The organism is Parabacteroides sp. AF21-43 (assembly GCF_003635435.1).
Taxonomy (GTDB): Bacteria; Bacteroidota; Bacteroidia; order Bacteroidales; family Tannerellaceae; genus Parabacteroides; species Parabacteroides distasonis.
In genome coordinates, this window is record NZ_QTMG01000037.1 from 271 (window position 1) to 42789 (window position 42519).

General features: G+C 44.3%; 36 protein-coding genes and 1 pseudogene. 17 read left to right on the forward strand and 20 right to left on the reverse strand.

Translation table 11 applies throughout. From position 1 onward, the window contains the following. Together DWX84_RS22000 and DWX84_RS19385 are read left to right on the forward strand one after the other, a co-directional pair. Positions 1-123: pseudogene (locus DWX84_RS22000) on the forward strand (UDP-N-acetylglucosamine 2-epimerase); the annotation flags it as partial. Then, complete coding sequence (locus tag DWX84_RS19385) at positions 120-1310, forward strand: glycosyltransferase family 4 protein (RefSeq protein WP_005867971.1); 1191 nt, start codon at positions 120-122, stop codon at positions 1308-1310. The pseudogene DWX84_RS22000 and the gene DWX84_RS19385, both read left to right, overlap by 4 nt. A 195-nt stretch (positions 1311-1505) precedes the next feature. Here DWX84_RS19385 and ndk read toward each other — a convergent pair whose 3' ends face one another. Beyond that, positions 1506-1967 (reverse strand): nucleoside-diphosphate kinase, encoded by a 462-nt coding sequence (ndk, locus tag DWX84_RS19390; RefSeq protein ID WP_005867972.1) that lies wholly within the window; start codon positions 1965-1967, stop codon positions 1506-1508. A gap of 224 nt (positions 1968-2191) precedes the next feature. After that, positions 2192-2821, reverse strand: coding sequence for a master DNA invertase Mpi family serine-type recombinase (locus DWX84_RS19395; RefSeq protein WP_005867974.1), 630 nt, complete (start codon positions 2819-2821; stop codon positions 2192-2194). A gap of 208 nt (positions 2822-3029) precedes the next feature. On the opposite strand from DWX84_RS19395, the gene DWX84_RS19400 reads away from it, so the two are divergent. Together DWX84_RS19400 and DWX84_RS19405 are read left to right on the forward strand one after the other, a co-directional pair. Next, complete coding sequence (locus DWX84_RS19400; protein ID WP_229103474.1) at positions 3030-5879, forward strand: bifunctional fucokinase/fucose-1-phosphate guanylyltransferase; 2850 nt, start codon at positions 3030-3032, stop codon at positions 5877-5879. Positions 5880-6101: 222 nt separating this feature from the next. Beyond that, positions 6102-8660, forward strand: a complete 2559-nt coding sequence (locus DWX84_RS19405) for a DUF5686 and carboxypeptidase-like regulatory domain-containing protein (protein WP_048928259.1) — start codon at positions 6102-6104, stop codon at positions 8658-8660. Between the two features lie 8 nt (positions 8661-8668). Here DWX84_RS19405 and dinB read toward each other — a convergent pair whose 3' ends face one another. From dinB to DWX84_RS19420, 3 genes are all read right to left on the reverse strand, one after another. Continuing rightward, positions 8669-9754 carry a DNA polymerase IV gene (gene dinB / locus DWX84_RS19410; protein WP_083434142.1) on the reverse strand — a complete coding sequence of 362 codons (1086 nt, stop codon included), beginning with the start codon at positions 9752-9754 and terminating at the stop codon, positions 8669-8671. Between the two features lie 64 nt (positions 9755-9818). Beyond that, a complete protein-coding gene (locus DWX84_RS19415) occupies positions 9819-10583 on the reverse strand; it encodes a peptidylprolyl isomerase (protein ID WP_005867982.1) in 765 nt (254 codons plus the stop codon). A 7-nt stretch (positions 10584-10590) separates the two neighbouring features. Beyond that, positions 10591-11262, reverse strand: a complete 672-nt coding sequence (locus DWX84_RS19420; protein ID WP_005867983.1) for a peptidylprolyl isomerase — start codon at positions 11260-11262, stop codon at positions 10591-10593. Positions 11263-11445: 183 nt separating this feature from the next. On the opposite strand from DWX84_RS19420, the gene DWX84_RS19425 reads away from it, so the two are divergent. Further along, a complete protein-coding gene (locus DWX84_RS19425) occupies positions 11446-11964 on the forward strand; it encodes a cupin domain-containing protein (protein WP_048928260.1) in 519 nt (172 codons plus the stop codon). Positions 11965-11995: 31 nt separating this feature from the next. Here the strand turns inward: DWX84_RS19425 and DWX84_RS19430 are convergent, their stop codons facing one another. Further along, on the reverse strand, positions 11996-12892 hold the full coding sequence (locus DWX84_RS19430; RefSeq protein ID WP_005867986.1) for an AraC family transcriptional regulator: 897 nt from the start codon (positions 12890-12892) through the stop codon (positions 11996-11998). A 160-nt stretch (positions 12893-13052) separates the two neighbouring features. On the opposite strand from DWX84_RS19430, the gene DWX84_RS19435 reads away from it, so the two are divergent. Further along, positions 13053-14216 carry an aldo/keto reductase gene (locus DWX84_RS19435; protein WP_005867987.1) on the forward strand — a complete coding sequence of 388 codons (1164 nt, stop codon included), beginning with the start codon at positions 13053-13055 and terminating at the stop codon, positions 14214-14216. Between the two features lie 17 nt (positions 14217-14233). Further along, positions 14234-15259: an alpha/beta fold hydrolase gene (locus tag DWX84_RS19440; protein ID WP_005867989.1), complete on the forward strand. Its 1026-nt coding sequence runs from the start codon at positions 14234-14236 to the stop codon at positions 15257-15259. A gap of 202 nt (positions 15260-15461) precedes the next feature. On the opposite strand, the gene DWX84_RS19445 is transcribed toward DWX84_RS19440, so the two are convergent. Both DWX84_RS19445 and DWX84_RS19450 read right to left on the reverse strand, forming a co-directional pair. Then, complete coding sequence (locus DWX84_RS19445; RefSeq protein ID WP_036613659.1) at positions 15462-16364, reverse strand: nucleotidyltransferase; 903 nt, start codon at positions 16362-16364, stop codon at positions 15462-15464. 82 nt (positions 16365-16446) lie between these two features. Beyond that, positions 16447-17982, reverse strand: a complete 1536-nt coding sequence (locus DWX84_RS19450) for an alpha-N-arabinofuranosidase (protein ID WP_036629669.1) — start codon at positions 17980-17982, stop codon at positions 16447-16449. Positions 17983-18164: 182 nt separating this feature from the next. Here DWX84_RS19450 and DWX84_RS19455 point away from each other — a divergent pair, with 182 nt between their 5' ends. After that, entirely contained in the window at positions 18165-20207 is a 2043-nt protein-coding gene (locus DWX84_RS19455) for a M13 family metallopeptidase (RefSeq protein WP_048928262.1), read from the forward strand. Positions 20208-20353: 146 nt separating this feature from the next. Continuing rightward, the gene (locus DWX84_RS19460) at positions 20354-21946 is read left to right on the forward strand and encodes an alpha-galactosidase (RefSeq protein WP_048928263.1); all 1593 of its coding nucleotides are present in this window, start codon (positions 20354-20356) and stop codon (positions 21944-21946) included. Positions 21947-21949: 3 nt separating this feature from the next. Here the strand turns inward: DWX84_RS19460 and DWX84_RS19465 are convergent, their stop codons facing one another. Beyond that, entirely contained in the window at positions 21950-22819 is an 870-nt protein-coding gene (locus tag DWX84_RS19465) for an AraC family transcriptional regulator (RefSeq protein ID WP_008778253.1), read from the reverse strand. A 195-nt stretch (positions 22820-23014) separates the two neighbouring features. Here DWX84_RS19465 and DWX84_RS19470 point away from each other — a divergent pair, with 195 nt between their 5' ends. Then, positions 23015-23236, forward strand: coding sequence for a winged helix-turn-helix domain-containing protein (locus DWX84_RS19470; protein ID WP_005855817.1), 222 nt, complete (start codon positions 23015-23017; stop codon positions 23234-23236). Between the two features lie 275 nt (positions 23237-23511). On the opposite strand, the gene DWX84_RS19475 is transcribed toward DWX84_RS19470, so the two are convergent. The 3 genes from DWX84_RS19475 to DWX84_RS19485 are packed head-to-tail and all read right to left on the reverse strand — an operon-like array spanning position 23512 to position 29187. Further along, the gene (locus tag DWX84_RS19475) at positions 23512-24621 is read right to left on the reverse strand and encodes a SusE domain-containing protein (RefSeq protein WP_005855818.1); all 1110 of its coding nucleotides are present in this window, start codon (positions 24619-24621) and stop codon (positions 23512-23514) included. A 28-nt stretch (positions 24622-24649) separates the two neighbouring features. After that, complete coding sequence (locus DWX84_RS19480; RefSeq protein ID WP_005867993.1) at positions 24650-26197, reverse strand: RagB/SusD family nutrient uptake outer membrane protein; 1548 nt, start codon at positions 26195-26197, stop codon at positions 24650-24652. 20 nt (positions 26198-26217) lie between these two features. Next, complete coding sequence (locus DWX84_RS19485; RefSeq protein ID WP_048928264.1) at positions 26218-29187, reverse strand: TonB-dependent receptor; 2970 nt, start codon at positions 29185-29187, stop codon at positions 26218-26220. A 200-nt stretch (positions 29188-29387) separates the two neighbouring features. Between DWX84_RS19485 and DWX84_RS19490 the strand changes: the two genes are divergently transcribed. Continuing rightward, positions 29388-30401, forward strand: coding sequence for a LacI family DNA-binding transcriptional regulator (locus DWX84_RS19490; RefSeq protein WP_005855821.1), 1014 nt, complete (start codon positions 29388-29390; stop codon positions 30399-30401). Positions 30402-30528: 127 nt separating this feature from the next. Next, positions 30529-31893 (forward strand): MFS transporter, encoded by a 1365-nt coding sequence (locus DWX84_RS19495; protein ID WP_005867995.1) that lies wholly within the window; start codon positions 30529-30531, stop codon positions 31891-31893. Positions 31894-32039: 146 nt separating this feature from the next. On the opposite strand, the gene DWX84_RS19500 is transcribed toward DWX84_RS19495, so the two are convergent. Next, the gene (locus DWX84_RS19500; RefSeq protein WP_005855829.1) at positions 32040-32234 is read right to left on the reverse strand and encodes a hypothetical protein; all 195 of its coding nucleotides are present in this window, start codon (positions 32232-32234) and stop codon (positions 32040-32042) included. 393 nt (positions 32235-32627) lie between these two features. Beyond that, positions 32628-33029 (reverse strand): hypothetical protein, encoded by a 402-nt coding sequence (locus DWX84_RS19510; protein ID WP_005867997.1) that lies wholly within the window; start codon positions 33027-33029, stop codon positions 32628-32630. A 93-nt stretch (positions 33030-33122) separates the two neighbouring features. On the opposite strand from DWX84_RS19510, the gene DWX84_RS19515 reads away from it, so the two are divergent. Continuing rightward, positions 33123-34013 carry a 1,4-dihydroxy-2-naphthoate polyprenyltransferase gene (locus tag DWX84_RS19515; protein WP_008780291.1) on the forward strand — a complete coding sequence of 297 codons (891 nt, stop codon included), beginning with the start codon at positions 33123-33125 and terminating at the stop codon, positions 34011-34013. Here DWX84_RS19515 and DWX84_RS19520 read toward each other — a convergent pair. Beyond that, positions 33999-34931: a DMT family transporter gene (locus tag DWX84_RS19520; protein WP_005855838.1), complete on the reverse strand. Its 933-nt coding sequence runs from the start codon at positions 34929-34931 to the stop codon at positions 33999-34001. The two genes, DWX84_RS19515 and DWX84_RS19520, sit on opposite strands and share 15 nt — an antisense overlap. Positions 34932-35030: 99 nt before the next feature. Between DWX84_RS19520 and DWX84_RS19525 the strand changes: the two genes are divergently transcribed. Then, entirely contained in the window at positions 35031-36107 is a 1077-nt protein-coding gene (locus DWX84_RS19525) for a linear amide C-N hydrolase (RefSeq protein ID WP_083434147.1), read from the forward strand. Positions 36108-36234: 127 nt separating this feature from the next. Here DWX84_RS19525 and DWX84_RS19530 read toward each other — a convergent pair whose 3' ends face one another. The 5 genes from DWX84_RS19530 to DWX84_RS19550 form a co-directional block, all read right to left on the reverse strand. Beyond that, positions 36235-36780 carry a DJ-1 family glyoxalase III gene (locus DWX84_RS19530; RefSeq protein WP_048928266.1) on the reverse strand — a complete coding sequence of 182 codons (546 nt, stop codon included), beginning with the start codon at positions 36778-36780 and terminating at the stop codon, positions 36235-36237. A gap of 9 nt (positions 36781-36789) precedes the next feature. After that, positions 36790-37644, reverse strand: coding sequence for an energy transducer TonB (locus tag DWX84_RS19535; RefSeq protein WP_008771765.1), 855 nt, complete (start codon positions 37642-37644; stop codon positions 36790-36792). A 5-nt stretch (positions 37645-37649) separates the two neighbouring features. Next, a complete protein-coding gene (locus tag DWX84_RS19540; RefSeq protein ID WP_005855860.1) occupies positions 37650-38060 on the reverse strand; it encodes a biopolymer transporter ExbD in 411 nt (136 codons plus the stop codon). Between the two features lie 91 nt (positions 38061-38151). Further along, on the reverse strand, positions 38152-38862 hold the full coding sequence (locus DWX84_RS19545; RefSeq protein ID WP_005855862.1) for a MotA/TolQ/ExbB proton channel family protein: 711 nt from the start codon (positions 38860-38862) through the stop codon (positions 38152-38154). A gap of 53 nt (positions 38863-38915) precedes the next feature. Beyond that, positions 38916-39632 (reverse strand): pyridoxine 5'-phosphate synthase, encoded by a 717-nt coding sequence (locus tag DWX84_RS19550; protein WP_009017781.1) that lies wholly within the window; start codon positions 39630-39632, stop codon positions 38916-38918. An 84-nt stretch (positions 39633-39716) separates the two neighbouring features. Here DWX84_RS19550 and DWX84_RS19555 point away from each other — a divergent pair, with 84 nt between their 5' ends. From DWX84_RS19555 to DWX84_RS19565, 3 genes are all read left to right on the forward strand, one after another. Beyond that, positions 39717-40376 (forward strand): CBS domain-containing protein, encoded by a 660-nt coding sequence (locus tag DWX84_RS19555; protein WP_008771767.1) that lies wholly within the window; start codon positions 39717-39719, stop codon positions 40374-40376. 15 nt (positions 40377-40391) lie between these two features. Further along, on the forward strand, positions 40392-41267 hold the full coding sequence (locus DWX84_RS19560) for an NAD kinase (RefSeq protein WP_005855867.1): 876 nt from the start codon (positions 40392-40394) through the stop codon (positions 41265-41267). 245 nt (positions 41268-41512) lie between these two features. Next, positions 41513-42475, forward strand: a complete 963-nt coding sequence (locus DWX84_RS19565; RefSeq protein WP_172618156.1) for a glycosyltransferase family 2 protein — start codon at positions 41513-41515, stop codon at positions 42473-42475. The last annotated feature ends 44 nt before the right edge of the window (positions 42476-42519 follow it).

A 42519-nucleotide genomic window follows, 5' to 3' on the forward strand; every position in this document is an offset into this window, starting at 1 on the left:
AGCGAGGTCTCGGCGTTGCTTGATGATACGGCTTATTACGATGCGATGAGCAAGGCGGTCAATCCCTATGGCGATGGATTGGCTTGTGGAAGGATCGTGGAATTTTTGAACCGGAAGGAATGAGGGTCTTGATCGTTTCTCCCTCTTATCTTCCAGAGATCGGTGCGGCACCCTCACGCATTACGAACATGGCGGAAGGACTGTCCGGCTTAGGGATAAAGGTGGATGTGTTGACTTGCCTACCCAATTATCCCAAGGGACGTATCTTTGATGGATATAGGGGGGCTTTTTCCAAGACAGAGGATGTAAACGGGATAACGGTCTTCAGGTACTGGACGTATGCCTCGATCTCGAGGAGACCGTTGGTCCGTCTTGCCAGTATGTGCGCTTTCGCCACGACCCTTTGGTGTTTCGCTCTCAAGCGTAAGCGTATAAAATCTTATGATAAGGTGATCATCCAGACCCCTCCTGTTTTGGCGGCGGCCTCGGCCATGTTGCTTTTTCGTTGTTGCTACCGGAAAAAGGTGGTACTGAACGTCTCAGACCTTTGGCCATTGTCGGCCGTGGAGCTGGGGGCCATGAAAGAGGGGGGCGTTTATCATGGGGTGATGGGGCGTATCGAGCGTTTCCTTTATCGTAAGGCCACGGCCTGTCAAGGGCAGAGTAAGGAGATCGTGGATTATATAAAACGGTATGAGCCGGGCAAGGCCTCGTTCTTGTATCGGAATTTACAGCATCGTTTTGTTTTACCGAATCACCCCCCTTCTTCTCGGAAGCCTTTCAGGATCGTCTATGCCGGTTTGCTGGGCGTGGCGCAGAATATATTGGAGTTGATAGAGCGTATCGATTTTAAAGGGATGGGAGCGGAGCTTCATTTATTTGGAGGGGGCAATCAAGCCTTGGAGATAGAGGATTATGTGAGGACACATGATAAAGGGGTCTTTTATCATGGCTCTTTGCCCAAGGAACGGATGCGTGAGGAGCTTACACGTTACCATGCCTCCATTATCCCCTTGACGGTTCGTATAAGGGGGGCGGTACCTTCTAAATTATTTGATTTGCTGCCGTTAGGCGTTCCTATCTTGTTTTGTGGAGGCGGCGAGGGCGAGGAGATTGTAAAGGAGAATCAGTTGGGCCTTGTCTCGGCCCCCGGAGATTATGAGCGACTTTCTAAAAATATACGGGCCATGAGCCACTTGCCGGATGAGGAGTATCGACAGCTAAAAGCGAACTGCTTAAGATTATCCCAGACAACTTTCTGTTTTGAAAGGCAACTGGAGGCGTACAAACGTTTTTTATCGGCTTTCTAATTTCAGGATGAAATCTCTTAAACATTTTGCGGGGATGCCCTGTTATAGATATAGTAGTGTGTTTTTCATGGTATTAGATTTTTAGATTAGTAATTAGGTTGTTCATTCAGTTCGGGAGAATAGGATGTTGGTTTCTAAATATGAGAGCCGGAAAGGTGAGAATGATTTCTCTCGTTTCCGGCTATTCTTTTTTATTTAAAACTCGTCATTGGCGTAAAGACTCAATAGGTTTTTCAGCTCATAATCGAATATCTCGTCATCCTTGAAGAAGCGTTTCAATTCGATCTCGGCTGTCTCCGGTGAGTCTGATGCGTGTACGATATTCTCTTGTACGCTCATACTATAATCTCCCCGTATCGTACCGGGAGCGGCGTTTCTACCATTGGTAGCGCCGGCCAAGGTTCTTACTACATGTATGGCATCTACCCCTTCCCAGCAACATACAATTACCGGGCATACACTCATCGCGTCCTTGATCCGTTGGAAGAAAGGCTTTTCTTTTAGGTGGGCGTAATGCTCACTCAAGATCTCGTCAGTCAGCCAAACCATCTTCATGCCGGCCAGACGGAGTCCCTTCTTTTCGAAACGGGTTACGATTTCACCGATCAGCCCTCGCTGAACGGTACAAGGCTTTAAAATAACCAATGTTTTTTCCATAAGATTTATATTAAAAGATTAAACAAATGTTTGATGTCTTGAATACATGTTAACCTTGCGGCGTTTTATGAATGATAGAGGAATAAAGGATGAAATGTTTTTTAGGATATTTCAAGTATATTTCTATCTTATTCCTCCGCAAGTTAATGGGAATAAACAAATAAACGAGCGATAAGTCTGCTAAACTAAACTAATTTAACATACGTTAATTGTTGCTTGAGTTGTTAATCCTTCTGTATTCTTTTCCATTTTCGTGGAATTTCCGGATGAGTCTTGAGAAATTCCCTCAAGGTTTGCCGGTTTACTCCCAGTTTCTTGCTGATATATACTTTAGTCTTATGTTCTTTAATATACTGCAAGATCATCTCTTCCTTACCTTTTAGCTTACAGGTTTCCGGTCGCTCTCCTTTCGGACGGCCCAGTTTGGCACCTTGCACTTTTTTCCGAGCCAACGCTTCTTTCGTTCGTTGCGAAATCAGGTTGCGTTCAATTTCGGCGCTTAGGCTAAATGCGAATGCCAAGATTTTACTGTTAATGTTATTTCCGAGTTCGTAACCTTCCTTTACCGTAAATACAATGATGTCTCTTTCCATACATTGATGAAGGAAGCTCATAACTTGCATAAGATTACGTCCGAGACGTGACAGTTCCGTCGTGATCAGGATGTCGCCTTTACGTATTTGCTTTAATAATTTACCAAGTTGGCGATCGGCGATTACTTTTGTCCCGCTGATCGTCTCATCTACCCACCTGTCGATTCTCATGTTCCTCGATTTTGTGAATTTCTCAATCTCGAATCGCTGGTTTTCAGTAGTTTGTTTGTCTGTACTGACTCTTACATAACCGTATACCATATGTCCTATATTTAATTAAACAACAACCAAGATACTGGAAACGGATTGATTGATAGTGCGTTTTAGTAAAAACAAACTTTTTTATGGGTGTGTTAAAGAAGTTGAGTGGGCTTGAACTCCATACAAATTGTAATAAAAAGGGTTAATGGATATCCGTATAGAAAATTTAAGTTACTTTTGCTTTCGAAAAATAAGATGGAGTCTTAGAATGATCATGGGTATGAAAAAGTTATTGTCTTTACCTCCAAATTTGGTAGATTGTTTCCATGCGGTAGAGCATGTAAGTACAGAGGAATGGTTTTGCACCTCGGATCCGGTAGGCGCCCGCTTAGGGTCCGGGGGAGGAACAACTTGGTTGTTGGAGGCCTCCCGGCAAAAAGAGGCTCCGGATGTACCGACGGAAGAGTGGTTGGGACAGGAGAAGCGTATCTTGTTGCATGCCGGAGGGCAAAGCCGCCGTTTGCCCGGATATGCGCCATCCGGGAAAATATTGACTCCGATCCCTGTGTTTCGCTGGGCAAGAGGGCAGAGGTTATCCCAGAACTTATTGTCCTTGCAATTACCTCTTTATGAACGGATCATGAAAAAGGCACCGGAATCGCTTCATACCTTGATCGCTAGCGGTGACGTATATATCCGTGCTAACCAGCCTTTGCAGGAGATTCCTGAGGTAGATGTGGTTTGTTACGGTTTATGGGTCGAGCCTTCGTTGGCCAAGAATCACGGGGTTTTTGTATCGAGCCGTAAGTCTCCGGACACTCTGGACTTCATGCTACAGAAGCCTTCGTTGGAAACTTTGGGGGAATTGGCGGGTAGTCATTTATTCTTGATGGATATCGGTATCTGGCTGCTAAGCGACAAGGCGGTGCGGTTATTAATGAAACATTCCTATACCGAGGATGGCAAGGCGATGAAGGCGTATGATTTATATGCTGAGTTCGGGTTGGCCTTGGGGAAGAATCCACGTATCACGGACTCGGAGTTGAATCAGCTTTCAGTAGCGATTCTGCCGCTTCCGGGTGGAGAGTTCTATCATTATGGAACTAGCCGTGAGTTGATCTCCTCTACATTGGCGGTACAGAACTTAGTTAGGGATCAACGTGCGATCATGCAGCGTAAGGTGAAACCACATCCCGCCATGTTTGTGCAGAATGCGGTGTTACACCAGAAATTGACCGCTGAGAATTCGGAATTATGGATAGAGAATAGTTATATCGGTGAGAATTGGACGTTACGTGGCCAGCAAATTATAACGGGTGTTCCGGAGAATAATTGGAACTTATCTCTTCCGGAAGGTGTCTGTGTAGATGTTGTCCCGGTAGGGGAAGCTAATTGGGCGGCAAGGCCCTATGGTTTTAATGACTTGTTTAAAGGGGCCTTGTCTGATGTGTCTACCTTGTTTATGGGGAAACCTATCTTGACTTGGGCGATGGAGCGAGGGATCACCTTGAGAGGGAATGAGGATATACAAAACGCACCTTTGTTTCCTGTTTGCCAAACCGTGGATGAGCTGGGAAAAGTGCTGCGCTGGATGATTACGAAGCCGGATAGGGAAGAGGGAAAGCATATTTGGCTTTCCGCCCGAAAATTATCGGCGAATGATTTGTCCGATCAAGCGAATTTACGCCGTTTAGTAGCTCAGCGAGAAGTTTTCCGTAAAAAAGACTGGTTATTATTGGCCGCTAATCATGAGAAAAGTGTATTCTATCAATTGGATCTTTCGGATGCGGCGGAAAGCTTCGCCAAAGACAAGATTGTCTTACCGAAAGCCCTTCCCGAGGATAATCCGTTGATGAAAAGGATACATAATCATATGTTCCGTTCTCAGGTGATGAAGATCTCGGGGGTAGCGTATAAGGAGGAGGAGCAAAAGGCTTTCGCTTTGTTGCGGGAGGGGCTGGTCGGTTCCGTCCTCGGAAGTAAGCAGCAGCCGTGTTTGAATGTCTATCGGGACCAGATCGTATGGGGACGTAGTCCGGTACGTATCGATTTGGCAGGTGGGTGGACAGATACGCCGCCCTATTGCTTATATGCGGGTGGAAACGTGGTGAACGTGGCGATCGAGTTAAACGGGCAACCACCGCTACAAGTCTATATCAAGCCTTCCGATACCCATAAGATTATCCTTCGCTCGATCGATCTGGGAGCGATGGAGGTTATCTCCTCATGGGATGAGCTTCGTGATTATAATAAGGTAGGGTCGCCGTTTTCCATTCCGAAAGCGGCTTTGGCCTTGGCGGGATTTATCCCGGAATTCTCGGCGGAGGCTTATGCTTCTTTGGATGTCCAGTTGGAAGCTTTTGGTAGCGGGCTGGAGATTACCTTGTTGGCGGCGATACCGGCGGGTTCCGGTTTAGGCACTAGCTCGATCCTCGCGGCTACTGTGCTGGGCGCTATCTCTGACTTTTGTGGCTTGGCTTGGGATAAGAATGAGATCGGAAACCGCACCTTGATTTTAGAACAATTACTGACTACCGGCGGGGGATGGCAAGATCAATACGGTGGCGTATTGCACGGTTTGAAACTCTTGCAAACGAACGAGGGTTTTAATCAGAATCCTTTGGTACGTTGGCTGCCGGAATACTTGTTTACTGATCCGGAATACCGGCCTTGTCATCTTCTTTATTATACGGGAATTACTCGTACGGCAAAAGATATTTTATCGGAAATCGTACGAGGTATGTTCTTGAATAGCGAGGCGCATTTAGGTCTTTTGTCCGAGATGAAAGCTCATGCGCTTGATATGTACGAGGCGATCCAATGCGGAGACTTCGTGACTTATGGTAAATTGGTCGGAAAGACTTGGGAGCAAAATAAGGCACTCGATTCCGGAACGAATCCGGTGGCGGTGGAAGCTATTATCTCCAAGATACAGGCTTATGCCTTGGGATATAAACTTCCGGGAGCAGGCGGTGGTGGTTACTTATATATCGTAGCGAAAGACCCGGGTGCGGCCCTGCAAATCCGAAAGATATTGACTCTTTCTCCACCCAATTCGAACGCCCGGTTCGTGGAGATGAGCTTGTCGAATAAGGGGCTTCAGATTAGTCGTTCGTAGGTTCGTGCCACGCCGGTATAGGCGAGGGCACACGCCAGTATAGGTGTTGGCTTACGCTGGTATAGATACAGGCCTATGCCTATATTGTTGAGGGGCGTTGCGTATATACGTGTGTATTTTTGCCTGTTTTGTTGCTAATTGGAATATATTGCATGTGTTTTGGAACATTTATATAAATGATCCTGTTGTACTTTTGCGGAGTTTAATGAGGTGTCAGATCTGATGGGGAAGAGAATTGTTTTTATATGGCTTTTATTGGCGTTCGCTTGGGTAGCGAAGAGCCAGAACTACATGATAAAAGGAATCGTGACTGATTCTATTACGGGAGAACCTTTGCCTTATGTGGCTGTGATTTTGAAGGGAACTACGATAGGTGCTACGACAGATCTGGATGGGGCTTTTACGCTCTCCTCTTCATCTAAGGTACGTACTTTACAGGTCTCTTATCTGGGTTATACGGAGAAAGAATTGAAATTCGTTCCGGGTAAAGCGGAACATTTGAAGATTCAGTTAGCTCCGACAAGTATTAATTTGTCGGAGGTGATTATCAAGCCGGGAAAGGAAAGATATCGGAAGAAGGATAATCCTGCGGTTACCTTTATCAAAAACGCTATCGCACGTCGGGAGAGCAACGATCCTCATAATCATGATTATTTTCGGTATGATCAATACGAGAAGATGGTCTTCGCTATGAACGATTACCAACCGAAACCGAAAAAGGATGGAAAGGCGGGAAAGTTTGACTTCTTGACTGAGTTTATCGATACGTTGGAGGTGGGAAAGACGATCTTGCCGGTATCCGAACGTGAGAAAATCCAGACCGTTTATTACCGTAAAGACCCGAAGACGGAAAAGAGGGTCGTTCTGGCTACGAAAGCGGCTGGTGTGGATGAGGTCTTCTCACGAGACGGTATGCAACAGTTCTTGAATGAGGTATTCCGGGAAGTGAATATCTTCCAGAATGATATTCCATTGTTCTTGAACCGTTTTGTTAGCCCGATGTCTACGATGGGGCCTAACTTCTATAAATATTATTTGCTAGACACGGTGGAGGTCGCCGGACAGAAATGTGTGGATTTGGGTTTCGCTCCGTTTACTCCGGAGACGTTCGGTTTTACGGGACATCTTTTTATCACGTTGGATTCTACTTATTTCGTGCAGAAGGTTAAGTTGAATGTCCCGAAGAAGATCAACTTGAATTTTGTCGGTGGAATGACGATCGAGCAGACTTTCGACCGTGCCCCGGATGGGACTCGTATCATTACGAAAGATGATATCAACGTGGACTTCAAATTGACGGAGAAATCGAAAGGAATGTATGCCCGCCGTTTGAATATCTATTCGAATCAAGCGTTTGAGGGACCCGATGATCCTAAAGTATTCGAGGAGAGCGCACCTATTATTATACCGATGGAAGCTTATCGCCGTTCGGCGGATTTCTGGGAGGAGAATCGTCCTACTGAGGCGGGAACTCGTAAGCAGAATAACGTGGAGTTGCTAATGGCGAAACTTCGTTCCGTTCCTATTTTCTATGTGACGGAGAAGGTTGTTTCGATCCTTACCTCCGGTTATATCGCGACGAATAAGATTCCGGAGAAGAGCAAGTTCGAGTTTGGTCCGATGAACACCTATATCAGTGGTAACGCGATTGAGGGGGCCCGCTTCCGTGTCGGTGGAACCACGACAACGGCGTTCAGTAAACGTCTTTTCTTGGATGGTTATTTGGCTTATGGATCGAAAGACCGCAAGTTGAAATATGATGGTATCGTAGAATATTCTTTTATCGATAAGAAGGATTATCGGAAAGAATTTCCCGTGCATTCTATTCGCTTCGAGTACCTATATGATATCAACCAGTTAGGTCAGCAGTATATGTATACCAACAAGGATAATATGTTCTTGGCCTTGAAGCGGCAGAAAGATACGCGTGCCACCTATTTAAGGAATATGGAACTGACCTATTACCGTGAGCATTATAACGGCTGGGCTTATGGGGCGGTACTTCGGAATTTTAAGGAATACTCAACCGGTTACGCTGCGTTCGACCGTATCGGTCCGGATGGCCAGATCACGGCTACCGATTCCTACCGGATGTCGGAAGTGGAGTTTAAGTTCCGTTTCGCCCCGAATGAGAAATTCTACCAGACTCGTAATTACCGTTATCCGATTACGCTTGACGCACCGGTATTCACCTTGAACCATACGATGGCTTTCCAAGATGTATTAGGTAGTTCGTATGATTATCAGAAGACGGAGCTCGGTATTCAGAAACGTTTCTGGTTCTCTGCTTTCGGTTATGTGGATATTCTCGCTAAGGCAGGTAAAGTTTGGACAAAGGCCCCTTATCCTTTGTTGATCTTGCCGAACGCAAACTTGTCGTATTTGGTGCAACCGGAATCTTATACGAATATGAACGCGATGGAGTTCATCAATGATGAGTACGCTTCGTGGGATATTACTTATTTCATGAACGGAGCCTTATTGAACCGTATTCCGCTTATCAAGAAGTTAAAATGGAGAGAGGTCTTTTCTTTCCGGGGTATGTTCGGTCACTTGACGGATAAGAATAATCCGTATATCGGTGAGCAAAATGAGGGCTTGTTCTTATTCCCGCAGGGCTCTTACCTGATGGACCCGTCTACTCCTTATATGGAGGCGGGTGTCGGTATCGAGAATATCTTTAAGTTCTTGCGTTTGGATTATGTATGGCGTTTGACCTATAAGGATCATCCAGGCATCCAGACAAAGGGTATACGTTTTATGATGAAGCTATCCTTCTAGGGCAAGTGTTATTTCCAGTCGCTGAACTCAAAACTTAATTGTTCCCAACGGTCTTTCGTATGAGGCTCCTCTTTTACGGGATTGGATACGGATAGGCCGATCAGTCGGATGGGATGCTCGGTATATTCCACTTCTTTCAGTAATTCCTTGGCCAAGGGAAGGATCTTATCTAAGGTTGTTAACTCTTCCGGACGGCTGAGGCTTCTCGTGATTTGGTTGAAATCGTGGAACTTGACCTTTAAGGTCAGTGTGTTTCCCTTGAATCCGGAACGTTCCAGCCTGCCGATAAGTTCGGTCGCTGCGTGATAAAGCTCGATGATAACAGAGGATTTGCGGGAGATATCTTTTTCTAGCGTATGCTCGCAACCTACCGACTTCCGGATTCGTACCGCTTCTACGGGACGGTTGTCTATACCTCTGGCAAACTCATAATAAAGTATTCCCGCCTTTCCGAACTGGCGGGTAAGCATCTCCCCCGAACATTCCCGTAATTGCAGCCCGTTGTGGATACCGAGTGTATGCATTCTTCGGGCTGTTACGGGGCCTACTCCCCAAAAGGACTCAATGGGAAGACGTGCTATGAAATCGAGGGCTTGGCTTGGATGGATGGTGCATAATCCATTGGGCTTCCGATAATCCGAGGCTATTTTCGCTAGAAATTTGTTGTAGGAGACTCCCGCTGACGCTATCAGGTTCAAATTATCCCAGATCCGTTTCTTGATCTCCTTGGCGATATCTACAGCGAGAGAGATGCCTCGTTTATTATCAGTGACATCCAAAAAGGCTTCATCCAAGGAAAGCGGTTCTATGATATCCGTATAATCATGGAAGATCTCGTGGATCTGGCGTGAGACGGATTTATATACGTCCATCCTTCCATGTACGAATATCAGGTCCGGGCATAAACGTTTGGCTTTTTGAGACGCCATGGCGGAACGTACCCCATATTTCCGGGCTTCGTAGCTAGCGGCAGCTACTACGCCTCGCTGCTCCGCATGCCCGACCGCTAGGGGTTTTCCTCGCAACTCCGGATTGTCTCGTTGTTCCACCGAGGCATAAAAGGCATCCATATCGATATGTATGATCTTTCTCAAGATAGCTCTTTTATTACTGGTATTTACGATAACCCTTCGTCTGTTTATGAAGCCGATAACCGCATTATAAGATCTCTACGGAGTTAATGACGATATTCTCGGTCGGACGATCTTGCTTGTTGGTCTTGGAGGACTGTATGGCGTCTACGACATCCATGCCTTCTACCACTTCGCCGTAAACCGTGTATTGATTGTCGAGGAACGGTACGCCACCTTCGTTCTTGTAAGCCTCACGGAGTTCCGGGTTTAACTTTACCTCGTCTTTCCGCTTCTCGGCCTCCAGCTCGGTCTTGCCAATCAAGGTATCACGAAGGATCGCCAGTTCTTCCTTGTTACCACTGCGATAGAATTCCATGATCTTAGGCTTGTTCTCGTTTTGCAGGCGGGCGAATATCTCTTGTTTCAGACGGCCTTCCAATTGCTTTTCCATCTGGTTCAACTCTTGTTCCGAATACTTTTTCCCCGTTACGATATAGAATTGGGAGGCGGAAGAGGCCTTTTCCGGGTTCACCTCGTCTCCGGTACGTGCGGCGCAAAGGGCTCCTTTCTTGTGGAAATATTTCGGGTAACGGAATTCGGCGGGAACGGTATAGCCCAGATCGCCCGCTCCCAGTTGCTTGTTCATCGGGGCATCCTTGGAAGTCACGTCACCTCCTTGTATCATGAAATCCTTGATCACACGGTGGAACAGTAAGCCGTTATATTGCCCTTCTTTTACCAACTTGATAAAGTTATCACGATGTAATGGCGTGTCGTTATATAATTTCAGCTTTATATCTCCTTTGTTGGTGTGCATAAGCACCCTTGTCTCAGTTGCTTGATTTTCCATTTTATACTTATTTTTCTATGAGTTTCATTGACTTGATCTTTATGTTCTTCGTGGGTCTGTCATCGGCGTTCGTCTCGACGAACTGTATCTTATCCACGACTTTCATACCCTGTATAACCTCTCCGAACACCGTATAGTTCCCGTCCAGATGAGGCGTTCCGCCTTCCAGCATATAGGCTTCTTTTTGCTCCGGAGTAAACTCGATGCCTTTCTCCTTGGTCATCTTATCTAACTCCATCTCCGTAAAGAACTTTCCGGTCACGATATAGAATTGAGTCGCAGATGAGGCCTTCTCAGGATTTTCCTCATCCGGGGTACGTGCGGCACAGAGCATTCCCCGCTTATGGAAATATTTCGGATACACGAACTCGGCGGGGATGGTATAATCTAAATCTCCGTCGCCCAGATGCGCATCCAAAGGAGCGTCTTTCGAGTTGATATCGCCTCCTTGTATCATGAATTGCTTGATAACCCGATGGAACAATAATCCATCGTAACGGTGTTCTTTTACGTTCTTGATAAAATTATCCCTGTGCAACGGCGTGTCGTTGAACAGTTTCACCTTGATCTTACCCATATCCGTATCAATCAGCACCAATGTCTCAGTCTCTTGCGCATGCAGCGGGCATAGCGAAAGCATAAATACCGAAACAAACAACATCGTAAGAATCCGTCTCATATTTATTTCTATTAGTTTTAGATGGACAAAAATAAGAATAAATATCGATATCTATGATCAAAGGAATAGGTCTAAACATGATTTCTTTGGTAGGAAACCGTAATAGCGTTACAAACATCTGTAATATATATACAGAGGCTATGGTATCTATAAGTAACTTTGTCATATAAATGAAAAAGTAAAATGATGGAGACAAATTTAAGTAATGGTATGAATGATAGATCCTATAGCCGGTTCTTTGGTTTCGTGATCGTGATGTCTGCTGTGTTATTTTCTTTTAGTTCTTGTTTGGAGGGGAAAAAGGAGGAAGGCGTAAAGACGGCTGAGGCATTGATTTTCCCTGCCGACGCAAAGGCTTCGTCGGAGTATAATACGGGGGATGTCTATGTCTCCTTGTTGAAGGAGTCAGGTAATACGATGATCGCGCATTTTATATTCAAACCTAACAGCCGTAATTTCTGGCATTACCATCCGGATGCCGAACAAACCTTGTTAGTACTTGATGGAGAAGGATATTATCAAGAGGAAGGAGGAGAGAAACGTGTGATCCGGAAAGGCGATGTGATCGTGACACCTCCTAATGTACGCCATTGGAATGGGGCGACACCGGGTAGCTCTATCGTATGTATGACCGTTACGGAACATGCGATCGAGAATCATGCCGTACAACTTCGGGCTGTGACGGATAAGGAGTATAATTGACAGGTTTGGATGACAGGCTGGTGGAAACCTATTAATTGGCCGCTCTATATTCATTAGGCGTACAGCCTGCCATTTTTTTAAACCATCGACTGAAGTGCTGCGGATAAGGAAATCCTAACTCGCAGGAGATCTCGCTGATTGTCTTTTTAGTATTGTACACTCGTTCCTTGGCAATCTCCAGTGTTTTTTGCTGGATGTGTTTCAATGCCGATAAGCCAGTTTCCTTTTTCAGCAAATCGCTCAAATAGTTAGGGGACAAACAGAGTTTCTCCGCGCAATAGGGTACGGACGGTATCCCATATAGGGCTGGTTTTCCTGAATTGAAGTATTCGTTTAATAATGCCTCGAATCGGGCAAATGTGTCTTGGTTCGTATTCTCACGTGTGATGAACTGGCGGTCATAGAAACGTGTGCAATAATCCAAGAATAGCTTTATATTATCTGTTATCAATGATTTGCTGTGCTTATCAATAGGGTATTGCAGTTCTTCCTTTATCCTTTCCATGCATTCGATCACCGTTTTGCGCTCTTGTCCCGAAAGGTGAAGGGCCTCATTCGCATAGTAAGAGAAGTAGGAGTAGTCCCTCATGATATGGGCCAATGGCGTTCCTCGTAAAAGCTCGGGGTGGAATACCAATACCCATCCTTCCGGTTGGTGTAATAATCCATCGTCTTCCGAACCCAATACTTGGCCCGGGGCAAGAAAGAGCATCGCTCCCTTTTGATAGTCGTATATACTTCGTCCATATTTCAGTTGCCCGCAGTCCGTGTCTTTCAGCAATATAGCATAAAGGTTATATAGCTTTCTGCAAAAGCGCAGGGGCTTTGCTTCACGTCCGTCGATAACGCTGACTAATGGATGTCTGGTTTCTATGCCGAAATAATCGTTGTATTGTTGTACTGTGTTGATATTCATTATCTCATTCATGGCTTAATCTCTTTAGTTTTCGCAAATGTACTTCTTTTCCTATGTTTTTGTCTTCCGAGCGATGAAATTGGTATATCTATCCGTATTTTTGGTACATGTCCGGATGTCGGAACATGGTATTTTTGCGACAAATAGATTATTTATTAAAAGATCATAAGTTATGAGAAAGTACAATGGAATAAATCGTCGGGGATTTTTAAGGTCGGCGATGCTGTCGGGAGCCGCGATGTGTGTTTCTTCTATATCCAATGAAATGGTAGCTAATGAGAGCCGGGATAAGCAAGAGCCCTTGGCTTTAGGTAGTAAGGTCGCGGCTGGAATTAGCGCAAAACGAACCTTGGGAAGCGGTACGGCTTCCATGGTCGTATCGGCTATTGGCTTCGGTTGTATGGGATTGAATTATCATCGCAGCCAGCATCCCGGCAAGAAGCAAGTAATCGCTTTGGTACATGAGGCCATCGATCGTGGCGTTACTTTGTTCGACACGGCAGAGAGCTATGGTTATCAAACGAATGAACGATTAGTTGGCGAAGCGTTGAAAGGTTATTCGGACCGGGTATTTGTAACTACTAAATTTGGGCATAAGTTTGTGGATGGCGTACAAATCAAGACAGAGGAAGATAGTTCTCCCAACAATATACGTAAGGTATGTGAGAATTCGCTTCGCAACCTTGGAGTAGAAACTCTCGGTATGTTTTACCAGCATCGTGCGGACCCGAACACTCCGATTGAGGTCGTCGCTGAGACTGTGAACGAATTGATCAGAGAAGGCAAGGTATTACATTTCGGGCTTTGTGAGGTGAATGCCGATACCATCCGCCGTGCCCATAGGATCTGCCCTGTTACGGCTATACAGAGTGAATACCATTTGATGCATCGTGCCGTGGAGGATAGCATATTGCCGTTGTGTGAGGAACTGGGTATTGGCTTTGTTCCTTATAGTCCGATAAATCGAGGCTTTTTGGGAGGCTTGATTAACGAGTATACTCGGTTTGATCCGGAAAACGACAATCGTCAAGATTTACCTCGTTTCCAACCGGAAGCTATCCGTGCCAATATGCGGATCGTGGAAGTGCTGAATGCTTTTGGGAGGACACGGGGGATCACGCCCGCGCAAGTTGCCTTGGCATGGTTAATGAATAAGAAACCTTGGATTGTAGCTATACCGGGGACTACGAAGCTGTCTCATCTGGAGGAGAATTTACGTGCTGCGGATATCATTTTCACCGCCGGTGAGATGAGGGAATTGGAGGATGCGGTTTCCGCTATCCCTGTAGTGGGAAGCCGTTATAACGCGTTACAAGAATCAAAAGTACAGAAATAGATTTAGCTATCGGAAATATGAGACCTGTTTTTATACTTAGTATCATTCTTTTGCTTGTTGGATGTAAACAGCGAGATGAGCGTGTCCTGATGGTGGATGAGCAAGGCAGCTTCGCTATTGGAGGTACGGTCTTGGTTGACTCATTAGGGCATACTTATCATGGCGACCATGCGTACGTATTTTATCAAAAGCCGGTCGGAGCGAGGAAATACCCATTGGTATTCGCCCATGGTGTAGGGCAGTTTTCTAAGACATGGGAAACCACACCCGACGGGCGTGAGGGCTTCCAGAATATTTTCTTACGTTGCGGGTTTAGTGTCTATCTTGTCGATCAGCCTCGTAGAGGGAACGCCGGTAGAGGTACGGAGAGCGTGACAATTTCCCCGGCGTTTGACGAGGAGGTTTGGTTTAACCGTTTTCGTGTAGGTATCTGGCCGGATTATTTTGAAGGAGTACAGTTTAAGCGGGATAAGGAAACCTTGGACCAATATTTTCGTCAAATGACGCCGACTATTGGCACGACGGATTTTGAGGTCTATTCGGATGCCTACGCCGCTTTGTTCGACAAGATAGGCCCGGGCGTATTTATTACCCATTCGCAAGGCGGGCCCGTTGGATGGAATACATTGCTTAAGACGAGAAACATTAAAGCTATCGCGTCATACGAACCGGGTGGAGCGGTTCCTTTTCCGGAAGGGCAATTGCCGGAGGAGGCTAAGTTTATTACGCTTTCCAAGAAAATGGAAGGCATTGAAGTACCTATGTCCGTATTCATGGAATATACCAAGGTCCCTATCGTCATTTATTATGGAGATAATTTACCCGAGACTGATGAGCGTCCGGAGTTATATGAATGGACACGCCGTTTGTACTTGATGAAGATATGGGCAAAAATGCTGAATGATCTGGGTGGGGATGTCACCGTTATTCATTTACCGGAGGTAGGATTACATGGCAATACCCATTTCCCTATGTCGGATTTAAATAATATAGAGGTCGCGGATTTGCTTTCTGAATGGTTACATACAAAAGCTTTGGACTAGGTCTTTTGGGTAATGGAAATATATATAGTATCGTTTTCATTAGGAGGTATTGATCTTTTCACAGGAGTGAAAAGATCGTATCACCCCCGTGAAAAGATCGTTTCACAGAGGTGAAAAGATCGCTTCACAAGGGTGATACGATAAAAGTCTTAGGCCACGGCTGTTACTTCCTGCTGAGGAATCAGCCATAAGAACCTTATAATCAGAATAATTTGCTTGGATACTCGCCTGCGTCTACCAAGGCTTGGATCTTATCCACAACGCCTTGACGATCCGCTGCGTAAGTTACGCCGAACCATTTGGAGGTTGTATCCAATACTTTCACACGGGCTGTTCCTTCCGTGATCAATTTATTTACCATCAACGGGATGAAATATTCACTCTTTAAATTACCCATGTTCGCTTTCAAGAACTCTTTGAAGAATTCCTCGGAATACTCGAAATAATCGGGAGTGAAGCCCCACATATTCATGGATACCGGCGTATTTTCTTCCAATACGACCTTCTTTCCGTTCTCGTCTACAAACTGGATATCTCCGTCGATACGTTCGATAGCGGTACGCTCCACGACGCCTGTCAGATAACCTTCCTCGTTCGTGGCGCAAACACCACGTGCCACGGAACCGCTCTCGCTCAACGTATTACCTACACGGTAGCCTACCATGCAATAATCATTCTTCTTGCCATTCATCTCAGACAATTGCTTGCCTAATACGGCGAAGCTGTCACGTCCGTAGAAATCATCGGCGTTGATTACGGCGAAAGGCTCATTGATAACCTTCTTGCCCATCAATACGGCATGGTTGGTTCCCCACGGTTTCTCACGTCCCTCCGGGCAAGTGAAGCCCTCCGGAAGATCGTTCAAGTCTTGGAATACGACTTCAACCGGGATATGGTTCTCATATTTGGAGATGATTTTCTCACGGAAGTCTTTCTCGAAAGATTTGCGGATAACGAATACAAGTTTACCGAACCCGCCACGAATAGCATCGAAAATAGAATAGTCCATGATGGTCTCGCCATTGGGACCTAGGCCGTCCAATTGTTTTAATCCTCCATAACGACTACCCATTCCGGCTGCCAATACAAATAATGTAGGTTTCATAATGCGTTTCTTTAATGTGTTTTTTAATTCTTCGGGCAAAGTTAATAATTATAGAAACATTGCCATGTTATTGTCCGTCTTTTTATAAAACTTCTAATACGACGATCGACATGGGAGGAAGGCTGACGCTTAACTTTCCCTTTTCCACCTTGGCTCCCTTGAAAACTTCCGGCTTGACCTTCTCCGGCGAATCGAATGTGTTATAGTCGTTTATGGAGGACGCTGTCAGGATACGCCCGTTCACGCTCTTTATCGTTACGTTTTGCAGGTCGATATGGATGTTCTCGCTTTGCCGGGGATCTACGTTTGCCAACGAGATATGGATTTTACCCTGCGAGTCCCGGGATGCGGAGGCGCTTACGACCGGCACTTCCCGGTTGTCTCTTACTTTCTCCTTGTCGCAGATTAGATCCATCGGCAAAAAGGTAGCGTCTTGATGAACCTTGTACATCTCGAACACATGGTAAGTGGGCGTAAGCACCATGTCCTTGCCTTTCGTGAGGATCATGGATTGCAATACATTGACAATCTGTGCGATATTGGCCATTTTTACCCGATCCGTATATTTGTGGAAGACATGTAGGGTAAGAGCGGCCACGAAAGCGTCGCGCATCGTGTTTTGCTGGAACAGATGGCCGGGGATCGTACCGGGTTCCACATCCCACCAAGTGCCCCATTCGTCTACCATGAGGGCTATATTTTTCTTCGGGTCGTATTTATCCATGATAGCGATATGCTTTTTAACGACATCCTCTATCTCAAGGCATTTTCCTAAGGTCCAGTAATAATCCTCCGTGTTGAAATCGGTAGCGGAGCCTTTATTGTTCCAATCTCCTACTGTATAATAATGTAAAGAGATACCATCCATGCGTCCGCCGATTTGTTTCATCAGCGTCTCGGTCCAGTTGTAATCATAATCGCTGGCACCGCTGGCGATCTTGAACAAGACATTGCTATCATAGTTACGGCAATACGTAGAGTAACGACGGTAAAGGTCGGAATAATATTCCGGTCGCATACTGCCCCCGCATCCCCAACTCTCGTTCCCAACGCCGAAAAACTTGACTTTCCATGCCTTATCCCGGCCATTTTTCCGGCGTAGGTTGGCCATTGGGCTGTCTCCTTCCGAGGTCATGTATTCCACCCATTTAGCCATTTCCTCAACCGTACCGCTTCCCACGTTTCCGCTGATGTAAGGCTCACAACCTAATAACTCACATAGATTCAAGAACTCATGGGTTCCGAAACTATTATCCTCAATCGTCCCTCCCCAGTTATTATTCACCATTTTCGGGCGATTTTCCTTGGGGCCGATTCCATCCATCCAATGATATTCGTCGGCGAAGCAACCGCCCGGCCAACGTAAGTTCGGGATCTGTAGTTTCTTCAACGCGTTTAAGACATCCGTACGGTATCCTTGGGTATTAGGGATGTCGGACTCCGGCCCCACCCATAAGCCACCGTAGATACAACTCCCTAGATGTTCGGCGAATTGCCCGTAAATATGTTTACTGATCTGTTGGTTACCTTGCTCCGGATAAATACGGATATTCGCGTCTCGCTGAGCGAATAAGGGAAGGGCGATAAATGCCCAAACGCTGATTATTAGTTTCTTCATGATATAAATGATTTGTTGGCAAAGATACACTTATTCTTGAATACATGAATCCTTTTATCGTTCGAAAAACACGTACGTGTTTTCGGAAAAAGTCGTACATGTTTTAAAAGAAACACGTACATGTTTTTCTTTTGTGTATTTATCGTATCTTTGTAAGGTTTTAAGGCAAAAGACTAAACAAAATGAGAAAGAGAAAAATGTTTCCGTTTTTAGCGGCTGGGATAGTCGCTTTAGCGAGTTGTAACACTCCTCAGAAAGAGGTAGTGAAGATCGCTGCTATTAATCCTGCGAATATGGATACCACGGTTGCCGCAGGCACGGATTTTTATGAATACGCTTGTGGTGGATGGATAAAGAATAATCCTTTGAAACCGGAATACGCTCGTTTCGGAACTTTCGACCAATTACTAGAGAATAACCAAGAGCAGCTCCGGGTATTGATCGAGGAACTTAGCGCTACGCCCCATGAGGCGGGCAGTGTCGCCGGGAAGATCGGCGCTTTGTATGCGATGGGATTGGATAGCACGAAGTTGAATGCCGATGGAGTGGCTCCTATCAAAGAGGAACTGGCCGCTATCAATGCGCTGGCAACGAAATCGGATGTCTCTAAGATGGTGGCTACGCTTCATAAGGAAGGCATGGCTCCGTTCTTCGCTTTGTTCGTGGGCGCTGACGAGAAGAATAGTGCCATGAATATCGTCCAGCTGTATCAGGCTGGTATCGGAATGGGCGATCGGGATTATTATTTATTGGAAGATGAAGGCTCCGCCAAGATGCGTGATGCTTACAGGGCTTATATAAATAAATTATTTACATTGGCCGGCTCAAGTCCGGAGCAAGCGGATGCGGCGGTGGATGCCGTGATGAAAATAGAGAAGGCTATCGCCGAGATCTCTTATGGCCGTGAGGATTTGCGTGACTCCCAGAAAAACTATAATAAATTGCCTTACGAGGATTTCAAGCAAATAGAATCCCCGTTGGATTGGGATGTATATTTTGAATCCATGGGATTAGCCGGGCTGAAAGAGTTGGACGCGAAGCAAATCAACTTCTATAAGGATATGAATAAGGCTTTGCGGAATACGACGGTCGATGAGCAAAAATATTATTTGGCGTTTAATTTATTGAGCGCGGCGGCTCCATACCTAAGTGATGATTTTGTAGACGCTGATTTTGAGTTCTATGGAAAGGTAATGTCCGGAAAGCAGGAACAACAACCTCGTTGGAAGCGTTCGTTGAATACGGTAAACGGTGCGTTGGGCGAGGCTGTCGGCGAGATGTATGTAGAGAAATACTTCCCGGCTTCTTCCAAGGAAAAGATGTTGACGCTGGTGGGGAATTTGCAGACTGCTTTGAGCGAGCGGATCAACGGCTTGGAATGGATGAGCGATACGACTAAGGCGAAAGCGCAAGAGAAATTGGCTGCCTTTACGGTGAAAATTGGTTATCCGGACAAATGGCGTGATTATAGTGATTTGGAGATCAAGGACGATTCTTATTGGGCGAATGTTCGCCGTTCTAACATCTTCGATATGGCCTATCAATTGGCGGACGTGGATAAGCCGGTCGATAAGTCTCGTTGGCATATGAATCCGCAGACCGTGAACGCTTATTACAATCCGACTACGAATGAGATCTGTTTCCCGGCCGCGATCCTTCAGCCTCCATTCTTTAATCCGGATGCCGACGATGCGGTGAACTATGGCGCTATCGGTGTGGTAATCGGCCATGAGATGACGCATGGATTCGATGATCAGGGACGTAACTACGATAAGGATGGTAATTTGATCGATTGGTGGACTGCCGAGGATGCTGTTCGTTTCAAGGAGCGTGCTGATAAATTGGTTGATCAATATGACCAGATTATCGTAATAGATACGCTTCATGCCAACGGACGTTTTACGTTGGGTGAGAATATCGCCGACCACGGAGGTTTGTTGGTCGCTCACCAAGCTTATTTGAATAGCTTGAAGGGCAAAGAGACTCCGGCCCCGATCGATGGCTTCACGAATGAGCAACGTTTCTTCTTGGGGTATGCGACGTTGTGGGGACAAAATATCCGTCCCGAGGAGATCCGTCGTCGTACCAAGATCGACCCGCATTCATTGGGAAAATGGCGTGTGAACGCTGCCTTGCGTAATATCGCCCCGTTCTATGCCGCTTTTGACATTAAAGAGGGCGATCCGATGTTTATGGCTCCGGCTGATCGGGTGGTTATCTGGTAATCCAAATACAGAGTTTATATAAATGAGGGAAGTATGTCACGTCAAAAAGGCATACTTCCCTTTTTTCGTTTATCCCGATTTGGCGGTCTGATGCACTTTTCTTATTTTTGTTTGATTAAGAACGTTATACATGAAAATTTTATACCATGCGAAACTATATATCAATCGCCTTGCTTCTCTTGGCATCTTCTGTTTTTGCGTATGATCCTCCCACGATGGGATGGAGCTCATGGAATACCTATCGAGTGAATATCAGCGACAAACTGATAATGAAACAAGCTGATGCGATGTCGCGGAATGGCTTGAAAGAGGTTGGATATAAATATATCAATATTGATGACGGGTATTTTGGGGGACGGGATGCGAGCGGGGAGTTAATCACTCATCCGGTCCGTTTTCCGAATGGCTTGAAGCAGACGGTAGATCATATCCATGCGTTAGGGTTTAAGGCGGGTATTTATTCCGATGCGGGCCGGAATACTTGCGGCTCCTTTTGGGATAAGGATTCTTTAGGGATCAATGTCGGCTTTTATGGGCACGATCGTCAGGACGCAGACTACTTCTTTAAGGAAATAGGATTCGATTTTATTAAGATCGACTTTTGTGGCGGCGATGCCAAACAGAATTTCGATCAATTAGGTCTGGATGAGCAAGAGCGATTCACGGCGATCCATAATGCGATACTAGCTACCAGCCGTAAAGATGTGCGTATGAATGTATGTCGTTGGGATTTTCCCGGTACGTGGGTGCATGACGTTGCCTTCTCATGGCGTATCTCGCAAGATATAAATCCTAGCTGGGAGTCCGTGAAGAATATTATCCGGCAGAATCTATATTTGTCCGCTTATGCGAGCGAAGGAAAATATAATGATATGGATATGCTTGAGATCGGCCGTGGAATGAGTGAGGAAGAAGATAAAACTCATTTTGGAATGTGGTGTATCATGAGTTCCCCTTTATTGATCGGCTGTGATCTGACTACCATCTCTGAGAAATCTTTGCGGCTACTGAAAAACGAGGAACTGATAGCGTTAAATCAAGACGTACTAGGCTTGCAAGCTTATGTCGTTAAGCAAATGGATGGAGTGTATATCTTGACAAAGGATCTGGAAGAAGTGAATGGGAATACATGCGCTGTCGCCGTCTATAACTCTACGGATGAGGAACGGACTATTCATCTGGATTTTGCCGATTTCTATTTGCGGGGCGACGTGAGTGTACGGGACTTATTTGAAAGGAGAGATCTTGGAAAGTACAAGGATCGGGATTTTTCCGTAACCATACCTGCGCATGGGACACGTATTTTCCGTCTGGATGGACTGGAAAGGGGAGAACGGACGGTTTATGAGGCGGAATGTGCTTGGCTGCAAGACTATCAAGAAATAAAAAATCACAAAGCGTTTGGAACGGCGATTTATGAGGATGACGGGAATTGCTCTGGAGGTGCGAAGGTTACGGGATTAGGTAATCGTGATAGCAATTATCTGGAATGGCATAATGTATACAGTCGTGAGGGAGGTTTATACTTGATGTCCGTGGATTATCAGTGTGCGGAGAATCGAGAATTAATTTGTCAAGTTAATGGAGTTGTCGTAAAAAATGTAGAGGCTCATCCTGCGCATGAGGTCGCTAGCGAGCAAATAGAGATCCGTTTGAAACCCGGGATGAATCGCATACGCTTATCGAATGGAAACTCATGGATGCCCGATATCGATCGTATGGTTTTACAAAAGAAGTGATGGCTACGTGCTTGAGGGAATTTTCATTCTTCTATATTCTTGAGGTGTCATTCCCGTATGCTGCCTGAAATATTTGTTGAAAAAAGACAGGTTGTTAAAGCCTAAAGAGAAAGCGATCTCTTTTACGGTTAAGTCTGTCGATCTTAATTGTGCCTTGGCATCCATCGTGATAATGGAGGAAATGATTTCCAAGGGAGTAAGTCCGATCGCTTTCTTAATAGTCGTGCAGAAATGAGGTAACGACAAATTTAATTGAGCGGCGTAAAAAGAAACGCTGTGCTCGGTGGTATAATGCTCTACGACAAGTTGGATAAACTTACGGTAAATCTCATTGGTGCGCGTACGGATTCCATTTGTCCAATGGCTATGATTTTTATATAACTCAGCCGTTCCTTGCATGAATATCGTGAGATAAGCGATGACTAGGTTTTTATTTACCATAGAATAAGACGGGGATAAGGATTGCGCACGTATCAATAAACGGTATCCGTCAATATATAATTGAGCTACAGATTCTTCCAGCGGCATGATCGGATGTTCCGTGATAACGGGAAGAAAGCTCATGGTTGATTTAATAAAATTGATGTTTGTCATAAACTCCGAAGAGAATCCGGCGAAATAGAAACGAGCGTCGTCCGATATTTCATGGAACTGGATAAAATTGCTGGGCACTAAGGTCACGAAATCATATTTGTTAATCGTATACTTCGCTAGATTGATAGAAGCCTGCACGGAACCTTCTACACAAAGGAGAAACAAACCTGCCTTTATCTTATGAGGCAGCTTGCTGTATTTGTTTAGCGTCTCTTTTGTGATACGATCTCCGACGATAAAATCGTTCGTGATATCGAATGTGAGCATTTCCTTTTCCATATCTAATCGGTAATTCGTCTCAAATATAGGAATTAATAAATACTTATTATTCAAGATAATAAAAATAGAACATAGAAACGAAAGAATGGATATTGATTCCCTAAAATTTAAGGGCGAACTTTACAAATGACTACTAATCGTAGGAAAGAGGAAACAAAAAGAATATAGTTCGTTTACTAGAAAAGTATTTTGATTATGGAAAAAGGAAGAATTGGACTAAACGCAGGAAAAGTGTGGCATGCGCTAAACGAGGTAAATGAAATATCTACGCAAGAGTTAAGCCGTAAATTGTCTTTAAGTATTGAGGACCTAGCCTTGGCTATTGGCTGGTTGGCTAGAGAAAACAATATTTATATCACAAGAAAGAATGGTTTGTTGTATGTCAGCAATGGCATCAAATCCAATATGTACTATTAGAAGGAAACAAAAAAAGGCTATCCATCACGGACAGCCAATCTTCATTGTTAACCTTAAATCTAATACCATGAAAAACACAGTGCAAATATAGAGGTTTTATGTTATGTAGCATAACGAATAGTTTGGAAATCTCATTTGCTTAACGTGATTTAACAAAATCATGTTCTAAAACATATCTTTTGAGACATAATTCATAAACACAAGCGTTACTTTTATCTATTACCACCTTTACTTGACTTTTAAATCAAGTAAAGGATGGTAATTTAAGTAATGCCTTATTCGGCTAGTAGAATGATATGTTTCGTTAAGTCATTAAACTTGATAAAATAGGTACCGGCGGAAACCTTTACATTATCACCTCCGTCAAATTTGGCGAATTGTCCTTGTTTATCGTTCCACAAACTATTGCTGCCACCGAAGCTTACGGCCCAGTCATGATCCGCACGTAATTTCAAACCGCCATCGGACGGAATCTCTATTTTCTCGCCGATCCAGATGTGCTTGTCGTAACTAGCCTGTTGTAAATCTAGATCACCACCCCAATCATTGAAGTCTCCAATCAGGGAGATTTGTTTGTATTCGGTTGTCGCTCCGGTATAAGGTTCGATGCTGTATTTGTTACCAGCCAAGTCTAACGTGATCGTATAATAGCCATCCTGCGTGAAGCCTTCGATATTACCGCTACCGCCGTCATTGCTTAATGCTCCGTCGCTGTCGTAACCCCATTGAATGCCCCAATCACCCGGGGTTTGAATGATCTTGAATGCGCTACCGGCTTTTACGAAACCCGTGTAAGTGAATAACATATTATTAACATCGTCGTCGGCGAATATACGCATCGATGGGTCGTTATTGTTCCATCCGTTGTCGAATATGTCACCCACGAAATAAACTTGGGTACGGGCGCCACTATATGGAGTGATCGCCATGTTTACCGTGTTCGAATAAAGTTCGGGAACACTGTCGTTAATAAATGCTTTAAGACGGAAGTCCACATTATAAGCTACGGTGGGATTAACCATTCCCAGATTGTTCATGGCATCATTCAGCTCGAATGTCTTGATCAAGACTTTTTCGCCGGAACCGGTAGTCGGCAGCGACTCGAATTTCTCGAATTCAGTTCCTCCTTCACAGACTTGTACGGTATACGTTACACCTGCCGCGAAACCGTAATCCGGTTGTTCACAGGTAAAAATATCGATGATACTACTGGCATTTTCCGGCATTAAAGTATATGAACTGTTATTCGGAGCATTGAGGGTAAAAGATATATTATTACCTTCTGAGTCCTTTAGGTCATTGATAACCGGATCTTTATCGTCCGTGCAGGCAGAAAAAGCACAGATGCCCGCAAACACGATGGATAATATATTGACTTTATTCATAATTGTTACTTATTAATAGGTTTTACGATTAATAACCCGGATTTTGTTTCAAGTTACTGTTTGCCACGAGTTGGGTCGAAGGAATCGGTAACAATGAGAAGTGACTGGAGATTGAAGTACCTCCCGCTGTCTCGCCTTTCCAATCCCAAGTATAATTGGAGGTGAACTTATTGTAGCGGATCAAATCCGTACGGCGTTGCGCCTCAAAATAGAACTCACGGGCCTTCTCATCAAGCACAAAATCCAAAGTAAGATCGGTTGCCGTAATTTCCGTGGCTTTCGCTCTTTTCCGTAGCTGGTTAATAGCGCTTAAAGCGGCTTGTTTATCGCCTCCTGCCCGTAATGTGGCTTCGGCGAAGGTCAGATTAGCCTCGGCTAAACGGAACAATGGGAAATCCATATCCGGGAACTGCTGATTCGGATCGTGACCGATTTGTCCGGATTTCGTGATATTCTTGAATTTAGTTACAGAATAACCTTCTGTAAACTCGGTCGGCTTATTGATCTCGAATGTACGGTCTGTAGTCCAGAAAGAGGCACGTGTATCAGCTGTTTTCGATAAGTCTCCATCAGAAGCGAACTTTTTCACCAATGCCATGCGGGCACGGTTACCACCCCATGCTTCTTTAGTCCCGAAATCATCTAGTGCGTTCATGTCACCACTGATAAAGCTGGCGATAAAGAACAATCCGGACCAAGAGCGAGTCTGTACGCCATCATAACAAATCGGCAGGATCATCTCGGGAGAGGTGTTGTTATCTGCAAGGAAATTATCTCCATAATTAGGAGCCAGAGAGAAACCGGCGTCCATGACTTTCTTTGCGTATTCAGCGGCGGCAGACCATTGAGGGGTACCTGTATATACTTCTGCGTTCAGATATAAGCGGGAAAGTAGCATCCATACGGCGGCTTGATCGGCTCGTCCATATACATTTGCACGGGGGGCCTTCATTTGTGGCTCGATTTCTTTCAACTCTTTCTCTATATAGGTATAGAGATTCGCCCGGGTAATCCGTTCGGGGACATAGGTACCGATACCCGTGTTCTCATCAACGAACGGGACATTGCCATATAAATCAATCAAATAATAATAATCCAAGGCACGGATAAAACGAACTTCAGCACGCTGTGTAAGACTTTCCTCGTCATCCTTGCCCTCTGTCTGTATTAAGAAGTTATTACACTGAGCGATTTGGATGTACAGACGGTTGAACATATTCAATACCACACCGTTCGAGGCGGTAAACTTAGCGAAGTTCAAGGGATATACATCCACGTCGCCAGACCAAGCGCAAATCGCCTCGTCCGTAGGAAGCTCATTTAGGTTGAATAGCATACGCATCAAACCCGACGCTCCCTCATCCGTGTCGGCGATATCTCCTTGTCCGTCGGGACCTTTATTTCCTGTGATGGCTAATCCCGCATAGATCTTGGCGAAATTGGCGTTCTGATCGAACTCTACGTTTAGGTTCGGATCGATAGGCGTAACATCGAGATCACCTAGGCAAGAGGTGAAGTTTACGCTGAAAACCAGCGATAAAGCCGGTATTATATATTTAAAGAATTTCGTATTCATATAGATATCCTGATTTAAAATTAGAAGTTAAGACTTACACCGAGTATACCTACCAATGGGCGAGGATATACGTTCTTATCGATACCGAAGGTCTTATCAGCTGCGTTCGCTACCTCCGGATCCAATCCTTTATATTTCGTGATAACAAAAGGATTCTGTACGGTTCCGTAGATGCGTCCGCCCAATACGCCGAATAATTTGTTGAAAGAGTAACCCAACGTGATATTATCGCAGCGTAAGAAGGATGCGTTTTGTACATAATAATCGGACAATACGTTCATGTTCTGGAAATTCGTATCGAAAGCGGATAGCGGACGGTTGGATAGATAGCCTTTATTGTTAATACTACCTTCACTTAATGCCGCATTGGATGAGGCTACATTATTATATACATAGTTCCCGAGGTTGGAACGAAGTGAGAAACTGAAATCCCATGCTTTCCATACCAATTTAGAAGTAAAGCCCATCGTTACATCGGCCGCCGGTTTATGGCAGAAATAACGGTCCTCGTCATTGATCACGCCATCTCCGTTGCGGTCCACGTATAATCCTTCGATCGGATTTCCCTGTTGATCATATACCTGCTCGTATACATAGAATGAGTTCGCCGGGTGATTCACGCCTTGTGCCTGTATCATGGTCCCGGTACCACCTTCTACGGTTCCTGTCAATACGATGGATGAGGCGTCATCCTGTGCGGTTAGCTTGGTAATCTCGTTGTTGTTCCAAGCGACATTAAAGCCTAGATCCCATTTCCAATCAGGGGTTGAGATCGCTTTAGCGTTGATGGAGAACTCAACACCTTGATTTCTCAAAGAACCGATATTGCTGACGATACGGTTCTTGAAGTTTGTTCCGGCAGGTACGTCGATCACATTGATCAAGTCCTTAGTTTCCCTGTAATAATAATCCAAGGATGAAGTGATACGGTTATCTAAGAATCCGAAGTCGAATCCGGCGTTCCAAGTAGTAGTCTCCTCCCATTTCAAGTTCGGGTTGTAACCGTCGGGACGGGCGATAGGAACAAATTGGTCGCCAAATTGATAGTAGGCTCCGTCTTGTCCTGCGAAATAAGTCGCCATATACGGGTAGTCTCCTTGCGAGATATCCTGTTGACCAGTAATACCATAACCCAAGCGTAGTTTTAAATCCGATACAGCGTCCACGTCTTTCATAAAGCCCTCTTCCTTGATCTTCCATCCTAAAGCCACGGAAGGGAACAATCCCCAACGGTTGTCTTTAGAGAAGCGGGAAGTGCCATCGTTACGTAAGGTAGCGGTGATAAGATAGCGATTCATGAATGAATAATTGACACGTCCGAAGAAAGAGATCAAATAACTTTCTGTCTTGAAAATATAAGAAGTCGGGTTATCTCCGTTCAAGTTATTGTATGCGTTCTCTGTGGAACGATGGAAATGTTGCCAAGAGTAACCAGCCATGATATCAAAATGATGCTTTTCATTGAAATCCTTAGCGTATTGCAAATAAAAATCCAATAGGTGATTGTATTTGTCGATTGTCTCATAACCTGTTTTGCCGTTATCCACGTAACCTAATGGAGATTCTTTCGGATAGTAAATGTCTTGCGTACCGGTAGCCATATCCATACCTAAATTCAAGTTCGCACGTAATTCGGGAAGGAAATGGAATTTATAATCAACTTGGATATTACCGACTAAGTTTTTAGAATTAGCCTCTTCTTTTTTCTGTTGAAGCATCGCTACCGGGTTTTTTGTAGCGATTGAGATAAATTCACCGGCATTTTCCCAAGCGAAATAACCTCCGTATTTACTGTTGCCGTTCATGACTGGTTGAGTCGGGTCGAATGCGATTGCCGCTCCGATAGCTCCCGTATCGGCGAAACGATTATTTGAGATCATTCCCTTGGCGTTGAAGTTAATATTTAAATGATCTTCGAAGAAACTGGGAGCTAGGTTTACAGATCCAGTATAACGTTCGAACTTAGAGGTTTTCAATATACCATTTTGGTTTGTATATCCGACGGATACACGATAAGGCATATTATTCAAGCCTCCGGATACCGTGATATTATGATCGGTTCCCACTGCTGTACGGAAGATCTCTTTCTGCCAATCCGTATTTTCTTTTCCTAATAACTTAACGGCGCTTGATTCCGCCCCAAAACGATCCGTTACGAAATTACGATATTCGTCAGCTCCCATAACATCGATTGATTTGGTCTTCGTGCTGATAGAAACGTTTCCATCGTACGTAAACCGTGGGCGGGAGCCTTTCTCACCTTTCTTAGTGGTGATAAGAATCACACCGTTAGAGGCACGCGAACCATAGATCGCTGTGGCGGATGCGTCTTTTAATACGGTGAATGTTGCGATATCGTTCGGGTTAATCGTACTCAACGGGTTGGATACCCCTTTGATACCGTCATTGTCGATCGGAAGTCCATCGATAACGATCAGCGGGTTGTTGCTGGCCGATAAGGAAGAACCACCACGGATGCGGATACTGGCTCCCGAACCCGGAGCTCCACCGTCAGTCGTGATATTTACACCGGCGATTTTACCGTTGATCATATCGGTTGCGGTGGTGGTCAAACCCCGGTTCATCTTATCTGGCTTAATGGCCGTCACGGAACCGGTAGCGTCATCTTTCTTCACCGTACCATAACCGATTACGACAATCTCGTCCAATACTTCCGTATCTTCTTGTAATACGACAATTAAATTACTTTGTCCTTGGTTGATAATGTCTTGTGATTTGTAGCCTATGTAAGAAATACCGATCGTACTTCCTTTAGGCGCCGAGAGCATAAAGTTACCGTCGAAATCGGTAACAGTTCCATTCGTAGTTCCTTTTTCAAGGATACTAGCCCCGATGATGGGTTCACCTTTCGCATCTTTCACGTTGCCTTTGATCGTGACGTCTTGTGCGAAAACATTGCAGGAGAGAAACAATCCTATCAAGATAGATAAGATTACTCTTGCGTCGCAAGAATACATTTTTTGTTTCATGCATTAGACAGTTTAAGATTAATACTCTATTATATTTATTGAATTTTAGCCATAGTATATGAATGCAAATGTATGTTTATCAAACCTCTCATGTTGTTAAAATGTTTGTCGATACCCCTATAAATTTACGCAAACGTTCTCGCAAACGTTTGCATTATATGACCTAAATACATATCTTTGATTTTATAAAAAAGAGAACCATGAAAAAGCGTCAAATCACGATAAAGGATATAGCGAAAGCCTTGCATATTTCCCCGTCAACAGTCTCTCGGTCCTTGGCTGATCATCCGGATATCAGCCAAGAAACCAAGAATATAGTGAATGCTTACGCTCGTGAACATAAATATAAGCCCAATGCCTTAGCCTTGAGTTTACGGACAAATAATACGAAAACAATCGGTGTTATTTTACCGCAGATCGTACATTATTTCTTTTCTTCTGTTTTATCCGGTATAGAAGATGAGGCGGAAAAGGGAGGGTATCGTGTTATTATTTGTCAAAGTAATGAGAATTATGAGAAAGAAGTAAAAGGTGCGCAAGCTTTATTGGAAGCACGTGTTTGCGGTGTCTTGGCTTCTGTCGCTAAAACGACGACGATCTACAATCATTTTCAAGAACTAATCGATAGCGATATACCCATGGTGTTTTTCGATCGTATATGCACGGGGATCTTGACAGACCGGGTGGTCGTTGATGATTATGCCGGGGTTTGCTCCGCTGTTGAATACTTGATTCGTAGCGGTTGCCGGCGAATCGCCTTTTTCGGATCTCCTTCTCATTTAGCGATCTCTAATAATCGTAGGATGGGATATGAGGATGCTTTGCGTAAAAATGGATTACCGGTAGATAAAGAGTTAATCAAGATTTGTGATAATTATACCGAGGCGCTTCGGTTGACCCCGGAATTATTGTCGTTACCCAATCGTCCGGATGCGTTCTTCGCCGTAAATGATGAGACTGCTATAGGGGTGCTGAATGTTGTCAAGGCCAAGGGGTTGAGGATACCCGATGAGGTTTCGATTTGTGGGTTTACGAATAATAGCTTAGCGGAAGTTAGCGATCCCCTGCTGACCTCCGTGGATCAACATGGTTATGAGTTGGGAGCTATCGCTATGCGTTTGCTGATAGAACGTTTGAATGGCGTGCGTGACGGGGATCGTATCGTGAGCAAGATTATCAAGACAAATCTGGTGGTGAGACAGTCTACCCGTTAAAAAAGTGGCTTCCGAAAACGTTTGCTTTACTTCTTTGCATGAATTTGAATAGGGACGACGTCCTGTTTCGGAATAATTCCGTATGTTTGTCACCAAACAAATAAATACCTTAAAAAACATAATTCTCATGAAAACAAAACCATTTTTGAGTTTTTGGCAAATTTGGAATCTAACTTTCGGTTTCTTGGGCATTCAATTCGGTTTCGCCCTTCAGAACGCAAATTCAAGTAGAATACTTCAAACCTATGGAGCGGATGTAGAGCAACTATCCTTATTTTGGTTAGCGGCTCCGCTGACAGGTATGATCATACAACCTATCATTGGTCATTATTCCGACCAAACTTGGTGCCGTTTAGGACGTCGGCGTCCGTTTTTTCTGGTAGGAGCTATCTTTACGACGATTGCCTTGATATTGATGCCGAATGCGGGATTGTTCTTGTCACCCGGTACAGAGACGGCTATTTTATCTCCCGTATTGATTGGTGCGGGTATGTTGATGATCATGGATGCTTCCATCAATGTAACGATGGAGCCTTTCCGTGCCTTGGTAGGGGATATGCTACCCGATGAGCAGCATACGACTGGCTTCTCGATCCAGACTTTCTTGATCGGCATCGGTGCTGTCGTTGGTTCCTTGTTGCCGAGTATTATGAATAAGGTGTTTGGTTTATCTAATACGGCGGTTGCTGGTGAGGTTGCCGATAATGTTAAATTCGCCTTTTATGCCGGTGCGGCGATTTTATTAGCGAGCGTATTATGGACAATTTTTAAGACAAAGGAATATTCCCCGGAAGAGATGGCTGAGTTTCGGCTTTCCGGTGGTGAGGTCATTGAAAAAAGGCGGGATAGCAATGGTTTTATGGAGATCATGCATGATATTTTTCATATGCCTAAAATAATGTTACAGTTAGGTTTATGCCAGTTTTTCGCTTGGTTTGCCTTGTATTCCATGTGGGTTTATTCTACGCCTGCTATCGCTGAACATGTATATGGGGCAACAGATCCTGCTTCCGCCGAATATGCGATGGCTGGCGATAAGGTAGGTGAGTTATTCAGTATCTATAATTTTGTGGCGATGTTATTCGCTTTATTATTGATCCCGATTGCCCGTCATTTAGGTCGGAAAATGACTCATGCCCTCTGTTTATGCCTAGGAGGGGCAGGGCTGGTTTCTCTCTATTTGTTGAATAGCACAGGAATGATGGTCTTTTCCATGATTGGCATCGGTATAGCGTGGGCAAGTATATTGGCGATGCCTTATGCTATTCTTTCCGATAGTCTTCCCGCTGATAAGATGGGTACTTATATGGGTATATTTAATTTCTTTATAACGATACCTCAGATCACGAATGGAATCATTCATGGATGGATTGTACGTAATGTTTATCATGGGCATGCCGTGTTCGCTTTGTTAACGGGAGGTGTTTTCTTGTTTTTCGCCGCTGCCGCAGTTAGTCTTGTCAAAGAGAAAAAGTTCAGTCGAAAAGTGTAAGGTATATAAGTCCGGTTTCCTGTTGTCAAGCGTAAAAACGCTATACCCAAGTCAAACAGCAAGTTATTATAATGTAGATAGAAAAACGTATCTCAGATAATCCCGGGTCACCCCGGGACAACAACAGGAAACCAATGGACTAACTACTAAAAGGCTTCTTCCTCTTCCTTTTGGCGTGATCCTATGACGCGAAGAACTAACATCGCTACCGTAATCACACCGAGGGATCCCATGGTTACGTTTTTAGTAACCTCATTGTCAAATGTTGTAGTTCCGACTAATACCAATACGATAAATGAAACCATCATGATTGCATCAGCCAAATCTTTATTTATTCTCATGATCTTCTTATTTTTTTAGGATTCGATAATTGTTGTATTTTATTATTCTTTTTCCAAGACTTCCTCTTCCGATGACGTCCCGGTACTACTCAGTCCTTTCATTATGCCATATAGACCAACACATAGAGTGCCCATAACTACTACTAATTTAATATAGTCGTTAGGGATGATAGAACTGCATGCGAATACACAACCTGCGATTGTTAGAAGAACATAAAGATATATACGTATTTTACCTGATTTATTAGTTGTCATAATTGTAGTTTTTAATTGTTTATAATAATGTAAATGGGCAATAACTCCCCGGAAATATTGATTTAATAAATGCAATATTCCTGCCGATAAGACATATCAATGACTTACCGAAAGATACAAATATGAAACAATTAAAAACTAAATAATGAGTTTTCGTAGGGCAAAGACATGCTCTCCCATACGACACAGAAGTGTGGATAAATTTATGATCTGATAAGTGGATATATGTTGAGATACTCTATGAAGTTGATTTACTCCTCTCAAACGCATGTCTTGAAGGGATTTCTCCATATTTTTCCATATCCGTATTTCGATAGTGTTGTTTGTCGTTTGTGAAATCCTGCGGGGAGTTAAGCAGTTGCTGCTTTTCAGCTCGTTACTTAATACTTCGAAACGACGTTGGGCATCTGCCGTGTTTTTTTCTTTCATAACGGCCTCTTTAGTCGCAGACATAACCTCATCCATACTCTTTGTTCCTTCTTCGGGAGCAAACAGCATGAAGCTAATCAACAGACCTAATATGAATAGAAAATTCTTCATGGCGCAAATATACAAGTATTTCTTTAGATAATAACAACAGTATATGTTATTTGTTTTTTATTTTTGTAGTTATTTTAAGAATAAAACAATAGAATGGAGAATAACAGATCGAGAATTCAAGCTTGGTTAGAGGCGGCACGTCCGAAAACGTTGCCGGCATCATTTAGTCCGGTATTAGTTGGGTGTGCGCTGGCTTACAGGGATGGAGTATTTAAATTGGCTCCGGCGATCCTTTGTGTTTTGGTGGCTTTACTTGCCCAGATAGCCAGTAATTTTGCCAATGATTATTTTGATTTTAAGAAGGGGGCGGATAAGGAGGACCGGTTAGGCCCGGAGCGAGCGGTGGCTTCCGGTTGGATAACTCCTAAGGCAATGCTATGGGGGACTTTTATCACGTTGGGGCTTTCTTGTCTATGTGGCTGTTTCTTGTTGTTCTTTGCCGGCTGGGAGCTCATCGGTGTAGGAATTGCTATTGCGATTTGTGTCTTGGCTTATTCAGCAGGGCCATTTCCTTTGGCTTATAACGGGCTGGGGGATGTGTGTGTCGTATTGTTTTATGGGATTATTCCGGTTTGTTTTACGTATTATGTACAAGCATTATCGTTTTCCTTATTGTCATTCTTGCTTTCGTTGTCATTGGGGCTGTTGTCCGCTAATATTTTGATCGTGAATAATTACCGGGATTATGAGCAAGATAAGGCGGCTCGTAAACGGACTACGATTGTGCTATTCGGGCGTACGTTCGGGTTGGTAACTTATTTGCTGAACGGTATATTGGCTTTTTTGATCACGCTGCCTTTATTGATGGATGCCTCACCTTGGCTTGTTTGTTTATTCGCGGCTTTTAGCGTGCTGTTTGCCGCCACATGGCTGGAGATGAAACAGTATCAAGGCCGTGAGCTTAATAGAACTTTAGGGCATACGGCACGGAATGTATTTATCTATGCCGTGTTGCTTTCAGTTGTATTGTTATTTGGTTCTTAAGATGTGCCGTGCTTTGAACAATCGCTTGGCCTCATGGAGATTTTTCTGTATGTATTTGGACAGGATAATCAATGTAACCGCTACGATAATCAGTAAGATTCCTAAAGCGAGGTGAGGGGTGAAAGGCTCTCCAAAGACTAAAACACCTACGCAGACGGCTGTCACGGGTTCTGTTGCTCCCAGTACGGAAGTTAGGGTGGAACCGATATGGTGTACGGCTTGTACCAATGTAATGTTAGATACTACGGTTGGCAAGAAGGCTAATAAGACGAGGTTAATAAAAGAGGGCAGGTCTGGAATGGGTTGGATTCCTGTTCCTGCCTGTGCTTTTATGAAAAATAAAGAGGTACTGACGATAAATACATAGAACGTAAGTTTTCGTCCCGGCATATCATGTACCCTCGATTTATTGACGGTGACGATATAGAGGGCATAAGCGACGGCGGAAAGTAATACGATGATTACGCCTAGCCCGTTTAATCGCATCTCTCCTCCATCAATGGATAGACGGGCTACTCCACAAATAGCGAGCCCAATCGCCAAGAGCGTAATCCATGATGTTTTTTCTTTAAATACAAAAAGCATGAAAAGGGTTACAAATATTGGATATGTAAAATGTAGAGTTGTCGCGATTCCTGCCGCCATAAAATTATATCCCCAAAACAGGAACATAGCCGAACCTGTATAGAAAGCGCCTAATAAAATCAATATCGGTAGGTTCCGCATCTCTGTTCTAAAAGATTCCTTTTTCGCTAGAAGCATACCCGATAAGGCGATGGCCGCGAATAAGAAACGATAGAACAATATTGAATCAAACCGCATACCCTTCTCCATAAGAGGCAATGTAAACAAAGGGATTAAACCGAATGTAACAGAAGTCGCTATTCCATAAGCGAAACCTTTTAGATTATTATTCATATTATACTTTTTGATAAAATGACCGCAAACATACAAAAAAGTCTTGAAATCTTGAAAACAACCTTCTCCTGTCGCTTGTTTTTATCAAAAATGATGTTTATGAGATATTTCTTTATTTTATTTGCGATTGCCGGCTTGCTTATTAATCCTTCCGCTGCAGAGGCTTGCACCGGTATTACCTTAAAAAGCAAGGACAGTACGACTATTGTAGCACGTACGATAGAATGGGGTGGAAGTAATTTGAACAGCCAGTATGTCGTGGTTCCAATAGGATACACCGAACGATCGTATACCCCGGATGGGGTTGATGGAATGACTTTCACGGCACGTTATGGATATGTGGGCTTGGCAGTGGAGCAAAAGGAATTTATCGCCGAAGGACTTAATGAGGTTGGGTTATCGGCTGGATTGTTTTATTTTCCAAAGTACGGTGAATATGAGAAATATAATGCCGCAGTTCGGGATAAAAGTATCTCTGATCTGCAATTAGTGTCTTGGCTGTTGGGGGAATGTTCAAATGTAGAGGAGGTGAAAGAGGCTGTTAAGAAAGTGCATGTTATCAATATAGATCCCCGTGCGTCTACCGTTCATTGGCGGTTTGCCGAGCCGTCGGGGCGTCAACTGGTTCTTGAGATTATTAAGGGTGAGCTACACTTCTATGAGAATACGTTAGGAGTTCTGACTAATTCTCCCAGTTTCGAGTGGCATCTGACGAACCTGAATAATTATGTTAATCTTTTCCCGGGTACGGCCCCCAATCAACAATTAGGAAATATCGAGTTGTCTTCATTGGGTGCGGGAAGCGGTTTCCTTGGGATTCCGGGCGACGTAACTCCACCGTCACGTTTCGTTCGTGCGGCTTTTTACCAAGCTTCGGCCCCACAACAAGAAACCGCATTGGAAACGGTCTTCCAGTGTTTCCAGATATTGAATAATTTTGATATTCCCGTAGGGATCGAATTCCCATTAGGGCAAGTACCTTGCGATATACCGAGCGCTACTCAATGGACTTCGGTTACGGATATGCGAAACCATGTGATTTATTACCGTACGATGTACAATAGCGTTATTCGGAATATAGATTTACGTTCCATTGATTTCTCCACGGTTCGTTATCGTGCGGTATCCATGGATGGGACGAAGCGACAAGCGGTTGAAACGATCAAAATAGAATAGGGCAGTGAGCTCTTTGGGGGATATCTCGTAAGTCAATAGGATAGGTGATAAAACTCAATGGAATAGGAAACATAACTCAATGGATTACGTTCCCTATTCTATTGGGTTTCGACTGATGATCTAAATCTTATAATAGTAATCCGGCCGCAACTTCCTCCGCAACCGCGTCACCTTTTAGTACAGATACTAAAGCTAGGCCAAAATTGAATACCAAGCCCGGTCCTCTACCGGTTACCACATTTCCATCTACCTCGACAGCCTCGCCTGTTACCGTGGCACCAATCAATTTCGGTTCGAACCCGGGGTAGCAAGTCGCTTTACGGCCTTTTAATAAGCCAAGACCGCCCAATACCATTGGAGCGGCGCAGATAGCGGCTACGATACCTCCTTGGCGATATTGTTGCAATAAGGCCTCCTTTACCGTCTCAGACTCGTTTAGATTGGATGCTCCGGGCATACCTCCCGGTAAGATCAAGGCGTCTATACCTGAAAAATCAGTTTCGGAAAGTAGGGCATCTGCCCTGTATTCCATATGATGGGCACCCACCACTTTACGGTCGTCTGTGATGGAGACTGTTTTCGTGTCTATACCTCCGCGACGCAAAATGTCTACGGTTCCCGTGGCTTCCATTTCCTCGAAGCCATTCGCTAAGAATACGATCGCTTTCTTCATAAGATTCAATTATTTAAATTTGTACACGTAAGTAATAGTACCACTCTGGTTATTAGCGCCGCTGATACTGTTGAACTTCGCCTTTCGAGCTGCGTCCAAAGCGCTTTTACGCATGGAGGCGTTGTCGATATTAGTTCCCCGGCCTACCTCGGCAAATATAACATTGCCTTTCGGATCTACGGTTATATTGATAACAATACGACCTTCTTCTTGGATCGTGTAAGCGGGACGAGGGAGACCTCCGGCACCAATGGAACGACCGTTCAAATTAAATGATCCGTAACCGCCTACGCCTTCATTCGCCCCGTGATCAGAGTTACCGAACGGACTTCCTTGGTTACCGGTTCCGCTTTCAGCGTCACCTTGGCTGTTACCCTCGGCGTTTCCCATACCAAAAGCTCCGGCCACCTTGTTGCTAATGGCTTGTTCCTTCTTGCGGCGTTCCTCGGCCAGACGTTTCTTCTCGGCTTCTTCCCGGCGGATACGTTCTTTCTCCTCCTCTTCTTTCCGTTTCTTCTCAGCCTCTTGTTTCTTGCGTTTCTCTTCCTCTTTCTTCTTTTTAGCGTCCTCAAGGGCTACGCTTTCCTCGATATCTTGAGTGATGAGTTCCTGCTTGGGCGTTTCCACTTGCGGCTCCGGTACGGGAGGAGGGGGAGTGGTCGTTTCCTGAGGCGGTTCTTGCCCGGTATACTTAGGCTCGAACATTCCGGCGGCGGCATCTACATTCCCGAAATTAACGAGTACACCCCCGTCTTCATCCGGTACCTCGGTTTTCAATACGGTAAACCAAAGTATCAGTAGAATGACACCGTGAAAAGCAACGGTACCGATCAAACTGTATATGTCATCCTTATTCAGTCTCATATCTGTTATTTCTGCGGACGGGTAGCAAGCACCATCTTGAATTTATTCTCGTTCGCTATATTCAGTATCTTTACAATCTCTTTGTAAGGCACGGTCTCGTCGGCATATAAGGCGACGAACATCTCCGGTTCCTTCGCGTAACTATCTTGCAAGAAAGGAGTGATCTCATCAAATGAGACCTGTACCTCTTTTTGCTTTCCAAATGCCACGTAGTAATTCAAGTTCGCGTCTATCGTTACCCTCGTAAGAGGTTTCGCCGCTGTTTGCTTTTGCGCTTGCGGCAAGGTAACCTTGATGGCGTTCGGGATTACTACGGTAGAGGTAACCATGAAGAAGATCAGCAAGAGGAATATGACGTCGGTCATAGAGGCCATGCTGAACGCTTCGTTTACCTTTGTTCTTCTTTTTAGAGCCATAATTTTTTATAATTGAAAATTGAAAATGGAGAATTGAAAATTAAATAGAGGAGAGTTGGCTCATTTTTAATTTTCAATTCTCCATTTTCAATTAATTAGCCGGTTCATTTAATAAATCCATGAATTCCATCGTACGAGCCTCCATCTTGTTCACGACGTTATCTACTTGAGATACCAGATAGTTGTACGCGAACAATGTAATAATACCAACAACCAGACCACCAACAGTTGTTACCAAGGCCTCATAGATACCACCGGATAATAGGGAGACATCAACATTGGTGCCTGCGTTTGCCATATCGAAGAAAGCACGTACCATACCGGTTACCGTCCCAAGGAAACCAAGCATGGGAGCTCCGGCGGCGGTCGTCGCGATCAAGGGGAAACCTTTTTCCAGTTTAGCGATCTCCAAATTTCCGACATTCTCGATCGCTACGAGTACATCGTTCATCGGACGGCCCAAACGGGTAATACCTTTCTCGATCATACGGGCGGAAGGCGTGTTGGTGCTCCTGCATAAATTGAGAGCCGAGTCCACTTTTCCCTCGTGAATATAGTCTTTGATACGATTCATGAACGTCTCGTCTTCTTTTCCCGCACGGCGAATGATGATCAGACGTTGAACAAAAATATAAATAGCCATCAGAGAGAGCAGTAACAATACCACCATAATCCAACCTCCCTTAAAGGCAAGGTCTATCACATTGATTTCCGCTTCCGTAGGAAGGGTTACAGCCGTTAAATCCGGCATTTGATCTGCCGCCTGAGAGCCCACGGCCTGTAGTGAAAGTAAAATACTCATCGTTTCGAATTATGAATTATAATTTATGATTTATAACTATAAACTGTCACTTGTCAACTATTCAAGCATGCCTTGTATAAAGCGATCGTCTCTTGCAAACCATGGTAGAGCGCATCACAAATCAAGGCATGGCCGATAGAAACCTCCTCCAGCCAAGGGATATTCTTGTTGAAGAAAGCCAGATTTTCTAAGTTCAAATCGTGTCCGGCATTTACGCCTAATCCTAAGTTTTTAGCTAATTGCGCGGCCTCGACAAAAGGAGCGATCGCTTTGTCACGATCTTCCGGATAAAAGGTCGCATAAGGTTCCGTATATAGCTCAATACGGTCTGTACCTGTTTTCGCCGCTAGTTCGATATTCGCCAAGTCTGTTCCGACGAAGATGGATGTACGGATTCCTTGTGAGGTAAAGGTGTCTACCAATTCGCTTAAGTAATCGAAATTGTCCTTTACGTTCCAACCTGAGTTCGACGTGATGGCATCCGGAGCGTCCGGAACCAGTGTGACTTGGGTCGGTTTTACCTTCAATACCAAGTCGATGAATTTATCACAAGGATAACCTTCTATGTTAAATTCTGTCCGGATAAGAGGTTTTAGTCCATAAACATCGCTATAGCGTATGTGTCGTTCATCCGGACGGGGATGAACCGTAATTCCTTGTGCCCCGAATAATTCACAGTCTTGCGCTACTTTCAGCACGTTTGGCATATTGCCACCTCTCGCGTTACGAATAGTAGCAACCTTGTTAATGTTTACACTTAAATTTGTCATTGTATATCGTATATCTTTTTTCTTTCATTACATTTGCACAAAAGTATCGGCAAATTTAGCAGGATTTAGGGAATTAACAGAATAATGTTGGTGAAAGATTTCATAACAAAGGAAATTCCGGTGTTAAAAAGTTTTGACACAGCGGAATATGCGTTGGCGTTAATGGAGGATTTTAAACTCAAGCATCTTCCGTTATTGAGTGATAACGCATACCAGTGTTTAGTGTCGGAAAAAGACTTATTGGCGCTGCCGGATCCTTCGGCTACGATCGGTGAGCCGGTTTTATTCGCTCCGGCGATTTCGGAAAATGGACATTTACATGAAGCGTTGGCAATGATAACCCGATATGGATTGAGCCTGTTGCCTGTGGTTTCCGTGGACGGAACTTATTTGGGGGCGATTACCCGGGATCGTTTGGTAGATGCTTTATCCGAGCTATGTAATGCGGAGGCGGCTGGAAGCGTGATCGTATTGGAAATGATGCCACAGGATTATTCATTAACGGATATCGCCCGTTTGGTAGAGGCGAATAATGCCCATGTCCTTAATTTGTTATCCCATCAAGATAAAGATACGGGCCGTCTGCTTATAACCCTTAAGATTGATTTGGAAGATGCCTCTCCCGTGATCCGTAGTTTCGAGCGTTTCAATTATACGGTGCTTTATCATTTTATGGAGAAGGGGATGGTGGATGATATGTTGCAGCAGCGGATGAATGAGTTATTACATTATATGAATATGTAAAGTAAGGAGCGTAGAATGAAAGTTGGAATATTTGGAAGTGAATATCAGATCGAGAGACAGAATCTGATTAAACGCTTGTTTGAGAAGCTTCGTGAACAAGAGGCTGATATTTATGTGGACAGCCCTTTTTATACATTCCTTACCGATGCTTTTGGTTTTGAGCCAGTGGTGAGCGGGCTATTAGTGGGTGATGAGTTTGATCTGGATATAGCGCTTAGCGTGGGAGGAGATGGTACGTTCCTTCGTACGGCGGCCCGGGTAAATAAACAGGATATTCCTATTTTAGGTATTAATACCGGACGGCTAGGCTTCCTTGCGGATGTCAGCAGTAATGAGGTTGAGGATACGCTGGATGAGATTTTTAAGAATTACTATAAGGTAGAGGAACGAACCCTCTTGCGTTTATATACGGAAGACCGTGCGTTTCGCGGATATAATTACGCCTTGAATGAGATCGCCGTGCTGAAGCGTGATAGTTCCTCGATGATTACGATTCATACATTCTTGAATGGGGAATATCTGACTTCTTATCAGGCGGATGGTTTGGTAGTGGCTACACCTACCGGTTCCACGGCCTATTCGATGAGCGTAAATGGGCCGATTATCGTCCCGCAAAGTAATAGCATTGTCTTGAGTCCGGTCGCTCCGCATTCCTTGAACGTGCGTCCGTTGGTGATTCCGGATTCAGATATAATAACGCTTCGGGTAGAGAGCCGGAATAAATATTTTCTGATCTCTTTGGATGGACGTTCGGAAATATTCCCGGCAGGTATCGAATTAAAGATGAGCAAGGCCGATTATACGACGAAAGTCATCAAACGCTATAACCATACTTTTTATCAGACGCTTCGGGAAAAATTAATGTGGGGGGCAGATGTGCGAATGAAATAATATTGTGTGCGTCCAGTCTTTGTCCAAATAGTAGCGGATAGTATTGTATTTTGTAAGCTGTTGATAAATAGACTTTTCCGTATGGATAAACTGAGCGTATCTTATGGATTTTGTCCAGTTTTTCTATTATGGGGTAAAAAATAGGGGGTATTCGATGTCCAGCTATGTCCTCTATTTGTCCAGTGCCCTTTTTTGACACACGCTTTTTAACTCTTTACTTTTGTCGGCAGATTAAATCTAGCTTAATGGAAGTATTTTCAATTATTGTTCCTGTCTACAATCGTCCGGAGGAGATAGACGATTTATTAAACAGCCTTACCCGGCAGACATATGTACATTTTGAGGTTATCGTAGTGGACGACGGTTCTTCTATACCTTGTGAGCCCATAGTCAATGCCTATAATAACCGCTTGAGGATTCGCTATTTCTATATAGAGAATTCAGGTCCAGGCTTGGCTCGCAATCAAGGGGTACGTTATGCGGAAGGAGAGATCGTGATTGTCTTGGATTCGGATTGTATCGTTCCGGCCAGCTATCTGGAACAAGTACACGAGTCCTTGATACGTTATAAGGTGGATGCCTTTGGTGGTGCCGACAGGGCGCATTCTTCTTTTTCCGCTATACAGAAAGCGGTCAATTACTCGATGACTTCTTTCTTTACGACAGGAGGGATCCGAGGAAGCCGGAGACATTTGGATACATTCTATCCTCGGAGTTTTAATATGGGAATGCGGAAAGAGGTGTATGAAGCCTTGGGTGGTTTCTCTGATATGCGTTATGGAGAGGATATAGATTTTAGTATCCGGATTTTTGCGGCAGGCTATAAATGCCGTTATTTTCCGGGCGCTTGGGTCTATCATAAGCGAAGAACAAATTTCGTCCAGTTTTTCCGGCAAGTATGGCATTCGGGGTACGCTAGGATTATCTTGTACCAGAAGTACCCGGAATCATTGAAATGGGTACATTGCCTGCCGGCCTTATTTGTGGTAGGTCTGCTGGGGGTATGTATTTCCGCTTTTTTCGTTCCAAAGGTATGGGGGCTATTGTTATTTTATATTTCGCTGATCTTTTTTGACGCTTTAGTGAGAAATAAGAACGGAATCGTTGCGTTGTTATCTATCATAGCGGCTTTTGTCCAATTGATCGGATATGGGACAGGCTTTTTGGAAGCGATTTGGAGAGAGGGAATTCTAAGAAAGAAGTATTAAGATAATAAATACTATTTATCCTCAAATCCGCAACTAAGCTCTTC

Excerpts from the sequence above, each read along its gene's own strand:
- DWX84_RS19385 (WP_005867971.1), top strand. The coding sequence starts at position 120 with ATGAGGGTCTTGATCGTTTCTCCCTCTTATCTTCCAGAGATCGGTGCG.
- ndk (WP_005867972.1), bottom strand. The coding sequence starts at position 1,967 with ATGGAAAAAACATTGGTTATTTTAAAGCCTTGTACCGTTCAGCGAGGG.
- DWX84_RS19395 (WP_005867974.1), bottom strand. The coding sequence starts at position 2,821 with ATGGTATACGGTTATGTAAGAGTCAGTACAGACAAACAAACTACTGAA.
- DWX84_RS19400 (WP_229103474.1), top strand. The coding sequence starts at position 3,030 with ATGATCATGGGTATGAAAAAGTTATTGTCTTTACCTCCAAATTTGGTA.
- DWX84_RS19405 (WP_048928259.1), top strand. The coding sequence starts at position 6,102 with ATGGGGAAGAGAATTGTTTTTATATGGCTTTTATTGGCGTTCGCTTGG.
- DWX84_RS19415 (WP_005867982.1), bottom strand. The coding sequence starts at position 10,583 with ATGGAAAATCAAGCAACTGAGACAAGGGTGCTTATGCACACCAACAAA.
- DWX84_RS19420 (WP_005867983.1), bottom strand. The coding sequence starts at position 11,262 with ATGAGACGGATTCTTACGATGTTGTTTGTTTCGGTATTTATGCTTTCG.
- DWX84_RS19425 (WP_048928260.1), top strand. The coding sequence starts at position 11,446 with ATGATGGAGACAAATTTAAGTAATGGTATGAATGATAGATCCTATAGC.
- DWX84_RS19430 (WP_005867986.1), bottom strand. The coding sequence starts at position 12,892 with ATGAATGAGATAATGAATATCAACACAGTACAACAATACAACGATTAT.
- DWX84_RS19435 (WP_005867987.1), top strand. The coding sequence starts at position 13,053 with ATGAGAAAGTACAATGGAATAAATCGTCGGGGATTTTTAAGGTCGGCG.
- DWX84_RS19440 (WP_005867989.1), top strand. The coding sequence starts at position 14,234 with ATGAGACCTGTTTTTATACTTAGTATCATTCTTTTGCTTGTTGGATGT.
- DWX84_RS19445 (WP_036613659.1), bottom strand. The coding sequence starts at position 16,364 with ATGAAACCTACATTATTTGTATTGGCAGCCGGAATGGGTAGTCGTTAT.
- DWX84_RS19450 (WP_036629669.1), bottom strand. The coding sequence starts at position 17,982 with ATGAAGAAACTAATAATCAGCGTTTGGGCATTTATCGCCCTTCCCTTA.
- DWX84_RS19455 (WP_048928262.1), top strand. The coding sequence starts at position 18,165 with ATGAGAAAGAGAAAAATGTTTCCGTTTTTAGCGGCTGGGATAGTCGCT.
- DWX84_RS19460 (WP_048928263.1), top strand. The coding sequence starts at position 20,354 with ATGCGAAACTATATATCAATCGCCTTGCTTCTCTTGGCATCTTCTGTT.
- DWX84_RS19465 (WP_008778253.1), bottom strand. The coding sequence starts at position 22,819 with ATGGAAAAGGAAATGCTCACATTCGATATCACGAACGATTTTATCGTC.
- DWX84_RS19470 (WP_005855817.1), top strand. The coding sequence starts at position 23,015 with ATGGAAAAAGGAAGAATTGGACTAAACGCAGGAAAAGTGTGGCATGCG.
- DWX84_RS19475 (WP_005855818.1), bottom strand. The coding sequence starts at position 24,621 with ATGAATAAAGTCAATATATTATCCATCGTGTTTGCGGGCATCTGTGCT.
- DWX84_RS19480 (WP_005867993.1), bottom strand. The coding sequence starts at position 26,197 with ATGAATACGAAATTCTTTAAATATATAATACCGGCTTTATCGCTGGTT.
- DWX84_RS19485 (WP_048928264.1), bottom strand. The coding sequence starts at position 29,187 with ATGAAACAAAAAATGTATTCTTGCGACGCAAGAGTAATCTTATCTATC.
- DWX84_RS19490 (WP_005855821.1), top strand. The coding sequence starts at position 29,388 with ATGAAAAAGCGTCAAATCACGATAAAGGATATAGCGAAAGCCTTGCAT.
- DWX84_RS19495 (WP_005867995.1), top strand. The coding sequence starts at position 30,529 with ATGAAAACAAAACCATTTTTGAGTTTTTGGCAAATTTGGAATCTAACT.
- DWX84_RS19500 (WP_005855829.1), bottom strand. The coding sequence starts at position 32,234 with ATGAGAATAAATAAAGATTTGGCTGATGCAATCATGATGGTTTCATTT.
- DWX84_RS19510 (WP_005867997.1), bottom strand. The coding sequence starts at position 33,029 with ATGAAGAATTTTCTATTCATATTAGGTCTGTTGATTAGCTTCATGCTG.
- DWX84_RS19515 (WP_008780291.1), top strand. The coding sequence starts at position 33,123 with ATGGAGAATAACAGATCGAGAATTCAAGCTTGGTTAGAGGCGGCACGT.
- DWX84_RS19520 (WP_005855838.1), bottom strand. The coding sequence starts at position 34,931 with ATGAATAATAATCTAAAAGGTTTCGCTTATGGAATAGCGACTTCTGTT.
- DWX84_RS19525 (WP_083434147.1), top strand. The coding sequence starts at position 35,031 with ATGAGATATTTCTTTATTTTATTTGCGATTGCCGGCTTGCTTATTAAT.
- DWX84_RS19530 (WP_048928266.1), bottom strand. The coding sequence starts at position 36,780 with ATGAAGAAAGCGATCGTATTCTTAGCGAATGGCTTCGAGGAAATGGAA.
- DWX84_RS19535 (WP_008771765.1), bottom strand. The coding sequence starts at position 37,644 with ATGAGACTGAATAAGGATGACATATACAGTTTGATCGGTACCGTTGCT.
- DWX84_RS19540 (WP_005855860.1), bottom strand. The coding sequence starts at position 38,060 with ATGGCTCTAAAAAGAAGAACAAAGGTAAACGAAGCGTTCAGCATGGCC.
- DWX84_RS19545 (WP_005855862.1), bottom strand. The coding sequence starts at position 38,862 with ATGAGTATTTTACTTTCACTACAGGCCGTGGGCTCTCAGGCGGCAGAT.
- DWX84_RS19550 (WP_009017781.1), bottom strand. The coding sequence starts at position 39,632 with ATGACAAATTTAAGTGTAAACATTAACAAGGTTGCTACTATTCGTAAC.
- DWX84_RS19555 (WP_008771767.1), top strand. The coding sequence starts at position 39,717 with ATGTTGGTGAAAGATTTCATAACAAAGGAAATTCCGGTGTTAAAAAGT.
- DWX84_RS19560 (WP_005855867.1), top strand. The coding sequence starts at position 40,392 with ATGAAAGTTGGAATATTTGGAAGTGAATATCAGATCGAGAGACAGAAT.
- DWX84_RS19565 (WP_172618156.1), top strand. The coding sequence starts at position 41,513 with ATGGAAGTATTTTCAATTATTGTTCCTGTCTACAATCGTCCGGAGGAG.